At 53.7% G+C, this 57,671-nt stretch carries 53 protein-coding genes (2 of these 53 running past the window's edge); 23 read left to right on the forward strand and 30 right to left on the reverse strand.

Annotation, left to right across the window (positions count from 1 at the left end; all coding sequences use genetic code 11):
- The 5 genes from lon to bolA all read right to left on the reverse strand — a co-directional run.
- Positions 1–1,278: the 5' portion of an endopeptidase La gene (gene lon / locus AAIG26_RS06040; RefSeq protein ID WP_020456771.1), read on the reverse strand. It extends 1,077 nt beyond the left edge of the window; 1,278 of the gene's 2,355 nt are visible here — the first part of the coding sequence; the start codon lies at positions 1,276–1,278; its stop codon lies off the left edge, out of view.
- A 183-nt stretch (positions 1,279–1,461) separates the two neighbouring features.
- Positions 1,462–2,736 carry an ATP-dependent protease ATP-binding subunit ClpX gene (gene clpX / locus AAIG26_RS06045; RefSeq protein ID WP_017458887.1) on the reverse strand — a complete coding sequence of 425 codons (1,275 nt, stop codon included), beginning with the start codon at positions 2,734–2,736 and terminating at the stop codon, positions 1,462–1,464.
- 125 nt (positions 2,737–2,861) lie between these two features.
- Positions 2,862–3,485, reverse strand: coding sequence for an ATP-dependent Clp endopeptidase proteolytic subunit ClpP (clpP, locus tag AAIG26_RS06050; RefSeq protein WP_017458886.1), 624 nt, complete (start codon positions 3,483–3,485; stop codon positions 2,862–2,864).
- A gap of 287 nt (positions 3,486–3,772) precedes the next feature.
- Positions 3,773–5,071, reverse strand: coding sequence for a trigger factor (gene tig, locus AAIG26_RS06055; protein ID WP_343180223.1), 1,299 nt, complete (start codon positions 5,069–5,071; stop codon positions 3,773–3,775).
- A 349-nt stretch (positions 5,072–5,420) separates the two neighbouring features.
- Positions 5,421–5,738, reverse strand: a complete 318-nt coding sequence (gene bolA, locus AAIG26_RS06060) for a transcriptional regulator BolA (protein WP_017458883.1) — start codon at positions 5,736–5,738, stop codon at positions 5,421–5,423.
- 298 nt (positions 5,739–6,036) lie between these two features.
- On the opposite strand from bolA, the gene AAIG26_RS06065 reads away from it, so the two are divergent.
- From AAIG26_RS06065 to AAIG26_RS06100, 8 genes are all read left to right on the forward strand, one after another.
- On the forward strand, positions 6,037–6,615 hold the full coding sequence (locus tag AAIG26_RS06065; RefSeq protein WP_017458882.1) for a lipoprotein: 579 nt from the start codon (positions 6,037–6,039) through the stop codon (positions 6,613–6,615).
- Positions 6,616–6,654: 39 nt separating this feature from the next.
- Positions 6,655–8,130, forward strand: a complete 1,476-nt coding sequence (ampG, locus tag AAIG26_RS06070) for a muropeptide MFS transporter AmpG (protein ID WP_343180225.1) — start codon at positions 6,655–6,657, stop codon at positions 8,128–8,130.
- A 631-nt stretch (positions 8,131–8,761) separates the two neighbouring features.
- A complete protein-coding gene (cyoA, locus tag AAIG26_RS06075) occupies positions 8,762–9,709 on the forward strand; it encodes a cytochrome o ubiquinol oxidase subunit II (protein ID WP_017458879.1) in 948 nt (315 codons plus the stop codon).
- Between the two features lie 19 nt (positions 9,710–9,728).
- A complete protein-coding gene (gene cyoB / locus AAIG26_RS06080; protein ID WP_020456767.1) occupies positions 9,729–11,720 on the forward strand; it encodes a cytochrome o ubiquinol oxidase subunit I in 1,992 nt (663 codons plus the stop codon).
- Complete coding sequence (locus AAIG26_RS06085; protein WP_017458877.1) at positions 11,710–12,324, forward strand: cytochrome o ubiquinol oxidase subunit III; 615 nt, start codon at positions 11,710–11,712, stop codon at positions 12,322–12,324. The genes cyoB and AAIG26_RS06085 overlap by 11 nt, the downstream gene beginning before the upstream one ends.
- Positions 12,324–12,650, forward strand: a complete 327-nt coding sequence (locus AAIG26_RS06090; RefSeq protein ID WP_017458876.1) for a cytochrome o ubiquinol oxidase subunit IV — start codon at positions 12,324–12,326, stop codon at positions 12,648–12,650. Before AAIG26_RS06085 ends, AAIG26_RS06090 begins: the two co-directional genes overlap by 1 nt.
- 12 nt (positions 12,651–12,662) lie before the next feature.
- Positions 12,663–13,550: a heme o synthase gene (gene cyoE, locus AAIG26_RS06095; RefSeq protein WP_017458875.1), complete on the forward strand. Its 888-nt coding sequence runs from the start codon at positions 12,663–12,665 to the stop codon at positions 13,548–13,550.
- Positions 13,551–13,697: 147 nt separating this feature from the next.
- Positions 13,698–15,059 carry an MFS transporter gene (locus AAIG26_RS06100; protein WP_045509230.1) on the forward strand — a complete coding sequence of 454 codons (1,362 nt, stop codon included), beginning with the start codon at positions 13,698–13,700 and terminating at the stop codon, positions 15,057–15,059.
- A gap of 41 nt (positions 15,060–15,100) precedes the next feature.
- On the opposite strand, the gene AAIG26_RS06105 is transcribed toward AAIG26_RS06100, so the two are convergent.
- Entirely contained in the window at positions 15,101–15,592 is a 492-nt protein-coding gene (locus AAIG26_RS06105; RefSeq protein ID WP_020456765.1) for a YajQ family cyclic di-GMP-binding protein, read from the reverse strand.
- 139 nt (positions 15,593–15,731) lie between these two features.
- On the opposite strand from AAIG26_RS06105, the gene panE reads away from it, so the two are divergent.
- Positions 15,732–16,643: a 2-dehydropantoate 2-reductase gene (panE, locus tag AAIG26_RS06110; protein ID WP_020456764.1), complete on the forward strand. Its 912-nt coding sequence runs from the start codon at positions 15,732–15,734 to the stop codon at positions 16,641–16,643.
- The gene (gene yajL / locus AAIG26_RS06115; RefSeq protein ID WP_020456763.1) at positions 16,606–17,199 is read left to right on the forward strand and encodes a protein deglycase YajL; all 594 of its coding nucleotides are present in this window, start codon (positions 16,606–16,608) and stop codon (positions 17,197–17,199) included. Before panE ends, yajL begins: the two co-directional genes overlap by 38 nt.
- Positions 17,200–17,291: 92 nt before the next feature.
- On the opposite strand, the gene thiI is transcribed toward yajL, so the two are convergent.
- A complete protein-coding gene (gene thiI, locus AAIG26_RS06120) occupies positions 17,292–18,740 on the reverse strand; it encodes a tRNA uracil 4-sulfurtransferase ThiI (RefSeq protein ID WP_343180227.1) in 1,449 nt (482 codons plus the stop codon).
- 213 nt (positions 18,741–18,953) lie between these two features.
- Between thiI and xseB the strand changes: the two genes are divergently transcribed.
- From xseB to AAIG26_RS06140, 4 genes are read left to right on the forward strand one after another with little or no spacing between them, the layout of a single operon-like run.
- Positions 18,954–19,196: an exodeoxyribonuclease VII small subunit gene (gene xseB, locus AAIG26_RS06125; protein ID WP_017458869.1), complete on the forward strand. Its 243-nt coding sequence runs from the start codon at positions 18,954–18,956 to the stop codon at positions 19,194–19,196.
- Positions 19,197–20,096, forward strand: a complete 900-nt coding sequence (gene ispA, locus AAIG26_RS06130; protein ID WP_020456761.1) for a (2E,6E)-farnesyl diphosphate synthase — start codon at positions 19,197–19,199, stop codon at positions 20,094–20,096.
- 24 nt (positions 20,097–20,120) lie between these two features.
- Entirely contained in the window at positions 20,121–21,983 is a 1,863-nt protein-coding gene (gene dxs / locus AAIG26_RS06135) for a 1-deoxy-D-xylulose-5-phosphate synthase (RefSeq protein WP_045509239.1), read from the forward strand.
- Positions 21,984–22,043: 60 nt separating this feature from the next.
- Positions 22,044–23,018 (forward strand): aldo/keto reductase, encoded by a 975-nt coding sequence (locus tag AAIG26_RS06140; RefSeq protein WP_343180228.1) that lies wholly within the window; start codon positions 22,044–22,046, stop codon positions 23,016–23,018.
- Between the two features lie 37 nt (positions 23,019–23,055).
- Here AAIG26_RS06140 and pgpA read toward each other — a convergent pair whose 3' ends face one another.
- From pgpA to nrdR, 6 genes are all read right to left on the reverse strand, one after another.
- Entirely contained in the window at positions 23,056–23,571 is a 516-nt protein-coding gene (pgpA, locus tag AAIG26_RS06145) for a phosphatidylglycerophosphatase A (protein WP_020456758.1), read from the reverse strand.
- Positions 23,549–24,526: a thiamine-phosphate kinase gene (gene thiL / locus AAIG26_RS06150; protein WP_020456757.1), complete on the reverse strand. Its 978-nt coding sequence runs from the start codon at positions 24,524–24,526 to the stop codon at positions 23,549–23,551. The genes pgpA and thiL overlap by 23 nt, the downstream gene beginning before the upstream one ends.
- A gap of 75 nt (positions 24,527–24,601) precedes the next feature.
- Positions 24,602–25,021: a transcription antitermination factor NusB gene (gene nusB / locus AAIG26_RS06155; RefSeq protein WP_017458863.1), complete on the reverse strand. Its 420-nt coding sequence runs from the start codon at positions 25,019–25,021 to the stop codon at positions 24,602–24,604.
- A gap of 19 nt (positions 25,022–25,040) precedes the next feature.
- A complete protein-coding gene (gene ribE, locus AAIG26_RS06160) occupies positions 25,041–25,511 on the reverse strand; it encodes a 6,7-dimethyl-8-ribityllumazine synthase (protein WP_020456756.1) in 471 nt (156 codons plus the stop codon).
- An 89-nt stretch (positions 25,512–25,600) separates the two neighbouring features.
- A complete protein-coding gene (gene ribD, locus AAIG26_RS06165; protein WP_343180229.1) occupies positions 25,601–26,704 on the reverse strand; it encodes a bifunctional diaminohydroxyphosphoribosylaminopyrimidine deaminase/5-amino-6-(5-phosphoribosylamino)uracil reductase RibD in 1,104 nt (367 codons plus the stop codon).
- Positions 26,705–26,706: 2 nt separating this feature from the next.
- Positions 26,707–27,156 (reverse strand): transcriptional regulator NrdR, encoded by a 450-nt coding sequence (gene nrdR / locus AAIG26_RS06170; RefSeq protein WP_017458860.1) that lies wholly within the window; start codon positions 27,154–27,156, stop codon positions 26,707–26,709.
- 153 nt (positions 27,157–27,309) lie between these two features.
- Between nrdR and AAIG26_RS06175 the strand changes: the two genes are divergently transcribed.
- Both AAIG26_RS06175 and AAIG26_RS06180 read left to right on the forward strand, forming a co-directional pair.
- Positions 27,310–27,852, forward strand: coding sequence for a DUF3251 domain-containing protein (locus AAIG26_RS06175; RefSeq protein ID WP_017458859.1), 543 nt, complete (start codon positions 27,310–27,312; stop codon positions 27,850–27,852).
- Between the two features lie 294 nt (positions 27,853–28,146).
- Entirely contained in the window at positions 28,147–29,028 is an 882-nt protein-coding gene (locus AAIG26_RS06180; protein ID WP_269231687.1) for a nucleoside-specific channel-forming protein Tsx, read from the forward strand.
- Between the two features lie 40 nt (positions 29,029–29,068).
- Here AAIG26_RS06180 and AAIG26_RS06185 read toward each other — a convergent pair whose 3' ends face one another.
- Positions 29,069–29,758 carry a YafY family protein gene (locus AAIG26_RS06185; protein ID WP_160271092.1) on the reverse strand — a complete coding sequence of 230 codons (690 nt, stop codon included), beginning with the start codon at positions 29,756–29,758 and terminating at the stop codon, positions 29,069–29,071.
- A 51-nt stretch (positions 29,759–29,809) separates the two neighbouring features.
- On the reverse strand, positions 29,810–30,175 hold the full coding sequence (locus tag AAIG26_RS06190; RefSeq protein WP_020456751.1) for a VOC family protein: 366 nt from the start codon (positions 30,173–30,175) through the stop codon (positions 29,810–29,812).
- A 247-nt stretch (positions 30,176–30,422) separates the two neighbouring features.
- On the opposite strand from AAIG26_RS06190, the gene AAIG26_RS06195 reads away from it, so the two are divergent.
- The 5 genes from AAIG26_RS06195 (at position 30,423) to AAIG26_RS06215 (ending at position 35,575) form a co-directional block, all read left to right on the forward strand.
- Positions 30,423–31,103: an ABC transporter ATP-binding protein gene (locus tag AAIG26_RS06195; RefSeq protein WP_045509262.1), complete on the forward strand. Its 681-nt coding sequence runs from the start codon at positions 30,423–30,425 to the stop codon at positions 31,101–31,103.
- Positions 31,104–31,115: 12 nt separating this feature from the next.
- Complete coding sequence (locus AAIG26_RS06200) at positions 31,116–32,513, forward strand: FtsX-like permease family protein (protein ID WP_343180230.1); 1,398 nt, start codon at positions 31,116–31,118, stop codon at positions 32,511–32,513.
- Between the two features lie 35 nt (positions 32,514–32,548).
- Complete coding sequence (locus tag AAIG26_RS06205) at positions 32,549–33,340, forward strand: outer membrane lipoprotein-sorting protein (protein ID WP_343180231.1); 792 nt, start codon at positions 32,549–32,551, stop codon at positions 33,338–33,340.
- The gene (locus AAIG26_RS06210) at positions 33,337–34,611 is read left to right on the forward strand and encodes a hypothetical protein (protein WP_343180232.1); all 1,275 of its coding nucleotides are present in this window, start codon (positions 33,337–33,339) and stop codon (positions 34,609–34,611) included. The genes AAIG26_RS06205 and AAIG26_RS06210 overlap by 4 nt, the downstream gene beginning before the upstream one ends.
- Positions 34,612–34,891: 280 nt before the next feature.
- Positions 34,892–35,575: a response regulator transcription factor gene (locus tag AAIG26_RS06215; protein WP_020456746.1), complete on the forward strand. Its 684-nt coding sequence runs from the start codon at positions 34,892–34,894 to the stop codon at positions 35,573–35,575.
- A gap of 96 nt (positions 35,576–35,671) precedes the next feature.
- Here the strand turns inward: AAIG26_RS06215 and AAIG26_RS06220 are convergent, their stop codons facing one another.
- The 8 genes from AAIG26_RS06220 to queA all read right to left on the reverse strand — a co-directional run bounded on the left by AAIG26_RS06220 (position 35,672) and on the right by queA (position 44,827).
- The gene (locus AAIG26_RS06220) at positions 35,672–37,570 is read right to left on the reverse strand and encodes an ATP-binding protein (RefSeq protein ID WP_343180234.1); all 1,899 of its coding nucleotides are present in this window, start codon (positions 37,568–37,570) and stop codon (positions 35,672–35,674) included.
- Positions 37,571–37,651: 81 nt separating this feature from the next.
- Positions 37,652–38,377: an Hpt domain-containing protein gene (locus AAIG26_RS06225; protein WP_343180236.1), complete on the reverse strand. Its 726-nt coding sequence runs from the start codon at positions 38,375–38,377 to the stop codon at positions 37,652–37,654.
- A gap of 16 nt (positions 38,378–38,393) precedes the next feature.
- The gene (locus AAIG26_RS06230) at positions 38,394–39,026 is read right to left on the reverse strand and encodes a response regulator (protein WP_343180238.1); all 633 of its coding nucleotides are present in this window, start codon (positions 39,024–39,026) and stop codon (positions 38,394–38,396) included.
- 233 nt (positions 39,027–39,259) lie between these two features.
- Positions 39,260–40,231 (reverse strand): protein translocase subunit SecF, encoded by a 972-nt coding sequence (secF, locus tag AAIG26_RS06235; RefSeq protein WP_020456742.1) that lies wholly within the window; start codon positions 40,229–40,231, stop codon positions 39,260–39,262.
- Positions 40,232–40,241: 10 nt separating this feature from the next.
- Positions 40,242–42,089: a protein translocase subunit SecD gene (secD, locus tag AAIG26_RS06240; RefSeq protein WP_071925261.1), complete on the reverse strand. Its 1,848-nt coding sequence runs from the start codon at positions 42,087–42,089 to the stop codon at positions 40,242–40,244.
- 27 nt (positions 42,090–42,116) lie between these two features.
- Positions 42,117–42,449 (reverse strand): preprotein translocase subunit YajC, encoded by a 333-nt coding sequence (yajC, locus tag AAIG26_RS06245; protein ID WP_020456740.1) that lies wholly within the window; start codon positions 42,447–42,449, stop codon positions 42,117–42,119.
- A gap of 21 nt (positions 42,450–42,470) precedes the next feature.
- A complete protein-coding gene (tgt, locus tag AAIG26_RS06250) occupies positions 42,471–43,598 on the reverse strand; it encodes a tRNA guanosine(34) transglycosylase Tgt (RefSeq protein ID WP_020456739.1) in 1,128 nt (375 codons plus the stop codon).
- A gap of 164 nt (positions 43,599–43,762) precedes the next feature.
- Positions 43,763–44,827 carry a tRNA preQ1(34) S-adenosylmethionine ribosyltransferase-isomerase QueA gene (gene queA / locus AAIG26_RS06255; RefSeq protein ID WP_343180239.1) on the reverse strand — a complete coding sequence of 355 codons (1,065 nt, stop codon included), beginning with the start codon at positions 44,825–44,827 and terminating at the stop codon, positions 43,763–43,765.
- A gap of 92 nt (positions 44,828–44,919) precedes the next feature.
- Here queA and acpH point away from each other — a divergent pair, with 92 nt between their 5' ends.
- A complete protein-coding gene (gene acpH, locus AAIG26_RS06260; RefSeq protein WP_045509283.1) occupies positions 44,920–45,501 on the forward strand; it encodes an ACP phosphodiesterase in 582 nt (193 codons plus the stop codon).
- Between the two features lie 168 nt (positions 45,502–45,669).
- Complete coding sequence (locus AAIG26_RS06265) at positions 45,670–46,272, forward strand: peroxiredoxin C (protein ID WP_017458841.1); 603 nt, start codon at positions 45,670–45,672, stop codon at positions 46,270–46,272.
- A gap of 204 nt (positions 46,273–46,476) precedes the next feature.
- Here AAIG26_RS06265 and AAIG26_RS06270 read toward each other — a convergent pair whose 3' ends face one another.
- From AAIG26_RS06270 to phoB, 7 genes are all read right to left on the reverse strand, one after another.
- Complete coding sequence (locus AAIG26_RS06270; RefSeq protein ID WP_343180240.1) at positions 46,477–47,856, reverse strand: DUF3999 family protein; 1,380 nt, start codon at positions 47,854–47,856, stop codon at positions 46,477–46,479.
- The gene (locus AAIG26_RS06275; protein ID WP_343180241.1) at positions 47,853–50,603 is read right to left on the reverse strand and encodes a DUF2339 domain-containing protein; all 2,751 of its coding nucleotides are present in this window, start codon (positions 50,601–50,603) and stop codon (positions 47,853–47,855) included. Before AAIG26_RS06275 ends, AAIG26_RS06270 begins: the two co-directional genes overlap by 4 nt.
- Before the next feature lie 57 nt (positions 50,604–50,660).
- Entirely contained in the window at positions 50,661–52,478 is a 1,818-nt protein-coding gene (gene malZ / locus AAIG26_RS06280) for a maltodextrin glucosidase (protein WP_343180242.1), read from the reverse strand.
- A gap of 427 nt (positions 52,479–52,905) precedes the next feature.
- Positions 52,906–54,258, reverse strand: coding sequence for a proline-specific permease ProY (proY, locus tag AAIG26_RS06285; RefSeq protein ID WP_343180243.1), 1,353 nt, complete (start codon positions 54,256–54,258; stop codon positions 52,906–52,908).
- 83 nt (positions 54,259–54,341) lie between these two features.
- Positions 54,342–55,661 (reverse strand): branched-chain amino acid transporter carrier protein BrnQ, encoded by a 1,320-nt coding sequence (gene brnQ / locus AAIG26_RS06290; RefSeq protein WP_097406309.1) that lies wholly within the window; start codon positions 55,659–55,661, stop codon positions 54,342–54,344.
- Positions 55,662–56,067: 406 nt separating this feature from the next.
- A complete protein-coding gene (gene phoR / locus AAIG26_RS06295; protein ID WP_020456730.1) occupies positions 56,068–57,366 on the reverse strand; it encodes a phosphate regulon sensor histidine kinase PhoR in 1,299 nt (432 codons plus the stop codon).
- A 21-nt stretch (positions 57,367–57,387) separates the two neighbouring features.
- Positions 57,388–57,671 carry the end of a phosphate response regulator transcription factor PhoB gene (phoB, locus tag AAIG26_RS06300; RefSeq protein WP_007373472.1) on the reverse strand. It continues 406 nt past the right edge of the window, so the window shows 284 of its 690 coding nt (coding positions 407–690); the start codon falls outside the window, past its right edge — the gene reads right to left on this strand; its stop codon occupies positions 57,388–57,390.

Here is a 57,671-nt window from a genome sequence, read left to right on the forward strand (position 1 = left end):
GTCGATCTCATCGAGCAGGAACAGCGGGTTTTTCACGCCCACTTTTGCCATCTTCTGAATCAACTTACCCGGCATAGAACCGATGTAAGTACGGCGGTGACCGCGGATTTCTGCTTCATCACGCACGCCGCCCAGCGCCATACGGATGTATTTGCGCCCGGTAGCCTTCGCTATCGACTGACCCAGAGAGGTTTTACCTACCCCCGGCGGTCCAACCAGGCACAGAATCGGCCCTTTCAGTTTGTTCATACGGCTCTGAACCGCAAGATACTCTAGGATGCGGTCTTTGACACGTTCGAGGCCGTAATGGTCGGTATCAAGGATTTCCTGCGCCTGGCGCAGATCTTTTTTGACCTTGCTACGCGCGTTCCACGGTACCTGCACCATCCATTCGATATAGCCGCGCACCACGGTTGCTTCCGCAGACATCGGCGACATCATTTTCAGCTTTTGCAGCTCCGATTCGGCTTTTTCTTTTGCCTCTTTCGGCATTTTCGAAGCGTCGATTTTACGCTTCAGCGCTTCGTTTTCGTCCGGCGCGTCATCCATTTCGCCCAGCTCTTTCTGAATGGCTTTCATCTGTTCATTCAGATAGTACTCACGCTGGGATTTCTCCATCTGCTTTTTCACGCGATTGCGGATGCGTTTCTCAACCTGCAGCAGATCGATTTCAGACTCCATCATCGCCATCAGATATTCCAGACGTTCGTTGACGTCGGACATCTCCAGCACGGACTGCTTATCCGCCAGCTTCAGCGGCATGTGTGCAGCGATGGTGTCAGCCAGACGCGCAGGATCGTCGATGCTATTGAGCGACGTCAGCACTTCTGGCGGGATTTTTTTGTTGAGCTTGATATAGCCTTCAAACTGGCTGATCGCAGTGCGCACCAGCACTTCCTGCTCGCGCTCATCGATAGCCGGCGAGTCAAGGTATTCTGCTTTCGCTGAGAAATGCTCACCATCGTCAGCAAGCGTGGTAATACGCGCGCGCTGAAGCCCCTCGACCAGCACTTTTACCGTGCCATCGGGCAGTTTCAACATTTGCAAAATAGACGCCACGGTCCCGACGGTGAATAGATCGTTTACACCCGGCTCATCCGTTGAGGCTTCCTTCTGTGCAACCAGCATGATTTTTTTATCATGGTCCATGGCCGCTTCCAGACAACGGATAGATTTTTCCCGTCCCACAAATAACGGAATGACCATGTGCGGATAAACCACCACATCGCGCAACGGCAATACGGGGATTTCAATGCGTTCAGAACGCTCAGGATTCATAGAGCTCTCTCTTAGTTTAAAGTCCGCCAGGTAATCAGGTGACGTGACTGTGCAACACGCACCATTAACATGTAAAGCAGTATATGGGGATGTTTCCCACACATTCAACGCTGTGTTTACGGAAAAATAAAAGGGGAGATAAAATCCCCCCTTCTCGATTAACTGATTGTAAGATTTGGCTAATTATTCGCCAGACGCCTGCTGCGCTTCCGGTTTGCCATAAATCAGCAAGGGTTTGGTTTGACCCGCGATGACCGACTCATCAATCACCACTTTCTCGACATCTTCAAGTGATGGCAGATCATACATAGTGTCCAGCAGAGCGGCTTCAACGATAGAACGCAGCCCGCGAGCGCCGGTTTTGCGCACCATTGCTTTCTTCGCGATAGCGTCGAGCGCTTCGTCGCGGAATTCGAGATCCACGCCTTCCAGGTTGAAAAGCGCCTGATACTGCTTAGTCAGGGCATTTTTAGGCTCTTTCAGGATCTGAATCAGCGCTTCTTCACTCAATTCACTCAGCGTTGCAACAACTGGCAGACGGCCGATGAATTCAGGGATCAGACCGAATTTAATCAAATCTTCCGGTTCAACCTGCGCCAGCAGTTCGCCTTCGTTGGCTTTTTCAGATTTTCCTTTCACCGTTGCGCCAAAACCAATGCCGGAGCCGGTTTCAACACGGTGAGAAATCACTTTATCCAGGCCTGCGAACGCACCGCCACAGATAAACAGGATTTTAGAGGTATCAACCTGCAAAAACTCCTGCTGCGGATGCTTACGTCCACCCTGCGGCGGAACCGCAGCCACGGTACCTTCGATCAGCTTCAGCAGCGCCTGCTGTACACCTTCGCCGGAGACATCACGGGTAATCGACGGGTTATCAGACTTACGGGAGATCTTGTCGATTTCATCGATGTAGACAATCCCACGCTGCGCTTTCTGCACATCGTAGTCGCACTTCTGCAACAGTTTCTGAATGATGTTTTCTACGTCTTCACCCACGTAACCTGCTTCGGTTAACGTCGTAGCATCGGCCATGGTGAACGGGACATCCAACAGACGCGCCAGCGTTTCCGCCAACAGCGTTTTACCGGAACCCGTTGGCCCGATAAGCAGGATGTTACTTTTACCCAGTTCAACGCCGTTGCTGGTGTCGCCATTGCGCAGACGTTTGTAGTGGTTATATACCGCGACCGCCAGCACTTTTTTCGCCTGCTCCTGACCGATGACATAATCATCAAGGTGGTGGCGAATTTCATGCGGGGTCGGCAGCGCGCTGCGCTCGCGATGCGGCGCAACCTCTTTAATCTCTTCGCGAATAATGTCGTTACATAGATCCACACATTCGTCGCAGATATACACGGATGGCCCGGCGATCAGCTTACGCACTTCATGCTGGCTTTTGCCGCAAAAAGAGCAGTACAACAGTTTGCCCGAACCATCTTTGCGTTTATCTGTCATGAGTCAAAACCTCTTATCTGTTCTTTGTGCCGCACATGACGACGCATATGCCATTCCAGGCGCAAAACGTTACTCAAGCGTGTGCCGCTTGTACTCATTAGTATAGCGGCACCTGCAGCCTGAGCTTAGTTACGATGGGTTAAAATTGAATCAACCAGCCCGTATTCAACCGCCTCTTGCGCGGCAAGGAAGCGGTCACGTTCTGTATCGCGTTCAATTTGTTCTAAAGATTGACCCGTATGATGCGCCATAAGTTCATTCATGCGCCCTTTCACTTTCAGAATCTCACGCGCGTGGATTTCAATATCCGTCGCCTGGCCCTGATAGCCGCCCAGCGGCTGGTGAATCATCACACGTGAGTTTGGCAGGCAGAAACGCTTGCCTTTCGCACCCGCCGTCAGCAGGAATGCGCCCATTGACGCAGCCTGGCCCATACAAATTGTGCTGACGTCCGGCTTAATAAATTGCATGGTGTCATAAATTGACATCCCTGCGGTAATTACCCCGCCAGGCGAGTTAATGTACAGGTAAATGTCCTTTTCCGGGTTTTCCGCTTCCAAAAACAGCATTTGTGCCACAATCAGGTTCGCCATGTGGTCTTCAACCTGACCGGTCAGAAAAATTACGCGTTCCTTGAGAAGACGGGAGTAGATATCGAAAGAGCGCTCACCGCGTGAGGTCTGTTCAATAACCATTGGCACCAGGGCCATATGGGGTGCAAAGTTGTCTCGTTCGCCGCTGTATGACATTTCCGTCTCCTGGATAAAAAATTAACAAACCTGCTGTACTGATTGTACTTGAGTGAGTGGGGTCTGACTACGACGCCTCACGGACGGATTATCAGCCAGAGTCTTTTCTGTCGCTATTCCCTTAGTGGGGATGACATTACCTGATTTCAAGCATAACAATCTTTTGCTGTTACGCTAACACTGAAACGCCCTTTTAGCACAGATCTGATAGTCCTGATGCGATAAAAAAAGCCCGTCACCAGCAAGCAGGTGACGGGCTTATTGCTTTTAGCTATCGCAGAAGTCGATTAAGCCTGTTGGTTCATCAGTTCGTTAAAGGAAGTGGCTTTTTCAGTCACTTTCGCTTTTTCCAGAACCGCTTCAACCGCTTGTTCTTCCAGCGCAACGTTACGCATGTTTTCCATCAGCTCTTTGTTTTTATTGTAGAATTCGATCACTTCTTTCGGATCTTCATATGCAGAAGCCATCTCTTCGATCAGGCCTTTAACGCGCTCTTCGTCAGCTTTCAGCTCGTGGGTACGAATAACTTCGCCCAGCAGCAGGCCAACCACAACACGACGTTTTGCCTGCTCTTCGAACAGCTCACGCGGCAGTTCCAGAGCTTGTTTCTCGTTGCCACCGAAACGCTGTGCAGCCTGGCGGCGCAGAACGTCGATTTCGCTGTCAATCAGTGCAGCCGGAACGTCGATTTCGTTCGCTTTCACCAGGCCTTCAATCGCCTGAGATTTAACACGGTTACGCACCGCGCCTTTCAGCTCACGCTCCATGTTTTTGCGTACTTCAGCGCGCAGACCCGCAACGGAGCCATCTTCCACGCCAAAGCGTTTGATGAACTCTTCGGTCAGTTCCGGCAGTTCACGCTCCTCAACTTTCTTCAGGTTAATGACGAATTTCGCCGCTTTACCTTTCAGGTTTTCTGCGTGGTACTCTTCCGGGAAGGTCACGTCGATGGTGAACTCTTCGCCCGCTTTGTGGCCTTTAATACCGTCTTCGAAACCCGGGATCATACGACCCTGGCCCATTGCCAGTACGAAATCAGTGGCTTTGCCGCCTTCAAATTCTTCGCCATCAACGGAACCAGTGAAATCAACGGTCACGCGATCTTCAGCGTCAGCAGCGCCGTCTTTGTCTTTCCAGGTCGCCTGCTGCTTGCGCAGCGTTTCCAGCATGGTGTCCACGTCAGCATCGGTCACTTCAACAACCGGTTTTTCAACTTCGATGGTATCCAGCGCTTTCAGCTCAACTTCCGGGTACACTTCGAACTCTACAGAGTAGGTGAAGTCTTCGCCCAGTTTGTATTCGCCCGGAACATAGTTCGGCGCGCCAGCTGGGTTGATTTTTTCCTGAATGATCGCATCGATAAAGTTGCGGCTCATCAGATCGCCCAGAACGTCCTGGCGAACAGACGCGCCATAACGCTGAGCAACAACGGTCATCGGTACTTTACCCTTACGGAAGCCGTCAATACGCACTTTCTTCGCTACGTTGACCAGCTCGCTCTTCACAGCGGTCTCGATGCTGTCAGCAGCGATTGTAATCGTTACACGGCGCCCAAGGCCCTGAGTGGTTTCAACTGAAACTTGCATCTTGTTACCTCAAAAAATCACAGTGCTCGGTCAACTCTACTCTGCGAAGCAAACCGTTTCGCTTGCAGAACCGGGATGTTCTCTCAAATCAGATATACATTCCCTGTCGTCAGAATCATCCCGAAGACATTCCGAAAAATAAGACGCAGCATTATAGCGGCATCACAGATATGAGTCGAGAACGGGAATGTCGCAATGGTGCGTCATTTTTCACACTTCTGAAGCAATTTCGCTCAAAAAAGGGCGTTTCTCGCTCAAAATTCAGACAAAACAAAACGGCCCGTAGGCCGTTTTTACATAATCTGCATGCAACATACTGGAAAAGTTTGGGCTGTTGCAACCAGGTTTTCTACGCGATGCTTCCGGCACCGCGACAGGCTGGCGAGGTCAGCAGGGTATCCTGCAAACCTTCCCACTCCTTAAGTGTGTAAGTATGCAGAGCCAGTGCATGAATCGTCGTAGACAGTTCATCTGCCAACGTGCCGTAAATCATGCGATGACGGTTCAGAAAACGCTCTCCAGTAAAACGGTCGCTTACCAGTACAACTTTGAAGTGACTTTCAGAACCTGCGGGGACATTGTGACGATAGCTCTCGTCAACAACCTCGAGAATGAGGGGCTCAAACGCCGCCTTCAGCTTTGCTTCTATTTGTTCACGCATCATCATGATATTACACCTCCGACAACGCTGAGATGCCAGCCATCTCTTTAAATGTTAGCCGCTTTTACCGTCTCTATAACAATAAAACAACAAAAAATTAGCGTTCGTCCTATTTTCCCGCTCAAGGGGATGAACTCTACTGAAAGCAGCTTTTTTTGCGTGGCATCACCCATAAAACCGTTTTTGACGGCAAAAAAAGCACAAGACGATGAATTTCCATGCATTGAGGACTTCCTCTTAACACCGGCAATGTTATGATGGCGAGAATTTTCCCCCAGAAGCTTAGATCCTTGAGAGCCTGAACATGTTTAAAAAACTACTCTTTCCGTTGGTCGCTTTATTTATGCTGGCCGGGTGCGCAACCCCGCCGACAACACTTGATGTCACCCCAAAAATTACTCTGCCGCAACAGGATCCAAGCCTGATGGGTGTCACCGTGAGCATCAACGGTGCCGATCAGCGCCCGGATCAAGCGCTGGCCAAAGTGACACGCGATAACCAGCTGGTTACCCTGACAGCCTCCCGCGATCTGCGTTTCCTGCTGCAAGAAGTGCTGGAAAAACAGATGACCGCGCGCGGTTATATGATCGGGCCGAACGGCGCGGTAAACCTGCAGATTATTGTTAACCAGCTGTATGCGGATGTCTCTCAGGGCAACGTCCGCTACAACATCGCGACCAAAGCGGATATCGCAATCATCGCGACTGCTGCGAACGGCAACAAGATGACCAAAAACTACCGCGCAAGCTATAACGTCGAAGGCGCATTCCAGGCTACCAACGACAAGATTGCCGGTGCGGTTAACAGCGTGTTGACTGACACCATCGCTGATATGTCTCAGGACACCAGCATTCACGACTTCATCAAGCAAAACGCTCGTTAATCTTTTTCTGGCCCGGTTTTCCGGGCCAGTTTTTAACACATGTCCAGTCACTACTTACGCATCTTCACCCAACCGAAATCAGCCATCCTGCTGATTCTGGGTTTTGCTTCCGGTTTGCCTCTCGCCCTGACCAGCGGCACGCTCCAGGCGTGGATGACCGTTGAAAACATCGATTTAAAAACCATCGGTTTCTTCTCTCTGGTCGGCCAGGCTTACGTGTTTAAGTTTTTGTGGTCGCCGCTGATGGATCGCTACACGCCGCCTTTACTCGGGCGTCGTCGCGGCTGGCTGCTCCTCACGCAAATTCTGCTGCTGGTGTCGATTGCCGCAATGGGTTTCCTCGATCCGGCCAACCATCTGCGCTGGATGGCGGCGCTGGCTGTGCTTATCGCTTTCTGCTCTGCGTCTCAGGATATAGTGTTTGACGCCTGGAAAACGGATGTGCTGCCGCTCGAAGAGCGAGGCGCAGGTGCGGCAATAAGCGTGCTGGGCTATCGACTCGGAATGTTGGTTTCCGGAGGACTGGCTTTATGGCTGGCGGATCGCTGGCTCGGCTGGCAGGGAATGTACTGGTTGATGGCCGTGCTACTGGTCCCGTGCATTATCGCCACCCTGCTCGCACCGGAGCCAGAGGATGTGATTCCGGTGCCGAAAACGCTGGAACGCGCCGTTGTCGAGCCGCTGCGTGATTTCTTTGGGCGTAACAACGCCTGGCTTATTCTTCTATTAATAGTGCTGTACAAACTGGGCGATGCGTTCGCCATGAGTCTGACAACAACATTTCTCATCCGCGGCGTTGGTTTTGACGCCGGAGAAGTGGGAGTGGTGAACAAAACGCTGGGGCTTATCGCCACGATTATCGGCGCGTTGTTAGGCGGCGTACTGATGCAGCGGTTATCCCTGTTCCGTGCGTTGTTAATTTTCGGCGTACTGCAGGCCATTTCGAATGCCGGTTACTGGCTGCTTTCAATAACGGCGAAAAGCATTTTTACGATGGGTTCAGCCGTCTTTTTAGAAAACTTGTGTGGCGGCATGGGGACTGCGGCGTTTGTTGCGCTATTAATGACGCTCTGCAACAAATCCTTCTCCGCAACGCAGTTTGCTCTGCTCTCGGCGCTATCGGCGGTTGGACGCGTCTATGTCGGCCCGCTGGCTGGCTGGTTTGTTGAAAGTTACAGCTGGTCGACGTTCTATCTCTTTTCGATTGTGGCCGCGCTTCCCGGTCTGTTATTGCTGATGCTGTGCAAAAAAACACTGGCATTTACGCAACAGAGTGAAAGTTTTCTCTGCAGAACCGAATACGCTACGGCCTACCAGCTGGCGCTGCGCATACTGAGCGCCGGTTGCGTACTGTTAGGATGCTGGCTGCTGGTGTTAATGATCAACGCCACAGGGTTTACCGACTGGTCTTTCGGCACCACGCTGCTGGAATGGGGCGCACTGTTAGCGTTTATCGGCATTGTGTTTGGCGGTGTGTTGGATCTGCTGGCGCTACGTAAAACAGAGTTGCTATAACGTGTTAAAACGACGTGATAAAAAAGCGCCTGCGGGCGCTTTTTTTGGCGTCAAAGCCTCGAAATGTTAAAAAACAGTAAAATGGCAAATAAAATCGCTTAAGAATATATTTACTGGCTATTTTCCTATTAAAATCAGGCCACCAAAAAATAAAAACGGCCTAAAACAATTCACCGCAGTTATTATTATGTTCAATAAATAAACACCACATCTTTTTAGCAAATCGCCTAATTCAAATTGTGCAAATAAAAAAATCTTAATTGTTTTGTGCCTTATAAATTAAAGGCTACTCTTTAACGATTCAGCACGGTTATTAATTGTTGGGTTTCAAGTTCGTTCCAATAATGTTCGATATTTGCTGGATATTTGTTAAATAAATGTATATTTAACTGATTGGTTATACCAATTTACCCCCTGGACTGATTGTCATGTAATTTTTCCGTTATAATCTCACTCTCTGGCAGTGCGAATCGCTTTTTTTACAGATTGTTGCATTCGATGTGACATAAACGGCAAAAGCCAGTAACACCTTACTGACACAGAGCCAATCATGTTTACAGTAACGTAACCTTTCCGTAAAATGCCCGCACACTTTAAGCGCCACCAGATCCCGTGGAATTGAGGTCGTTAAATGAGACTCAGGAAATACAATAAAAGTTTGGGATGGTTGTCATTAATCGCCGGTACTGTTTTACTCAGTGGCTGCGATTCTGCACTTCTTGACCCCAAAGGACAGATTGGACTGGAGCAACGTTCGCTGATACTGACGGCTTTTGGCCTGATGTTGATTGTCGTTATTCCCGCCATCTTGATGGCCGTTGGTTTCGCCTGGAAGTATCGTGCGAGCAATAAAGATGCGAAGTATAGCCCTAACTGGTCACACTCCAATAAAGTGGAAGCTGTGGTCTGGACGGTACCTATTCTGATCATCCTGTTCCTCGCCGTATTGACATGGAAAACCACCCACGCGCTCGAACCGAGCAAACCATTAGCCCATGACGAACAACCGATCACCATTGAAGTTGTTTCTATGGACTGGAAATGGTTCTTCATCTATCCGGAGCAGGGCATTGCTACCGTGAACGAAATCGCCTTCCCGGCTAACGTTCCGGTTCAGTTCAAAGTGACCTCCAACTCCGTGATGAACTCGTTCTTTATCCCGAAACTTGGTAGCCAGATTTATGCGATGGCCGGTATGCAGACTAACCTGCATCTGATCGCCAACGAAGCTGGTACCTACGATGGTATCTCCGCAAGCTACAGCGGCCCGGGCTTCTCGGGTATGAAGTTTAAAGCAATTGCTACGCCGGACCGTGCCGCATTCGACCAGTGGGTCGCAAAAGCGAAACAAGCTCCGAATACCCTGCCGGATATGGCAGCGTATGACAAACTTGCTGCGCCAAGCGAATACAACAAGGTTGAATACTTCTCCAGCGTGAAACCCGATTTGTTTAAAGACGTTATCAACAAATTTATGGGCCACGGCATGAGCATGGACATGAACCAACCTAAGGGCGAGCATAGCGAGCACGAAGGTATGGAAGGCATGGACATGAGCCACGCGGAAACCTCTCACTAAGGGGTCGAGGAAGAAAACGATGTTCGGAAAATTGACACTGGATGCAGTCCCCTACCATGAACCCATTATTGTGGTTACGGTGGCTGCCATTATCATCGGTGGCCTGGCATTACTGGCCCTGATTACTTACTTCGGTAAGTGGAACTACTTGTGGAAAGAGTGGCTGACTTCGGTTGACCACAAAAAGCTCGGTATCATGTACTGCATCGTCGGTATCGTGATGCTGATTCGTGGCTTTGCTGACGCCATCATGATGCGTAGCCAGCAAGCACTCGCCTCGGCGGGTGAAGCAGGCTTCCTGCCGCCGCACCACTACGATCAGATCTTCACCGCCCACGGCGTGATCATGATCTTCTTCGTAGCAATGCCGCTGGTTATCGGTCTGATGAACGTGGTGATCCCACTGCAGATCGGCGCTCGCGACGTGGCGTTCCCGTTCCTCAACAACCTGAGCTTCTGGTTCACGGTTGTCGGTGTAATCCTGGTTAACCTGTCTCTCGGCGTGGGTGAATTCGCGCAGACTGGCTGGCTGGCTTATCCGCCGCTATCGGGGATTGAATACAGTCCTGGTGTCGGGGTTGATTACTGGATCTGGGCACTTCAGCTCTCCGGTATCGGTACGACGCTGACCGGTATCAACTTCTTCGTGACCATTCTGAAGATGCGTGCGCCGGGCATGACCATGTTCAAGATGCCGGTATTTACCTGGGCATCGCTGTGCGCCAACGTGCTGATCATCGCCTCGTTCCCGATCCTGACTGTCACCATCGCGCTGCTGACCCTGGACCGCTATCTGGGTACCCATTTCTTCACCAACGAAATGGGCGGCAACATGATGATGTACATCAACCTGATCTGGGCCTGGGGCCATCCGGAAGTGTACATCCTGGTTCTGCCGGTATTCGGTGTGTTCTCGGAAGTCGCCGCGACCTTCTCGCGTAAGCGTCTGTTCGGTTACACCTCGCTGGTTTGGGCGACCGTGTGTATTACCGTACTGTCGTTTATCGTTTGGTTGCACCACTTCTTCACCATGGGTGCAGGCGCGAACGTTAACGCCTTCTTCGGTATCGCCACCATGATTATCGCCATCCCGACCGGGGTGAAGATCTTCAACTGGCTGTTCACCATGTACCAGGGCCGTATCGTGTTCCATTCAGCAATGATGTGGACCATCGGCTTTATCGTGACCTTCTCTGTGGGCGGTATGACCGGCGTACTGCTGGCGGTACCGGGCGCGGACTTTGTGCTGCACAACAGTCTGTTCCTGATTGCTCACTTCCATAACGTCATCATCGGCGGTGTGGTATTTGGTTGCTTTGCGGGTATCACTTACTGGTGGCCGAAAGCGTTTGGCTTCACCCTGAATGAAACCTGGGGTAAACGCGCGTTCTGGTTCTGGATCATCGGCTTCTTCGTAGCATTTATGCCGCTGTATGTGCTGGGCTTTATGGGTATGACCCGTCGCCTGAGCCAGCAGATTGATCCGCAGTTCCACTCAATGCTGGTGGTTGCCGCTTGCGGTGCTGCGCTGATTGCCTGCGGTATTCTGTGCCAGTTGATTCAGTACTACGTCTCCATCCGCGACCGTCACCTCAACCGTGACCTGACCGGTGACCCGTGGGGCGGCCGTACGCTGGAGTGGGCAACCTCTTCTCCGCCGCCGTTCTACAACTTCGCTGAAGTGCCACACGTTCATGAGCGTGATGCATTCTGGGAAATGAAAGAAAAAGGCGAAGCGTACAAGCAACCTGCGCATTATGAAGAAATTCATATGCCGAAAAACAGCGGTGCGGGCATTGTTATTGCCGCTTTCGCAACGGTGTTTGGCTTTGCCATGATCTGGCACATCTGGTGGATGGCGATCGTCGGTTTCGCCGGCATCGTAATTAGCTGGATTGTGAAGAGCTTTGACGAGGACGTGGATTACTACGTACCGGTTGCAGAAATCGAAAAACTGGAAAACCAGCATTTCGATGAGATCAAAAAGGCAGGGCTGAAAAATGGCAACTGATACTCTGACGACTGCGAACGCCCACGCGCACGAACATGGGCACCATGATTCAGGACCGACCAAAGTCTTCGGTTTCTGGATCTACCTGATGAGCGACTGCATTCTGTTCTCGATCCTGTTCGCGACCTATGCCGTGTTAGTGAATAACACGGCGGGTGGCCCGTCGGGTAAAGACATTTTTGAACTGCCGTTCGTTCTGGTGGAAACCGCCCTGCTGCTGTTCAGCTCCATCACCTATGGCATGGCGGCGATCGCCATGTATAAGAACAACAAAAGCCAGGTTGTTTCCTGGCTGGCGTTGACCTGGCTGTTCGGCGCAGGCTTCATCGGGATGGAACTCTATGAATTCCATCACCTGATTGTTGAAGGTATGGGTCCGGATCGCAGCGGCTTCCTGTCAGCGTTCTTCGCGCTGGTTGGCACCCACGGTCTGCACGTGACCTCGGGTCTGATCTGGATGGCAGTGCTGATGTTCCAGATTTCCCGTCGCGGCCTGACCAGTACAAACCGTACGCGTATCCTGTGCCTGAGCCTGTTCTGGCACTTCCTGGACGTCGTATGGATTTGTGTATTCTCAGTCGTTTATCTGATGGGGGCGATGTAATGAGTCATTCAACCGATCATGGCGCTTCCCACGGTAGCGTAAAAACCTACATGACAGGTTTTATCCTGTCGATCATCCTGACGGTGATCCCGTTCTGGATGGTGATGAGCGGTACTGCGTCCCACGTGGCGATTCTCGGCACTGTGCTGGTGACAGCGGTGGTACAGATTCTGGTGCATCTGGTGTGCTTCCTGCACATGAACACCAAGTCTGATGAAGGCTGGAACATGACGGCTTTCGTCTTTACTGTGCTGATCATCGCGATCGTGGTGGTAGGTTCCATCTGGATTATGTGGAACCTCAACTACAACATGATGGTTCGATAAGAGCGGCGAAGTATGTTTAAGCAATACCTGCAAGTCACGAAACCGGGCATTATTTTTGGCAACTTGATCTCCGTGATCGGGGGATTCCTGCTGGCCTCTAAAGGCCACATTGATTACCCCCTATTCATCTACACGCTGATTGGTGTGTCGCTGGTGGTCGCCTCTGGTTGTGTTTTTAACAACTACATCGATCGTGACATCGACAAAAAGATGGAACGGACGAAAAACAGGGTGCTGGTCAGAGGGCTGATCTCGCCAAAAGTCTCGCTGGTTTACGCCGCCTTGCTGGGTATTGCTGGCTTCATGCTGCTGTGGTTTGGCGCCAACCCGCTGGCTTGCTGGCTGGGGGTAATGGGGTTCGTGGTATATGTGGGCGTCTACAGCCTGTATATGAAACGCCACTCCGTTTACGGTACGCTGATTGGTTCACTCTCCGGCGCTGCGCCGCCGGTGATTGGCTACTGCGCCGTCACCAACGAGTTTGACAGCGGCGCGGCGATCCTGTTGGCGATTTTCAGCCTGTGGCAGATGCCTCACTCGTATGCCATCGCGATTTTCCGCTTTAAGGATTATCAGGCAGCGAACATCCCTGTACTGCCGGTGGTGAAAGGTATTTCCGTGGCGAAAAACCATATCACGCTCTACATCCTGGCGTTCGCTATCGCCACTTTGATGCTGTCGCTTGGCGGCTACGCCGGTTACAAATACCTGGTCGTTGCCGCAGCGGTAAGCCTCTGGTGGCTGGGCATGGCGCTACGTGGTTATAAAGTTGAGGATGACAAGGTGTGGGCGCGCAAACTGTTCGTCTTCTCCATTGTCGCTATCACCTCGCTCAGCGTGATGATGTCGGTCGATTTTATGGTGCCGGATTCCCATAACCTGTTGACCTACGTCTGGTGATCCAAACCGCCATTATAAAGGGTGCTACGGCACCCTTTTTTCATGCCCAAACGCCCCGCTCTACAGGTAATATTTGTTAATTAAGCTGTTATTTACCCCGCCCTGCCCCCGCACTACACTATGTCCGGTTTTCAAATTGAGGTGGTAATGAACGATTATAAAATGACGCCAGGCGAGTTGCGCGCCACCTGGGGTTTAGGGACTGTATTCTCACTGCGCATGCTCGGCATGTTTATGGTCCTGCCCGTTCTGACCACGTACGGTATGGCGCTGCAGGGCGCCAGTGAAGCACTCATCGGTCTGGCGATTGGTATTTATGGCCTCGCGCAAGCCGTGTTTCAAATTCCCTTTGGCTTGCTTTCTGACCGCATCGGCCGCAAGCCGCTTATCGTTGGCGGGTTAGCGATTTTTGTCGCCGGTAGCGTGATTGCCGCCCTTTCCGATTCTATCTGGGGCATTATTCTTGGTCGCGCATTACAAGGCTCCGGTGCCATCGCCGCCGCTGTTATGGCGCTTCTTTCCGATCTCACTCGCGAACAGAATCGTACCAAAGCGATGGCCTTTATCGGCGTTAGTTTTGGCGTCACCTTCGCCATTGCCATGGTGCTTGGCCCGATTATCACGCATCAGTTGGGTTTGCATGCGCTGTTCTGGATGATTGCCGGGCTGGCAACTGCCGGTATTGCGTTGACTATCTGGGTCGTGCCAGACAGTCAGCAACATGTGCGTAACCGCGAATCCGGCATGGTGAAAGACTGTTTCCAGATGGTGATGGTCAACCCGAAGCTGCTAAAACTCAACTTTGGCATTATGTGCCTGCATATCCTGCTGATGTCGACGTTTGTTGCCCTGCCAGGCCAACTCGAAGCCGCCGGTTTTCTCGCACCGGATCACTGGAAAATCTACCTGGTCACCATGCTTATCTCTTTCGTTTCGGTGGTGCCATTTATTATCTACGCCGAAGTGAAGCGCCGCATGAAGCGCGTTTTCGTGTTCTGCGTGGCGCTGCTGCTGATTGCGGAAATCGTGTTGTGGGGCGCGGGGCCACATTTCTGGGAAATCGTCATTGGTGTACAGATCTTTTTCCTCGCCTTTAACCTGATGGAAGCATTACTACCCTCGTTAATCAGCAAAGAAGCGCCAGCGGGCTATAAAGGCACGGCGATGGGGATTTACTCCACCAGCCAGTTTATCGGCGTGGCAATTGGCGGCGCGCTCGGCGGCTGGGTAGATGGTCTGTTTGATTCACAAACGGTATTTCTTGCCGGTGCATTGCTGGCGATGGTCTGGCTGCTTGTCGCAGGCACCATGCAGGAACCGCCCTATGTCAGCAGCCTGCGCATCGCGATCCCGGAAAATGTCATCATCAATGAAGCGTTGCAAAAACGTTTGCTGGCAACAAAGGGAGTAAGTGAAGTATTAGTGGTTACCGAAGAGCGTAGCGCTTACGTCAAGATTGACAGTAAGGTCACTAACCGCTTTGAGGTTGAACAAGCCGTAGCGGGTTAACGCTGCGACACGCTCTCTCCGCCAGGGAGAGAGCGCGCACATTAATCGCGGAAGTTTTTGAACTGGAACGGCTGGCCAAGATTACCGCCGCGCACCAGTGCCATAACAGACTGCAAGTCATCACGGGATTTCCCGGTCACACGAATTTCTTCGCCCTGAATCTGCGCCTGCACTTTCAGCTTGCTGTCTTTAATCAGCTTGATGATTTTCTTCGCCGTCGCTGCATCAATACCCTGTTTCAGTTTTGCTTCCACGAACCAGGTCTTGCCGCTGTGTACAAACTCTTCCGGCACGTCCAGCGACGCCCCTTCAATGCCGCGTTTCAGCAATTTCGCGCGTAAAATATCCAGAAGCTGGTTAACCTGGAAATCGGATTCGCTCAGAACTTTAATGGTCTGTTTCTCTTCGTTCAGTTCAAACGTGGCTTCAACGTTGCGAAAATCAAAGCGAGTCCCTACTTCACGGGTCGCATTCTCAACGCCGTTTTGCACTTCACGCATTTCAACTTCGGAAACGATATCGAAAGATGGCATCTTTTCTTCTCCCTCTGCATTTGTTGCGTTGCATAATACCCGCAACGAGGCATAACTCAACTTGTAATACGGGAAGCTTAGCCGACAGCGCTATAATGGTGAAAGCAACACCTGGCGACGTTGCAGGTGAGGAGGATAAATGAGAATTACCGTACTCGGATGCGGTGCTTTAGGGCAATTGTGGTTAACCGCGTTGTGTAAAAAGGGACATGAGGTACAGGGTTGGTTGCGCGTGCCACAGCCATTTTGCAGTGTGAATGTCGTTGATGAAGACGGCTCAATATTTAACGAATCCCTGACGGCCAACGATCCTGAATTCCTGGCGCGTAGCGATTTATTGCTGGTGACGTTAAAAGCGTGGCAAGTTTCCGATGCGGTGAAAGGGCTGGCAGCAACACTCTCACCTTCAACCCCCGTGCTACTGATTCACAACGGCATGGGCACTGTCGAAGAGTTGAAAGCACTGGCGAATCCGTTACTGATCGGTACGACTACTCATGCTGCGCGCCGTGATGGCAACGTTATCGTGCACGTTGCCAGCGGTACCACGCACATTGGCCCGGCGCGACAGCAGGATGGCGAGTTCAGCTATCTGGCCGACATCCTGCAGGATGTGCTGCCGGACGTGGCCTGGCATAACACGATCCGTCCGGCGCTGTGGCGCAAGCTGGCGGTGAACTGCGTCATCAACCCGTTAACCGCGCTGCATGACTGTAAAAATGGCGATCTGCGAGCGTTCCCGGAGGAGATCCAAAAGGTGACGCGTGAAGTTGCTGCGGTGATTGAACGTGAAGGCCACCATATTTCTGCCGATGATTTACTGAGCTACGTGAATCAGATTATTGAAAACACGGCAGAAAATATCTCATCTATGCTGCAGGACGTACGCGCGATGCGCCATACCGAGTGTGATTATATTACGGGTTACCTGCTCAGGCGCGCCCGCGCGCACGGTATTGCGGTGCCGGAAAACGCCCGTCTGTATGAAATGATTAAACGTAAGGAGAGTGAGTATGAGCGCATCGGCTCTGATATGTCTCGCCCCTGGTAGTGAAGAAACCGAAGCGGTCACCACTATCGATCTGCTGGTACGTGGTGGAATTGCCGTTACTACCGCCAGCGTCGCCAGTGATGGCAACCTGGTCGTTACTTGCTCACGCGGCGTAAAACTGCTGGCGGATGCGCCGTTAGTAGAAGTAGCCGATGGCGATTACGACGTGATTGTGCTGCCCGGCGGTCTGAAAGGGGCGGAGTGTTTTCGCGATAGTCCGTTACTGGTGGAAACCGTGCGCCAGTTTCACCTCTCGGGCCGTATCGTCGCCGCAATTTGTGCTGCGGCGGGCACCGTGCTGGTGCCGCATGAGATTTTCCCGCTGGGCAATATGACCGGCTTTCCAGGCCTGAAAGAGACTATTCCCGCCGAACAGTGGCAGGATAAACGCGTCGTGTGGGATCCGCGCGTTAATCTGCTCACCAGCCAGGGGCCGGGTACCGCCATCGATTTTGCTTTGAAAATTATTGATTTACTGGTGGGGCGTGAAAAAGCGCACGAAGTGGCGTCACAACTGGTGATGGCTGCCGGAATTTATAACTACTACGAAGCCTGAAAACAAAAAGCCCGGCGGTGCGATGCCTGCCGGGCTTTCAATGCAAAGTGACGCGAAAACTGCCGGAAAAGGTCACCCTCTCCGGCAGTTTTTTATGGGCGATAAACTTTAACGTTGGTAAAACCCTGCTCGCGCAGATAGAGCGCCTGCAGACGGCTCATCACGCCGCGTTCGCACCACAACAACCAGGTTTTGTTCTGATCGAGGTCGCCAAATTTGGTGCTCAGTTTATAGAACGGCAGCGAAACCACGTCGATCCCTTCCAGCTTCAGCGGTTTGTCATCCTGTTCATCAATAGAGCGGATATCCAGGATCACATCGTTCGGGCCAAAACCGTTGACCGTTTCAACTTCGACCACGGTTTCCTGGGCCTGCTGGGCGATTTCGCGGATATCGATATTGCTCGCTTCAGCAACCACTTTATCGAGGATGGAGAAGTCGAAATGTTCCTCTTCCGCTTCGATTTTCGCCTTCACCGCTTTTACAGTTGGGCTTTTCGAGATCACACCACAATACTCCGGCATGGTACGGGCGAAATCTTCAGTACCGATTTCACGCGCCAGATCGATGATGTGCTCTTTATCGTAAGAGATAAGCGGGCGCAAAATCAGCGTGTCAGAAACGTTGTCGATTAAACGCAGGTTGGTCAGCGTCTGGCTGGACACCTGGCCCAGTGCTTCACCGGTCACCAGCGCCTGCACGCCGTAGCGTTCAGCCACTTTTGACGCTGCGCGCACCATCATGCGTTTCAACACCACGCCCATCTGGCCATCATCCACTTTTTCGAGGATTTCACCGACCACTGGCTCAAAGTTGATCGCCACAAACCGTACACGGTGAGAACTGCCAAAACGGTTCCACAGGTAGTGCGCGACCTGGCGAACACCAATTTCATGCGCGGCGCCGCCCAGGTTAAAGAAGCAGTAGTGTACGCGGCAACCGCGACGCATCAGCATATAGCTGGAAACGCCGGAGTCGAAACCGCCGGAGATGAGCGACAGCACATCTTCCTGAGTGCCGATCGGGAAACCGCCAATACCTTCATAACGGCCTTTCACTAACAGCAGGCGATCGTCTTCGATCTCCAGATTCACCGTCACATCCGGGTGAGTCAGTTTGACACGCGCAGAGTCGACATGCTGGTTCAGACCGCCGCCGACGTAACGTTCAACTTCAATCGAGCTAAACTCATGTTTGCCGCGGCGTTTAACGCGTACGCAGAAGGTTTTACCTTCGATCTGCTCGCGGTACTGCACCAGCGCTTTCTCAAAAATGTCGTGCAGCGAGGTGAAAGGAACATCTTCCACTTCGAGAATATGGTGGATGCCCGGAATACGGGTCAGCGCGTCGCGGATAGCCAGGCGATGATTTTCATCTTTGGCGCGCACTTCGATATGATCCCAGTGGCGGACAACGGCGAGGGTCTCGTCGTAGTGCTTCAGAACGTTACGAATGTTCCCGGTCAAAATTTTAATAAAGCGCAAACGCACAGATTGGCTTTTGATGGTGATTTCCGGGAACAATTTAATGATAAACTTCATGGCGGCAATGGTTCGTTGGCAAGCCCGGCTGGGCCTGTATAGGAAAATAGTACAGCAGCCCCATACCCGCGGCTGCATCCAGGCGCAGGAGTATACCACCATCGCAATAAAGCTGCGCACATTGCATTACCATTGCGCGTTATTTGCTAAGCGCCGTGACTTCGCTACCATAGCTACGTTGAGCCAGAACAATAGAAGAGTCAGACATTCACTATGCCAAAGAAAAACGACGCACCGGCCAGTTTTGAAACAGCGCTAAGCGAACTGGAACAGATTGTCACTCGTCTTGAAAGCGGCGATCTACCGCTTGAAGAGGCACTCAATGAATTCGAACGCGGCGTGCAGCTGGCGCGCCAGGGACAGGTGAAACTCCAGCAGGCGGAACAACGCGTGCAGATCCTGCTCTCTGATTCACAAGAGGCTCCCCTTACGCCTTTTGCTCCGGACGCTGAATAAATGGATTTCGATCAACAGCTACAGGCCTGTGTCTCTCAGGCCAATGAAGCGCTGCGCCGATTTATCGCGCCACTGCCCTTTCAGAACACTCCTCTGGTTGAGGCCATTTCCTATGGCGCATTATTAGGCGGTAAACGTCTGCGTCCTTTTTTGGTTTATGCCACAGGCAACATGTTCGGCGTTAGCCAGCAAACGCTGGATGCGCCTGCAGCGGCGGTGGAGTGTATTCACGCTTACTCGCTGATCCACGACGATCTGCCCGCCATGGATGATGATGATCTCCGCCGGGGTTTACCGACATGCCATATTAAGTTTGGTGAAGCCAGCGCCATCCTCGCGGGTGATGCGTTACAAACTCTGGCTTTCTCCATTCTTACAGATGCGCCCATGGCAGAAGTCGATGCGCGTGACCGGCTGGCGATGGTTTCGGAACTGGCTCACGCCAGCGGCGTAGCAGGAATGTGCGGCGGCCAGGCGCTGGATCTCGCAGCGGAAGGCAAGCGGGTTTCGCTGGCTGAACTGGAGCAGATCCATCGCCACAAAACCGGCGCCCTGATTCGCGCAGCGGTGCGAATGGGCGCGCTAAGCGCTGGGGATAAAGGCCGCGAAGCCCTGCCATTGCTCGATCGCTATGCCGAATGCGTTGGTCTGGCGTTCCAGGTTCAGGATGACATTCTGGATGTTGTCGGCGATACTGCGACGCTTGGCAAACGCCAGGGCGCTGACCAGCAACTGGGGAAAAGCACCTATCCCGCACTACTGGGCCTTGAGCAAGCCCGGACAAAAGCCCGCGACCTGATTGACGACGCCCGGCAAGCTTTAAGCCTGCTTGCGGCACAGTCGCTGGATACGACGGCACTGGAAGCACTGGCGAATTACATAATCCAGCGTGATAAATAACGAAAACACCACGATGAGTCTCTGATGAGTTTTGATATAGCCAAATACCCGACGCTGGCGCTGGTTGATACCACGCAAGAGTTGCGCCTGCTGCCGAAAGAGAGCCTGCCGAAGCTATGCGACGAACTGCGTCGCTACCTGCTCGACAGCGTGAGCCGCTCCAGCGGGCACTTCGCCTCCGGGCTTGGCACGGTTGAATTGACCGTCGCGCTACATTACGTCTACAACACGCCGTTTGATCAGTTGATCTGGGACGTGGGCCACCAGGCGTATCCGCATAAAATTCTGACCGGACGTCGTGACAAAATCGGCACCATCCGACAGAAGAACGGGTTGCACCCTTTTCCCTGGCGCGGCGAAAGCGAATACGACGTGCTGAGCGTTGGCCATTCATCGACGTCCATTAGCGCCGGTATTGGTGTCGCCGTCGCGGCGGCAAAAGAGGGTAAACAGCGCCGCACCGTCTGCGTGATTGGCGATGGCGCGATCACCGCTGGCATGGCATTTGAAGCCATGAACCACGCGGGTGATATCCGCCCGGATATGCTGGTGGTGTTAAACGACAACGAGATGTCGATTTCTGAGAATGTCGGCGCGCTGAATAATCACCTGGCGCAGCTGCTCTCCGGCAAGCTCTACTCCACGCTGCGCGAAGGCGGCAAAAAAGTGCTTTCCGGCGTACCGCCGATTAAAGAGCTGATTAAGCGCACCGAAGAGCACATCAAAGGAATGGTGGTGCCGGGTACGCTCTTTGAAGAGCTGGGCTTTAATTATATCGGCCCGGTCGACGGTCACGATGTGCTGGGGTTAGTGCAGACGCTGCGCAATATGCGCGATCTGAAAGGTCCGCAGTTCCTGCATATCATGACCAAAAAAGGGCGCGGTTATGAACCGGCCGAAAAAGATCCGATCACTTTCCACGCCGTACCGAAATTCGATCCGACCAGCGGAACGCTGCCAAAAAGCAGCGGCGGCATGCCGAGCTATTCGAAGATTTTCGGCGACTGGCTGTGCGAAACCGCGGCGAAAGACAGCAAGCTGATGGCGATCACACCGGCGATGCGTGAAGGTTCCGGCATGGTCGAGTTCTCACGCAAATACCCGGATCAATACTTTGATGTGGCGATTGCCGAACAGCACGCGGTGACATTTGCCGCAGGTCTTGCGATTGGCGGCTACAAGCCGGTGGTGGCGATTTACTCCACCTTCCTGCAACGCGCCTACGATCAGGTTATTCATGATGTGGCGATCCAGAAACTGCCGGTGCTGTTCGCTATCGACCGCGCCGGGATCGTTGGCGCAGACGGCCAGACTCACCAGGGGGCGTTTGATATTTCGTATCTGCGCTGCATCCCGGGGATGGTGGTGATGACACCGAGCGATGAAAACGAATGTCGCCAGATGCTGTTTACCGGCTATCACTACGCAGATGGCCCAAGCGCGGTGCGCTACCCGCGCGGTAATGCAGTTGGTGTGCCGCTACAACCGCTGGAAAAAATGCCTATCGGCAAAGGTGTGGTGAAACGCCGTGGCGAAAAAGTGGCAATTCTTAATTTTGGCACGCTATTGCCGGAGGCCGAAAAAGCCGCCGAAGCGCTGAACGCCACGCTTATCGATATGCGTTTTGCCAAACCGCTGGATGAGGCGCTGATTCTGGAAACCGCCGCACACCATGAATCGCTGGTAACGCTGGAAGAAAACGCCATTATCGGTGGCGCAGGTAGCGGCGTGAATGAAGTGCTGATGGCTCACCGCAAACCAGTACCGGTGCTGAATCTTGGGCTGCCGGATTTCTTTATCCCGCAGGGCACGCAGGATGAAGCCCGCGCTGAAATAGGCCTGGATGCCGCAGGCATTGAATCCCGCATCAGAAACTGGCTTGCCTGACCCTCCCCCATCCGCTCCTGCTATGCTTAAACGTACGTTTTGACAAGCAGGAGTGGAACCATGCAATACAACACATTAGGAAAAACAGACCTGAAGGTTTCCCGCCTTTGTCTGGGCTGCATGACGTTTGGCGAACCGGATCGCGGTAAACACGCCTGGACTTTGCCCGAAGAGAGCAGCCGCCCCATCATCAAACGCGCCCTGGAAGGCGGGATCAACTTTTTCGATACCGCAAACAGCTACTCAGACGGCAGCAGTGAAGAGATTGTTGGCCGGGCGCTGCGTGATTTCGCCCGCCGCGAAGATGTGGTCGTCGCGACCAAAGTGTATCACCAGGTTGGCGACCTGCCCGAAGGCCTGTCACGCGCGCAAATTTTGCGCTCCATTGACGACAGCCTGCGGCGTCTTGGCATGGACTATGTGGATTTACTGCAAATTCATCGCTGGGATTACACCACGCCTATCGAAGAGACACTTGAAGCGCTGGACGAGGTTGTAAAAGCCGGTAAGGCCCGCTATATCGGGGCATCATCAATGCACGCCCGCCAGTTTGCCCAGACGTTAGCGTTGCAGGAGCAAAACGGCTGGGCGCGCTTTGTCACCATGCAGGATCATTACAATCTGATCTACCGCGAAGAAGAGCGCGAGATGTTGCCGCTGTGCTACAAAGAGGGCGTAGCGATTATTCCGTGGAGCCCGCTGGCGCGCGGTCGTTTAACGCGCCCGTGGGGGGAAACCACTGCACGTCTGGTGTCGGATGAATTTGGCAAAACACTATACAGCGAAACGGATGACAACGACGCGCAGATCGCCGAGCGGCTGGCGGGTGTGGCAGAAGAGATTGGCGCATCGCGCGCGCAGGTCGCGCTGGCGTGGCTGCTGAGTAAACCCGGTGTTGCCGCGCCGATTATCGGTACATCGCGTGAAGAGCAACTGGACGACTTGCTGGGCGCGGTGGATTTAACGCTGAAACCGGAGCAGATAGCCGAGCTGGAGACGCCATATAAACCGCATCCAGTGGTTGGCTTTAAGTAAACGCGAAACCTCCCTCTCCCGCCGGGAGAGGGGAAGCTCAGATAAGGCCAGGCGGCCAGTGATGGCCAATCAGATAGAGCAGCCCGGCGGCGATGATCCCGGCGACAATATCATCGACCATGATCCCCATTCCGCCATGCACGTTGCGATCAAACCAGCGGATCGGCCACGGCTTCCACATATCCAGAATACGGAACAGCACAAACCCCACGGCGACCCATTGCCAGTCATTGGTCGGGAGGGCCATGAGCGTTATCCACATGCCGATGAACTCATCCCAGACAATACTGCCGTGATCGTGCACACCCATATCTTTTGCTGTCTGGTGGCAGAGGTAAACGCCAAGCGAGATCCCAAACATCACCAGCAGCGAGTAGAGCTGCCAGGGCAAAAAGGTCATCGCCCACCAGAAGGGAATCGACGCCAGCGATCCCATCGTTCCCGGAACGATGGGGCTTAAACCGCTACCAAAGCCAGTAGCCAGCAGATGCCAGGGGTTGCGTAAGTTGAGACGGCTTTTAGCCACATCTTTAGTGCGCGGCAAAGTGGTCATATCCTTTCCAGTCAAGCGTCACGGCTTTGCCGTCACGGGTGAAATGCAATCCTTCAATATCCGCACTAATCTGCCCGATACAGGTAAAAGGCGCACCCAACTGACCAATCGCGACATCCAGCGCACCACGGTTCAGCTCCGGCACGGTAAAGCACAACTCGTAATCTTCCCCGCCGGAAAGCGCCCAGCGTAGCGCCTGATCCGGCATAACATGGCGGCGAACGGCGTTGGAAAATGGCAACGCATCCAGATCGATACGCGCGCCGCAGCCGCTGGCTTTCAACACATGCGCGAGGTCGGAAATCAGGCCATCGGAGAGATCAATCGCCGAACTTGCGAGATTGCGCAGCGCCTGCCCCTGCAATACGCGCGGCGTTGGTCGCAGATGGCGCTTGAGCAAATACTGTGCATCAGCGCTATCGTTCACGGCTAAACGCTGTTGCAAAATCGCCAGCCCGGCAGCGCTGTCACCTGGCGTGCCGGTGACGTAAATCCAGTCACCTGGCTTCGCGCCAGAACGTTTCATTGCCCGCCCAACCGGCACATAACCATGAATGCCAATCGTCATCGACAGCGGGCCACGCGTGGTGTCGCCGCCAATCAGTTGCATATCGTAGTAATTGAGCTGTTCGAACAGGCTATCACTAAAGGCTTGCAGCCAGGCTTCATCCGCCTCGGGCAGCGTCAGAGCCAGCGTTAACCACGCCGGATCGGCACCCATCGCCGCCAAATCGCTGAGATTCGATGCCATCGCTTTGTACGCCAGATCGGCCGGATCGATATCCGGCAGAAAATGGTTGCCCGCCACCAGCGTATCGACGCTTATCGCCAGCGTCTGTTTTTCGGGAACATTGAGTAGCGCGCAGTCGTCGCCGATGCCAGTTTCTACATCGCGACGGGAATTTCGTACGCGGTCAAAATAACGGGCAATCAGGGAAAATTCGCCGCATGCCATACGTTATGCCTCTGTAGAAAAAAGAAAAAGCCGGAACCGACGCGCAACGTGCAGCGCCAGTTTCCGGCTTGCGGATCACTTCTTGTGGGGACGGATCGCAGGTGCGGCTTTATCCAGCACGCCGTTAACAAACTTGTGGCTGTCTTCAGCGCCGAAGGTTTTTGCCAGTTCGATAGCCTCGTTGATCGCCACTTTGTACGGCACATCATCACGTTTGGACAGTTCGAACAGTGCGATACGCAATACCGCTTTCTCGACCTGGCCCAGCTCTTCGAGCAAACGGGACAGGTAAGGCTTCATTAAGCCATCGAGATATGCGCTATTAGTCGCCACCCCGGTCAACAGCTCGCGGAAATACAGGACGTCAACATCTTTAACGTCTTGCTCTGCCAGGAACTGGTATTCAACATCAGAGATGTCGTTCTGGGACAACTGCCAGGAGTAGAGCGCCTGGACGGCACACTCACGGGCGCGGCGACGAGCAGCAGGTTTCACGGAATTCCCCTTACAAAAATCAGGCCTTGATGGCTTTCAGTACATTAATCATTTCAAGCGCGGTCAGTGCGGCTTCCGCACCTTTATTACCGGCTTTGGTGCCAGCGCGTTCGATGGCTTGTTCAATACTTTCAGTGGTCAGCACGCCGAAAGCCACCGGGATTTCACTGTCCTGGGCAACATGCGCCAGGCCATTGCTTGCACCGCCAGCAACATATTCGAAGTGCGCGGTACCGCCGCGGATCACGGTGCCAAGTGCAATCACCGCGTCATATTTGCCGGTTTTGGCCAGCGCGCCTGCCGCCAGCGGCAGTTCGTAAGCGCCAGGCACCCACACAACGGTGATGTTGTTATCTTTCACCTGACCGATGCGTTTCAGCGCATCAACCGCGCCTTCCAGCAGGCTGTCGTTGATGAAGTTGTTGAAACGCGCAATGGTGATGGCGACGCGAGCGTCCGGAGCAGCAACGTTGGCTTCAATAATGTTCATACACTTCCTTCACAGGTTCAGTTCGGACCCCGCAGGGGGGCGGATTTTAGCATAATATTTTACGCGCTGCTTCCCTTTTACAGCAGGCATCACGCATGAGTGAGATGCAGGCAGACATCCGGGCCAACCTGACGTATCTCATTGAATTTAAAGTGTGGTGCGTCCGCAAGCGCCGATAACCCCGGCAGCACGCACAGACCGCGCGCATCGCTGCCTAACAGTGTAGGTGCCAGATAGACAATCAGCTCATCCACCAGGCCTGCCTGCAGTAACGCGCCGGCAAGGTGCGCACCCGCTTCGACCCACACACTGTTGATCTGCTGTTTGCCGAGCAGCATCATCAGCGTGACCAGATCGGCGTGGCCATTATGTTCCGGCACAATAATTTCACGCACATTTTCAGGCCACTGGCGCGCATCGGCGCGCGTGCGGGCAAACCAGGTTTCTCCCGGCAGGGCGACTAACTGATGCTGCGGTGTCACCCGGTTCTGGCTGTCGACAACAATGCGTACCGGTTGACGCAAATTTTCCTGCGGGTAAAGCGCCTGCGTATCCGCATTTAACTCTGCCCAGCGCACGGTCAGCGCCGGATTGTCCGCCAGCACCGTTTCGCTGCTGGTCAGTATCGCGTGGCTTTGCGCGCGTAAAAGCTGTACATCACGGCGCGCCTGCGCTGAGGTGATCCACTGACTTTCGCCGCTGGCCATCGCGGTACGGCCATCAAGCGACGCGCCAAGCTTGAGTTGCACGTAAGGGAACCCGGTGCGCATGCGTTTGAGAAAGCCTTTATTCAGCGCTTCGGCTTCACTCATCATTAACCCGTGGCTGACTTCAATGCCCTCCTGCTGCAAGCGATACAAACCACGCCCGGCAACCTGTGGGTTCGGATCCTGCATTGCGGCAACCACGCGCGCAACGCCGGCATTAATCAGCGCTTCACAGCATGGCGGTGTGCGTCCGTGATGGCTGCACGGTTCGAGCGTGACGTATGCCGTCGCGCCGCGAGCCCGTTCGCCCGCCATGCGCAGCGCATGAACTTCCGCGTGCGGTTCGCCAGCGCGGTAATGAAAACCTTCGCCGACAATTTCGCCATTGTTGACAATTACGCAGCCGACACGCGGGTTCGGGTGAGTTGTAAAACGCCCGCGCTGCGCCAGTTTCAGCGCCCGCGCCATATACATTTCGTCGAGCATGATTAGTCCTGTAGACGGGCGATCTCTTCGCCAAATTCGCGAATATCTTCAAAGCTACGGTAAACGGAGGCAAAGCGGACATAGGCCACTTTATCGAGCTTTTTCAGCTGCTCCATCACCAAATTGCCAATCATCTTACTCGGCACTTCCCTTTCGCCGGTTGCGCGAAGTTGTGATTTAATGTGATTCAGCGCCATTTCGACGTCATCTGCGCTGACCGGGCGCTTTTCGAGCGCTTTTAACATGCCACGACGCAGCTTCTCTTCATTGAAAGGTTCACGCACATCATTGCTTTTCACGACGCGCGGCATCACAAGCTCCGCCACTTCAAACGTGGTGAAACGCTCATTGCAGACCAGGCACTGCCGGCGACGGCGAACGGATGAACCTTCACCCACCAGGCGAGAATCGATAACTTTGGTATCCACGGCGAAACAGAATGGGCAATGCATACGGCGTCCTGATGTTAGAGTTAACTGAAATCTATTTTACCCTGAACTGGCATGACAACAAAGGCAGACCGTTTTTGAGACAATGGATCGATGGCAACGAGGCCGTTGCGATCTACCATTACAGAGAAGATCCTATCCAAGGAAACAGACATAATGACAAGACGTTACCTAAGAACCCTGTTACTGGGAAGCCTTTTTGCCCTCAGTGCCTGCGCCCAGCAAAGCGAAGTTCGCCAGCTTCATCAAAGTGTCAGTACGCTAAATAATGAAATGAGCAAGCTGAACAAAGAGACGGTGAAAATCACCCAGCAGAACACGCTGAATGCCAAATCCGGGAGCGGCGTTTACCTACTGCCCGGTGCGAACACGCCCGCCCGCTTGAATAGCCAAATCGGTATGCTGCGAATGTCGTTGCAAAATATCGCGCCTAATGCAGCGGGAACCCGCGTCGTGCTGCGGATCCAGGGCGAATCCAACGATCCGTTACCGGCTTTTAGCGGCACCGTTGAGTGGGGACAAATTCAGGGTACCACCGAAAACTATCAGGAAGTGAATGTACAAAACCAACTGATTAACGCACCGGCCAGCACACTCGCACCGAGCGACGTTGATATTCCGCTGCAACTTAACGGCATCACGCCAGAACAGTTAGGCTTTGTCCGCATTCACGATATCCAGCCCGCCAATTTGCAGTAACATCCGGGGCGACGCTGTCGCCCTTTCTTACTCTCTGTCATGCATTTTCTTCTTTTTCGTCATCTCTTCATCACATTCACCAATTTGCAATATCGATAAATGCCAGTACAATCGCCGTCGTTTATTGCACGCAAACGTGAACGCAATCGATTACGCGTGTGTCAATAATGTGAAACAACACATATTTTTGTGAACGCGGATACTTATAATAGGCGCGCAGAAATATGAAACATTTAGAAACTCCATGCGTGCTTTCTTTCACTCCCGTCTGGGATCTCAATCAGTGGCGTAATGATGAAAAAAACAATTCTCGCAGCCGGTGCTGCTCTGGCGCTTTCCGCTTCTTTTACTGCTAACGCAGCGGAAAACAGCAAACCTGAATACGTTTCCGACTGGTGGCACCAGAGCGTAAACGTGGTGGGCAGCTACCACACTCGTTTCTCACCTGTTCCGCGTAACGATACTTATCTGGAATATGAAGCGTTCGCCAAGAAAGATTGGTTTGATTTCTACGGCTACCTGGATGCGCCGGTCTTCTTCGGTGGTAACACCGGTGCGAAGGGGATCTGGAACCACGGGTCGCCGCTGTTTATGGAAATCGAGCCGCGTTTCTCTATTGATAAACTGACTGGAACCGACCTGAGTTTCGGTCCGTTCAAAGAGTGGTACTTTGCCAACAACTACATTTACGACATGGGGCGCAACGCCTCCGGTCGCCAGAGCACCTGGTACATGGGTCTGGGTACCGACATCGACACCGGTCTGCCGATGAGCCTCTCCCTGAACGTCTATGCGAAATACCAGTGGCAGAACTATGGTGCCACAAACGAAAACGAGTGGGACGGTTACCGTTTCAAAGTGAAATATTTCGTGCCGATCACCAGCCTGTGGGGCGGCCAACTGAGCTATATCGGTTTTACCAACTTTGACTGGGGTTCAGATCTGGGCGATAGTCGCTACTATGTTAACGGCGAGCAGCAACGTACCAACAACTCCATCGCTTCCAGCCACATTCTTTCTCTGGGCTACGATCACTGGCACTACTCTGTAGTTGCACGTTACTGGCATAACGGTGGTCAGTTCAAAGACGATGCAACGTTGAACTGGGGCGCAGGCGACTTCAGCGCGCGTTCTACCGGTTGGGGTGGTTACCTGGTTGTTGGTTACAACTTCTAATCCCACTGCATTGCAAAAAGCCGACCGATGGTCGGCTTTTTTATTGAAAGCGCGCTTTCTGCAGGTTAACGAAATCCTGCATCGATCTGTCCGCGCGTTCCGTAAATGTCTTGCCTGTAAAAGCGACCGACGTGCAGCGATCGAGACGAAAACAACGATAGTCATCGCGTAACGTACACCACGACACCAGTACCCACACGCTTCCCATAAACGACAACCCTAACGGATGGATCACCCGCTCCGAGGCTTTTCCTTTGTCGTCTTCATAATGCAGATGCAGCTCCTGATGCAGCCGCATCGCCTGGTGCATCACATCAAACCAGACGCGTACCTGCGGGTATTTATCAAAATTGGGTGAAACGATGCGGTTGCGTTCAGCCGTAATGCGCTTGTCGTAGGGTAGCACTGCCAAAAGTTTTTCCTGCGCTGAACCGGCAGCCTGTGCCAGCGTATCGCCGCTCCAGGTTTGTAACATACCGATAGCGGCAATTAATGCTTCAACTTCCAGACCGGTAAACATTAACGGCGGCAAATCGAAACCGGGCAGCAAACGGTAGCCACTACCCGCTTCGCCCTGAATCGGTACGCCGGAGAGCGACAAATCGCGAATGTCACGGTAGATGGTGCGTTCAGAAACCTCCAGCCGCTCGGCCAGTAGCGCCGCGGTCACGCGACGTCGGGTACGCAAAACCTGAACTATCTGAAACAATCGATCAGCACGGCGGCTCATAACTTATCCGGTTGAGGAAAAGCCCGCGCTTTCAGCGCGGGCATCAGTGGTTCATGCAGGTTGATGCAGTCCAACCCGGTTACCCTCACTGTCAATAATCAGGGCAATTGTACCAATGCCCTGCGGCAATACTTCCGGGCCAAAACAGCATTCACCGCCCTTTTCACGCACGCGCTCCAGCGCAGCCGCGAGGTTTGCCGTCGCCAGGTAAACCACTGTACCACCGCTTACCGGCTGGAACATTGGCCCTTTTACCAGCGCACCGCCGGTGGCGGGTTTGACATGGGGAAATACCGCCATTTCGATACCGGCTACGCTCTCATGGCGAAACTGACCGCCCAATACATGCTCATAAAACGCTACCGCACGATCCAGTTGCTGTACCGGCAATTCAAACCAATTCACTAATGTGTTCATGCTCTGTTCCTCTGCGTTAAAAAAATCAACACAGCGAGTCTGCCAGAGGGCTACTGACAGCATATTGTCAGTAGGGATCGTCTTACTATTTTCCGTTCCGCCGCGATAATTATCCGAAAAATATAATTAATCAAAGCATTAATGAGCAGGCTATATATTCAAAGCCAAATGATATCTATAAACTCCGCCCCCTGCCGTAATGGGTAGCCGACCCAAACAGGAATTACACGCAAAGGAACAGGGAACGATGTGGGCAGTTGAAATGCAGGCCGTCAGTAAAAGTTATTTGTTAGGACAGGTTCGTGTTGATGCATTAAAAGAGGTGACGCTCAACATTGCAGCAAAACGGTTTACCGTATTATCCGGTCAGTCCGGCAGTGGCAAAACGACACTACTGAACTTAATCGGCGGCATCGATACGCCCGACAGTGGCCGTCTGGTGATTGCCGATCGCGAAATGAACAGCCTCAATGATGACCAGTGCAGCGCTTTTCGCGCCCGTAACCTTGGATTTATCTTTCAGAACTTCAATCTTATCCCGGTGCTGACCGCACGTGAAAATGTCGAAATTCCACTTCTCGCACAGCATCGAACGGCGGCCTGGCGCAAACAGGCGGTCAACGACATGCTCGAGAGCGTCGGTCTTGGCGATAAAGCCGATTCATTGCCGAACCAGCTCTCTGGCGGGCAGCGCCAGCGCGTCGCCATCGCCCGGGCGCTTATTCACCGCCCAGCGCTGGTGGTGGCCGACGAACCCACGGCGAATCTTGACAGCAAAACCGGCAAATCCATTTTACAGCTGTTACGGCGTTTGCAGCAGGAGCATGCCGTCACGGTGGTGTTCTCTTCCCACGATCCGCAGGTGATTGCCGAGGCCGATGACCTGTATGTCGTCCACGATGGCAGTGTGAACGGCCCGGGGGCTTGATAAGGAGAGAACATGCTGAAACTAAAAACGCTGAAACACGCGCTGCGCAACCTTCTGCGTAACCGTCGCCGTACCTTATCAACGCTTTGCGCCATCGTGGTGGGCGCCGTCGGTATTCTGCTGTTTGGCGGTTATAACCACTCGATCAAATACAGTTTGCAAACGACTTTTGTGCGTAGCACCGGTCATCTGCAAATCCAGCATCGGGATTATTTACTGCACGGCACGGGAAACCCGGCGCAATACAGCATCCGTCATTACCAGAAAGTGATGGATATCATTGCCCACGATCCGGTACTGCAACCAATGCTCACCGTCAGCACACCAGTGCTCATGCTGACAGGCATCGCCGGGCATTATACGGTCGGGACGTCACGTCCGGCACTTATTTACGGCAGTGAAGCCGCAGGAAAAGTACAACTGAACAAATGGGACGAATACCATCTCGGGGATTTCCTGCAAAACCGCCAGATATACTCTGGTGCCGCAGCGGATTCGGCATTTATTGGCGGAGGTCTGGCGCGTTTGCTGCAACTGTGCAACCTCGCCAGAAACCAGCCTTGCAGTGCTCCACCAGCCAAAGAGAACCACGCCGCCGATCTCCCAAGCGATCTTTTGCAACTGTCGCAACAAGCGCGGCAGGCACACGCTACGGACAGTGATAATTACATCGAACTGCTGGCGGCTTCCGGTAACGGTGCGCCAAATATTGTGCGCGTCAAAGTGGAAGGGATTCAGCCGCAACCCGCTCGCGAGCTGGATGATAGCTTCGTCGGCATCCACCTGCACCAGGCGCAACAACTGCTGTTTGGTCAGGAGACGCCAGGCGTGACGGCAATCATCCTGCAACTGCACAGCACCTCGCAACTGGCGGCAGCGCGAGCGCGTCTCCAGCAGCTTTTTACCAGCGAACTCTCGGATTACCCACTGGCAGTATACGACTTCACCGAGCTACAACCGTTGTATAACCAGGTGCTGAAAATGTTCGCCAATATGCTCAATTTCATGCTGGTTCTTATCCTCGCCATCGCATTATTTACCGTAACTAACACCATGGGAATGGCGGTAATGGAGCGCACGGTGGAGATTGGTACGCTGCGTGCTGTCGGGCAGAAACGGCGTGATATCCAGCGCCTGTTCCTCAGCGAAGGCTCGCTCCTGGGGATGTTTGGCTCGATTATCGGGGTCATCGTCTCTTTATTGCTGGCGTGCCTGATTAATCACGCCGGGCTTACCTGGCAGCCTCCCGGCGTGACAGTGCCAATCAGGATCCATATCAGCGTGTGGGGAGAGTGGGCAATGATTAGCAGTGTGGTCGGTGTGTTGTTGCTAATAACCGTGATCTCATCGTGGTGGCCTGCACGCCGCGCGGCGAATGTCTCGATCGTCGAGGCGCTGCGCCATATCTGACTCCTGCCCTTCATCTATTAACAAGGAAGAACGTCATGCAATTGCAAAAGAAACCACTGGCACCATTGTGCCTGGTGTGGCTCCTGTTGGCCGCTATGCCAGCAAGTGCCGCGCTTGATGCGCAACAAATCCTGAAAAAAAGCGACGAGGTGCGTAACCCGGATCGCTCCTTTAGCCTGGTCACAACGCTCATTAGCTATAAAAACGGCAAGCAGAACGACACCAGCAAACTGGTGCTTTACTCGCGCGCATCGCCGAATGGCGGCCAATTCCGCAGCCTGCTGCGCTTTATCAGCCCGCAACGCGATGCGGGTAAATTGACCCTGAAAAGCGGTCGCGATCTCTGGCTTTATGACCCGGCAAGCCAGGCGAGCGTGCCAATTTCCCCGCAACAGCGCCTGTTGGGGCAAGCGTCTAACGGCGATGTCGTAACAGCAAACTGGGCTGAAGATTACAAGGCAAGCCTGCTGGCGGAAGAGCAGATCATGGATGGTGAAAAGCAAATGCGCGACTGCTACCACTTGCATTTGGTCGCCACCAATCCGGACGCGCCGTACCCTTCGATGGATCTTTGGGTCGATAAAAACGATTTCAAAAGCCGTAAAGCGGAGTTTTACGCCGTTAATGGCAACCTGCTGAAAACGACCTGGTATCGTCGCTACGAACCCGCGCTGGGCGGTGTGCGTCCCACCGAGGCGGTGATCATAGATGGCGTCAACGCCCAGCTTGTTACTGTTCTGCGCCAGCAGAATTTTACCTGGCGGGATGTTCCGGAAGCGTGGCTACAACGCGATTATCTGGCGCACTTTAAGGATACGGATCAATGAAGGCAACGCGCGCGCACTTAAGCTGGTTCATCGCACTCGGCGCGCTGTGCAACGCCTCTGCCAGCGCACAGCAGGACAGCACCATGGCGGCGCTTGAACTGGCGGATAAAACCGAGTTTACCGCCGTGGATAACAAGGCGCTAAGTGCACTGCTCGAAATTGCCGGTAGCCTGAACGAAAACAGCGCCAAAGAACAACGCGTGTCACTGGATATGCGCTGGGACAAAAACCTGTTGCGCAACTGGCGGGTTGTACTTTCGAACCGCTTCGACAGCCGTTTCTCCAGTCATCTGCGCCAAAACCGCAATATCAATACGTTGCGTGAAGCCTGGCTTAGCCATGCGCTGACCTCTCAGGCTTCCGTCGATGTCGGGCGCATTAACACCCGTTATGGCGTTGCGCTGGGCTACAACCCTACCGACTTTCTTGGTCGTGGTACGGTGCGTTCAGCCATTTCGGCCGATCCGGAGTCGTTGCGCAGTAACCGTCTGGGCAATGCGATGATCCGTTTGCAAAAGTTTTGGGACAAGGCGGCTGCAACGGTCATCTGGTCGCCAAAAATCAGTGCCAGCCGGCGGCAGAACAGCGCCAGCCTGGACTGGAATGCCAGTAATCCCCGGGAACGCGTCTTGCTGGCGGGAAGCTATCGCTTTGCCGAAAACCTTAATCCGCAATTGTTGCTGCTGCAGGAAGAACACCGCTCTGCACAGTTGGGCGTAAACCTTTCGCGGGTGCTGTCGCGCTCCGCACTGGTCTATGCTGAATGGGCGGGAGGACGTCAGCCCTTCAACTGGCAGGAAGCGCTGCCTGAAAGCCAGTGGGATACGGCGTGGCGTAACCGTGCGGCCATTGGTTCAACCTGGACTGGCGAGAACCATTTAACTCTGCGCCTGGAGGGCCACTATAACGGCAGTGCCGACAGCAAAAAGGCCATCTCCGCACTTCGTGCCGCGCCCCCTTATATTGCCGCGCAGAGTGCCGCCGCTCCCGCAGACAGCACAGCGCAGCTAGCACAAGACGGGCTGACACCACGCCGTGGTGCACTATTTCAGGCATACTGGAAAGACATCGCCGACCAGTATGATTTCAATCTGATTTGGCAGCGGGATTTGCAGCGCCAGAAAAATATGGGATTTGTGGAGCTAAGGCGTCACCTGAATTCGGTGGATATCGCCCTTCAGTGGCAAAAAATCTACCGCGCTGAGGTGAAAAAGACTTATAGCGTGCAGCCAGACAGGCGCTGGCAACTCTCCGTGGATTACTATTTTTAAACTGCGTGATATTGCCGGGGGCATCATCAATCCCCTACCCACAATGACAATACGAATAACCTGACTCATCACCTCAACAATTGTTGAATGGGAATCTATCCATTTCAGGAATATAACGAGCAGCCCTGAAAATAACGTTGACGGTTTATTTATCACATCTTACAAACCAGGCTTAAATATAATGGTCATTTTTCTTACTGGTCAGATAGAAAACAGGAATAGAACATCGTATCTTCTCTATCCCGCTTACATTCCTCAGGCAGGTTTAGGAGGTTAATCTATGTCCATTAATATTTTAATTGTGGATGAGCATGCAATTATACGTCGGGGAATGACCTCGATGATTAACTCACTAAAAAACAGCAATCTTAATACCGATAAACTTGATATCGACGTTATCGGTGATACCAATGAGCAAACAGAGCTTCTTGATATTCTCGCCAGTAAAAAAGTGGATCTTCTCTTTCTGGGTTATGGCCTGCACACCATTAAAACCGGTAACCCTGTGTCGGAGCTCGATGGCGTTGCGCTGGTGAAATGGATTTCAAGCCGTTATCCCAATACAAAAACCATCGTTTTATCTCCTTATAACAATACGAATCTTATTCGTATTGCGCTGGAGGCGGGTGCCAAAGGCTATATCAGCCGTAACACCAGCGAACGAACGCTCTGGCGTGCCATTACTACCGTGCTGATGGACGAAGTCTATATTGAACGAGGGCTAATGGATTCACTTTTCCGCCGCGATGCGCTGGCACCGCAGGAATTATCAACGCGCGAAAGTGAGGTATTACGCTTACTATGCCGCGGGCTTTCGTTAACAACGATTTCCAAACGCATGAATATCAGTATTAAAACAGTCAGCGCACATAAACTCCGCGCCATGGGAAAATTAAATGTGCGAACGGATTGCCAGCTTTACTGTTTATTATTTCAGACGCGGATGTTTGATATCGCCATGTAAATCGCCGTCCCGCATTTAATCTATTACCCGGTAAATGAAAAGGCCTCTGTATTTTCCCACTCAGGCCTTTATGTAGAACTTTAAAAATATCACCGGTTATTTAATCCATTTATTGATAACTTCCTGACTGCAAGGCTTGAACAAACAGCCATCCATTCCTGCCGCGATGCACTGTTCAACAACCTCGGCTTGCGCAATGGCGGTAAACCCCAACAGGATTGCACGCGTCTCTGCGGAGCGCAGCTCTTCCGCGCGTATCAGCTTTGCAAGCGTGAAACCATCCATCACCGGCATGTTGCAATCAATCAGTATGTAATCGTAATTGCGGGTCATCAGCCAAAGGGTTAGCGCTTCTTCTCCATTCGTTGCTTCGCTGACCTGATGACCGAGAAATTCGAGTTGATGACGCAACAACATAAGGTTCGGCGGGTAATCATCAACAATGAGTACCCGTTTAACGCCAGAAGATGGGCGCCTTACTGGCGCAATCGACACGAGCTCAGCGGGATTTATCGCCACAGCAGGCAGGCGCAGGCGCACATGGACCGCAGTACCTACGCCTGGAGTACTTTCCAGCGTCAATTCGCCTTTCATTAGTTCACACAGGGTACGGCAGATAAACAGCCCCAGCCCTGAGCCGAGCCGCGAGGCGTCTTTATCGGAACCCAACTGGGTGAAGGGTTTAAAAAGCCTTTTCTGGTCTTCGGGCGTAATCCCGATTCCGGTGTCTTTAACGGTCAGCGAAACCGCAATCATCCCCTCAACAGCCGGTTCATGTTTTAGAATGACCTCTATTGAACCTTTGCGAGTAAATTTAACCGCATTACTTAGCAAGTTAGAAAGGATCTGTTTATAACGATGAGGGTCAATTTTTAGCAGACACCGATCGCCACCTTCGACGTGCATATTAATAGTTAGCTGTTTTTGATCGGTCGCCTCTTTGAATAACAGCGCCACCGAGCGTGTCAACGCAATTAGCTCCTCTTTTCGCGGCGCTATTGCCATACGGCCCGATTCAATCCGTGAAATATCCAGGATATCCCCCACGACAGCGAGTAAATTTTTTGCGGCATCGTGCGCAACTTCCAGCATGGGCTGTGACTGTTGCGCCAGCACATTCTGTTTAATTTGCAGTTCCAGAATGCCCAGGATTGCGTTTAACGGCGTGCGAATTTCATGACTCATCACCGAGAGAAAATTCGTCTTCGCCCGGTTTGCCGCTACGGCTTCATCCCTCGCTTCATTCAATTGCTGAATAAATTCCTGCCGCTCGGTCATGTCTATCCAGCCACTTAAAACACCATTGTTTCTGCCATCACTCCCGTGAAAAGGAATAATCCAGTAAAAAACAGTGCGTGATTGCGCAGAGTGGTTAAACATCAGCAACCTGTCACGCATGTGCGGGACACCTGTGGTAATCACCCGTTGATAGTCCCGGTGAAACTCGCGGATCATGAAATCCGGCAAAGGCAAAACATCGACGGTTTTCCCATACACCTCTTCGCGCGTGACGTTCATCTCTTCCAGATAGCGGCTATTACAACTGACAAGCTCCCCGCGCAGATTACGCACCGCAACCGGCCAGGGGACGGAAAACATCATATTGCTCATGCAGGAGAGTTGCTCTTTAAGCCGCTGCTGCATACGTATGCGCTGGTTGACCTGGCGTCTGAGCGAAATAATCCACAGCATCGAGATGACAACAATCGCCAACATCATCAGGCTAATGACCTTGATATGACGACGCCCGCCCTGCCAGAACACGCTCTTTTGCGCAGCAAACCCAGCATTATTCACCGGAAACGTGTTCACGACTGCCGACCCGACAGGAGGCGTTGCTTGAGCTATTTGCTTTTCTGCTGCTCTGCTGCCGGAAATATCGGCTGTATAAAAAGCGATATTTGTCGGACGAGCATTAACTACGAGGCAGCAAGTAAAGAAGAGCGATAATAAAAAGATGCACCACTTAATACGGTGAAAAATAAAAGAAGACATTCGCTTTTCCCGTTTGCAATTGCTGGTCGATGCAATATGTAAAACCTATTAATAATTCGACGCGAGCATACTCACAGTAAATCAACCCAATAATAAAACCAGTTGCTTATAATCTTTAAACATGAGCGAAATAAAACGCTGACGCATTTTAGAAATACTCCTTTGATTTATAACTCCCTCATCAATCAACTTCGGCAATTGTTCCATCACAATGCAGCAGCGTATCGCCCGGCGCATTCCCAAAAGATACCAGGAAGATTTCATTCGGTGGGCAAGCCTGGCGATCTGAAGAAGTGTTCCAACCCGCGCGATGATTTCGAGTTGTTGAATATCACTGGCCAACGCTTGCAAAAGTTTAGGGAGCATTGCATCAATGACTGGTTGCTGATGATTCGCCAGCTTATGTAATTCATGCAGTTCCGGTTGCGCCATATCCCTCGATTGAGATGCGCAGCGTAAGCGTGCTTCAGATAAAGGAAAATACAAAATATGATCGAAACCTTTCAGACGCAGCATTGATTCTGTTTCCGCCTGTTCATCGTCTGTGCAGGCCAGTAATAACGGAGGTAGTGTTAATTCTCCTGCCAGTTCCGTTGCGAGTAGCTTCTCAACTAACGTAACACCTGAATTTGCATTCTCGCTTAAATCGACCAGTAGCGCGTGCCAGACGTGATGGGAAAGCGCATCATGCGCATCGCTTATATTCACAGTAGCGATATTTAAATCACTGCAAAAACGCAGCTGTTGGGCGAGAGTGCGCTGCTGTTCAGCACTGTACGTCGCAAGTAGTGTCTGCATTCCATGCATAACAAACTCCGTGTCGTTAACTTGTTAATCCAATATGCTGTAAGTATTGATAGAGTTCGTACTCGGAGGTGACACCCAGTTTACGCATGGCACTTTTTTTCTGTGCGCTGACGGTTTGTTTCGTCCTGTTAAGCCGGGTACTGATATCGTTCACTGTCATACCGCGCAGTAACAGGCGCAGCACCTCATTCTCTTTTGGCGTTAGCCTCACCTCAAGTTGCGCTACAACGTCCACTTGCGGCGCATTTGTTTTTGGGGAAATAGCAGGCGAGGTGAGCGCTTGCAATGTCTGTAATAGCTTTGTCGACAAACTGGCTTTATTTAATACTCTGTGCACTCCGAGACGGAGTAACGAGTGCTGAATTCCGGGGTTATTGATCATCGAAACGACAATTATCAGCAAATCTGGCCAGCGTCTTTTTAATAATTGAATGAGCGCCAGACCATCGTTGTATCGTTCTCCGGGCATGCTGAGATCGGTTATCAAAATATCGGTTGCGTGCTGCTCCAGCTTTGCCACAACTTCATCGGCGGTCCTGGCTTCATCAATGATGAGGTATTGCGCGGAAAGTGGTGCGAGCAACGTTCGCATCCCCATTAAATAAATAGGGTGATCATCAGCAATCAACACTTTTTTAGGTTTCAACACGCTTACAAATCTCTGGTCACAGCCATAGCATTACGAGTTCTCGCACTTTAACAAAAAAAAATGGCAATGCAGAATGAATATTGAATAAAGGAAAGGCGCTCACATTTTATAAAAATAAAAAAAGCAGATTAATATCTTCAATAAATAAACACTCTTTTATTATAAATAGAAAAAATACTACAGATAAAAAAAACCGCAGCACATGGCTGCGGTTTGTTCTGTGCAACGAATGTTTACGGCAGAATAGACGGCTGATCCGCCCCTTCTTTTTCCACTTTCTGCTGCAGTAAATGCTCGCGCTTCATCCCCATTTTCAGCGCCAGAGCAGACGCGACATAGATAGACGAAGCCGTACCGATGGAAACACCGATAAGCATGGTCAGTGAGAAGCCCTTCAGCATCGCGCCGCCAAAGAGATAAAGCATCAAAATCACGACTAACGTCGTACCGGACGTGATCAACGTACGGTGCAATGTTTGCGTCAGAGAGATGTTAAAGATCTCGTATGGCGTACCGCGGCGGATCTTGCGGAAGTTCTCACGAATACGGTCAGATACCACGATGCTGTCGTTAAGCGAGTAACCAATTACCGACATCAGCGACGCCACGATGGTCAGGTCAATCTCAATCTGGAACAGCGAGAGTACGCCCATCGTGATAATAACGTCGTGCGCCAGCGCGATAACCACGCCCGCCGCCAGACGCCACTCGAAGCGGAAACCGACATAAACCAGAATACTGATCAACGCGACCAGCAGCGCCATCCCACCGGTCTGCGCCAGATCAGCGCCCACGCTCGGACCGACAAACTCAATACGTTTTACAGCGGCATTCTGGCTGGTCGCTTCGTTAATCACGCTAACGACTTTACTTCCCAGCACCTGGCCACCAGTTTCGCCCTGAGCAGGCGGCATACGTACCATGATGTCGCGGCTGCTACCGAAGTTTTGCAGCAGCGGCTCCTGGAAGCCCGCTTTCTCCAGCGCGTCACGCATCAAATCCATATCCGCTGGTTTTTCCAGCGAGATTTCGATAACCGTACCACCGGTAAAATCCAGGCCCCAGTTAAAGCCGCGAACGCCCATCACAACGATGGAGAGGATCAGCAGCGCGCCGGAAATGATAAAAGCCCAGTTGTCCCAGCGCATAAAGTCCCAGACTTTACGGCCGTGGTTCAATTGTTCAACAGTATAATCCTGTGCCACAACGCACTCCTCAGATAGACAGCTTGTTAATGCGTTTGCCGCCGTACAACAGGTTGACGATGGCACGGGTACCGACAATAGCGGTGAACATTGAGGTCGCCACACCGATACCGGTAGTGATCGCAAACCCTTTAATTGAACCAGTACCTACCGCGTAAAGGATAAGCACTTTGATCAACGTGGTGACGTTCGCATCGAAAATGGATGAAAACGCGCCCTGATAACCTTCATGAATCGCCTGCTGCACCGAACGGCCATTGCTCAGCTCTTCTTTAATACGTTCGTTTATCAAGACGTTAGCATCTACCGCCACCGCAAGGGTTAACACGATACCCGCAATCCCCGGCATCGTCAGCGTTGCGCCAGGCAACAGCGACATAATGCCGACAATTAACACCAGGTTGGCAATCAGCGCGGACGTGGCGATCAGACCAAACTTCTTATAGAAGAAGATCATAAAGATGATCGAAACCACCAGACCTGCCAGGCACGCTTCCAGACCCTGCGTGATGTTCTGCGAACCAAGCGTTGGGCCAATAGTGCGTTCTTCAACAATCTGAATCGGCGCAATCAGCGCACCGGCACGCAGCAGCAGGGAGAGCTGACGCGCTTCGTTCGGGTTGCTGATACCGGTAATACGGAAGCTGTTGCCAAGGCGAGACTGGATATTGGCGATGTTAATCACCTCTTCCTGTTTCACCAGCACCGCACGTCCGTTGGCATCTTTTTTACCGCTGTCTTTGTACTCCACAAACAAGGTCGCCATCGGTTTACCGATATTGTCCTTAGTGAAGTTAGACATGATGTTGCCACCCGCGCTATCCAGTGAAATGTTAACCTGCGGTTGGTTGTACTCATCCTGGCTGGACGTGGAGTCGGTGATATGGTCACCGGTCAGGATCACGCGTTTGTACAGCACAACGGGCTGACCTTCGCGCGTCTGTTTCACTTCGGAGTCACCCGGTACGCGGCCAGCAGCGGCGGCGGAAGCATCCACACTGCTGTTAACGAGGCGGAATTCCAGCGTCGCAGTGGCGCCCAGAATCTCTTTCGCACGCGCGGTATCCTGAATCCCCGGCAGCTCAACCACGATACGGTCAGCGCCCTGGCGCTGTACCAGTGGCTCAGCCACGCCCAGTTGGTTTACACGGTTACGCAGGATATTGATGTTCTGCTGAACGGCATATTCGCGGGCTTCGCTCAGACGAGCATCGCTCATCACGGCGCGCAGTACGTTGTCGCCCTGATTGGAGATAACGAGATCGCGGTGGCGGGCTGTCAGGTAAGCATTCGCCTGATCGCGCGCCGCGCTGTCGCGGAACTGAATGCTCAGGCCATAGTTATCTTCCTTACGCACGGTGGTGTAAGGAATGCCTTTGTCGCGCAGATCGCTGCGCAGGCTGTCCATGTTTTGTTCCTGCAGTTTACTGAGCGCTGTTTGCATATCCACTTCCATCAGGAAGTGCACACCGCCGCGCAGATCGAGACCGAGTTTCATCGGTTCGGCTTTAATGGCGGTCAACCAGCGTGGCGTTGCCGGAGCAAGGTTAAGCGCGACAACATACTGATCGCCTAATGCGCTGACCAGCACTTCACGGGCGCGCAGCTGCGTATCAGTAGAATCGAAGCGAGCAAGAATCGCGCCCTCTTCCAGTGCCACAGACTTCGCGTTGATTTTTTCTTTTTGTAGATCGTTCTGGACCTGGATCAGCGTTTGCTCACTGGCGGCGACACCGCGCACGCCAGTGATCTGAACAGCCGGATCCTCACCATACAGGTTGGGAAGTGCGTAAAGCAGGCCGACGATAATGACGACGACCAGCATAATGTACTTCCACAAAGGATAACGGTTTAACACGGCAGTTCCCTTTGGGAAAACAATAGATTACAGCGCCTTCATCGTGCCTTTCGGCAGAACGGCAGCTACGAAGTCACGTTTGATTACCACTTCGGTGGTGTCGTTCAGTGCGATAGCAATGTAGCCAGTGTCTGCTACTTTGGTCACGCGGCCGATCAGACCACCATTGGTCAGCACTTCATCACCTTTGGCGATGGAGTCCATCAGCTTTTTATGCTCTTTCGTGCGTTTTTGCTGCGGGCGCAGGATCATGAAGTAAAAAATCAGACCGAACACCACCAGCATCGGAATCAACGTCCACTGGCTTTGGGCTGCCGGTGCGCCTGCTGCTGCTACCGCATCAGAAATAAAAAAGCTCATTCAAATTCCCTCATTATTAAATTAATCAACGTTCAAAGGTGGTACAGACCGCCCCTGACGCTGGTAAAAATCCGCGACGAAGCTCTCTAATTTACCCTCTTCGATAGCCTTGCGTAAACCAGCCATTAAACGCTGATAATACCGCAGGTTATGAATGGTATTGAGACGCGCGCCCAATATTTCGTTGCAACGGTCGAGATGATGCAAGTAAGCAAGAGAATAATTGCGACAGGTATAGCAATCACACTCGCTATCAAGCGGGCCGGTATCGCTTTTATATTTCGCGTTACGGATTTTCACCACGCCATTGGTCACAAACAGGTGACCGTTACGGGCGTTGCGCGTCGGCATCACGCAGTCAAACATATCAATGCCGCGTCGCACGCCTTCAACCAGATCTTCTGGTTTACCAACGCCCATCAGGTATCGTGGTTTGTCTGCGGGGATTTGCGGGCAGACATGCTCCAGAATACGGTGCATATCTTCTTTCGGCTCGCCCACAGCCAGACCGCCGACAGCGTAGCCATCAAAGCCAATCTCTACCAGACCTTTGACCGAGATATCGCGTAAATCTTCGTAAACGCTGCCCTGAATAATACCGAACAGCGCGTTTTTGTTACCCAGCCCATCAAAACGCTCACGGCTGCGTTTCGCCCAGCGCAGGGACATCTCCATAGAGCGTTTCGCGTAATCCCAGTCCGCCGGATACGGCGTACATTCGTCGAAGATCATCACGATATCGGAACCGAGATCGTACTGAATCTCCATCGATTTTTCAGGATCGAGGAAAATAGGATCGCCGTTGATCGGGTTACGGAAGTGCACGCCCGCTTCGGTGATCTTGCGGATGTCGCCAAGGCTGAACACCTGGAAACCGCCGGAATCGGTAAGGATTGGGCCTTTCCACTGCATAAAGTCGTGCAGATCGCCATGCAGCTTCATGATCTCCTGACCCGGGCGCAGCCACAGGTGGAAGGTGTTGCCAAGGATAATCTGCGCGCCGGTGGCTTCAACTTCTTCCGGCGTCATCCCTTTTACGGTGCCGTAAGTGCCTACAGGCATAAACGCGGGCGTTTCAACCACGCCACGATCAAACACCAGACGACCGCGGCGGGCGCGTCCGTCAGTGGTATCCAGTTCAAATTTCATTTCTTCTCCAGCATCAGAGAAACAGTCTGATGATAACTATCCCGTTGCGGAATCACTCCACAACTTCGAATTAACCAATACGCACTCAAGGCGTATTGGCGCAGCCAGATTGGACACGCACAGCGTGCAGCAACCGGAGCGTACACGCAGTACGTATCGCGTTGTTAAGGACGCTCTAAAATGGCTTGCGGATTGTACGTGATAAACATCGCATCCCCGTAACTAAAAAAGCGATATTTCTCTGCAACTGCGGCGCGGTACGCATTCATGGTGTGTTGATACCCGGCGAAGGCGGAAACCAGCATGATCAGCGTCGATTCCGGCAAATGGAAGTTGGTGACCAGCGCATCAATCACCCGGTACTGGTAACCCGGATAAATGAAAATCTGCGTATCGCCGAAGAACGACTCGATCAGATCTTTTTTTGCTGCCTGCGCGGCGCTTTCCAGCGAACGCACGGACGTGGTTCCCACGGCGACAACCCGATTACCGCGCGCTTTTGCCGCCAGCACCGCATCAACAACCTCCTGCGGCACTTCGGCGTATTCGGAATGCATAATGTGGTCTTCAATGCTGTCTACGCGCACCGGCTGGAAAGTTCCCGCCCCCACATGCAGCGTCACAAACGCCATCTCGATGCCTTTATTACGCAGACGTTCCAGAAGCGGTTCATCAAAATGCAACCCTGCCGTCGGTGCGGCCACCGCGCCAGGCTTCTCGCTGTACACGGTCTGGTAGAGTTCACGGTCCGCGTCTTCATCCGGCCGGTCAATATAGGGCGGCAGCGGCATATGGCCGATTGCGTTAAGGATATCCAGCACCGGGCGTTCGTCGTGAAACTCGACTTCGAACAGCGCGTCATGGCGCGCCACCATCGTCGCCTGAATATCTTCCGCATCACCCAGCAGCAGTTCCGCGCCCGGTTTCGGCGCTTTAGAGGCGCGAATATGTGCCAGAATACGTTTATCGTCGAGCATACGCTCAACCAGCACCTCAATCTTGCCGCCGCTGGCTTTACGACCGAACAGGCGTGCAGGAATTACGCGGGTGTTATTAAACACCAGCAGATCGCCGGGGTTGAGCTTGTCGAGCAAATCGGTGAAAGTACCGTGCGTCAGCGCGCCTGTTGGGCCATCCAGCGACAGTAAGCGGCAACTGCTGCGCTCAGGCTGCGGATAGTGGGCAATCAGGGATTCGGGCAATTCAAAGGAAAAATCGGCAACGCGCATGACACTAACTCGATACATATTTAAGAGGCGGGTAGTCTAGTGCCCACGCCCCTTCGCTGCAACCGTTAGCCGCTTTTGGACAAACAATAAGCATGAATTTTTTAGCACACCTGCACTTAGCCCATCTTGCCGACAGTTCCCTGCCCGGCAACCTGCTGGCGGATTTTGTTCGCGGCAACCCACAAGACCTCTACCCGATGGAGATCGTTGACGGGATCCAGATGCATCGCCGTATCGACGTCATGACCGACAACCTGCCGGAAGTCAAAACCGCCCGCGAGTGGTTCCGCCCCGAAACCCGCCGGGTTGCGCCGATCACGCTGGATGTGATGTGGGATCACTTCCTCTCCCGCCACTGGGCGCAAATCTCACCGGATTTCCCGCTGGAGGATTTTGTTCGCTACGCCCGTGCGCAGGTGGCGACGATCCTGCCTGATTCTCCGCCGCGATTTGTTAATTTGAACAATTACCTTTGGTCAGAGCGCTGGCTGGAGCGCTATCGCGAGATGGCCTTTATCCAGAATGTGCTTAACGGCATGGCGAACCGTCGCCCGCGGCTGGACGCACTGCGTGACTCCTGGCAGGATCTGGACGCCAACTACGCCGCGCTGGAGTCGCAATTCTGGGCGTTCTATCCGCGCATGATGGCGCAGGCCAAAGATCAGCAGCTTTAACGCTTGCACTGTGTGGGCATTACGCTATTTTGGAAAGCGTTATTGCAGAAGCAATCGATAGATAAAACCTATACCAGCGATTGTCAGTGGCGCTTTGAGCTACCCTACCCCTCTCCCTATACTGGCCCGCGTTGCGTTCTATTAACCTTGTAAATCACAGGAGTACATATGGTACTGGTTACTCGTCAGGCACCGGATTTTACTGCCGCAGCCGTTCTGGGCAGCGGTGAAATTGTTGAAAACTTCAACTTCAAACAGCACACCAACGGTAAAGCGACCGTGCTGTTCTTCTGGCCGATGGACTTCACCTTCGTTTGCCCGTCTGAACTGATCGCTTTTGACAAACGTTACGAAGAGTTCAAAAGCCGCGGTGTGGAAGTGGTCGGTGTCTCTTTCGACTCCGAGTTTGTTCACAACGCATGGCGTAACACGCCGGTTGAGAAAGGCGGTATCGGCGCGGTGAAATACGCGATGGTCGCTGACATCAAACGTGAAATTCAGCAGGCTTACGGTATCGAGCATCCGGACGCGGGCGTTGCCCTGCGTGGTTCTTTCCTGATCGACAAAAACGGCATCGTGCGCCACCAGGTCGTCAATGACCTGCCGCTGGGCCGTAACATCGATGAAATGCTGCGCATGGTTGACGCGCTGCAGTTCCACGAAGAGCACGGCGAAGTGTGCCCGGCTCAGTGGGAAAAAGGTAAAGAAGGGATGAACGCCTCTCCGGACGGCGTGGCAAAATACCTGAGCGAAAACGTCTCCAGCCTGTAATTAGCTGCATTGATAAAGGCCCGCACTGCGGGCCTTTTTTATGGAAATCTGAAAACAACGCCCGGTGGGCGTCGTCGTCAACAAGTTTGGGTCGGCCTTATTGTCTTTGGATGGCAAACAAACTCTATGGGCCGCGGCTGCTTGTTAAGTTCCGGCACAGCGTTCAGGGGCGAAACCAATACCGCCCCCTTAACAAGCGGATCGTTATTCGCGTGCCTTCACTTCACGCCAGATACGCAGAGCCATCCATACCAGCACCGCAACCCCCAACAGTAAGACACCCCACACCAGCAAAGCTTTCCACGTCTGCTGGCGCTCTGCTGGTGATGTCGCCGTTAGCCGTTCCTCGCCGCCAAGCGCCACCCGATCCTGCACCTGCACTTCCGGTATCGCCGTAAGATCGAGCTGTTTACGCAACGCTTCCGGGATCAGGCCTTCCATTGTCACCGCAGCAGGCGCCGCTGCACGGTTACCCCACGCCAGCATAAACGGCCCCTTGCCCTGCGCATTAAAGACCAGCGATTGTCGGTCGCGGCTGCCGGTCACCTGCGGCAATGCTTCGGGTAAACGGGCATCAAGCGTGGTGATGCGCACCGCCTGCACGACATCGCCTGGCAGGCTGAGCGGCGCGGAAACACGCCCATTAAGCGCCCACAGCACCGTTTTACTTAACGGTTTCCACTCGCCATTGGCGCTGCTACGCCAGTCAATCGCCACCGGCAACACGCCCTCTTCAGCAAGCCTCACCGATAGCGCGCTTAATGGCTGCGGTTGCGTCCACTGATACTGCGCTTCGGTTGGGGAAATCCGTTGTTCGCGGCCTGCCATTTCCACCTGTTCCAGCGGTGTTGGCTCACTACCAGGCCGCGCGGTGACCTGCGTAATCGTCACTGGCAGGTTCGGAGTATCAAACACCATCAGCAAATAACGTACACCATCGGCAGGCATCGGCTGGTCGAGGTTAATCTGATCGAGCGTCAACCGATCGCTGCCGCTCGCCAGCTCCATCACCGGTATGTCTTGCTGCAATGTCGTCCAGTTGCGCATATCGCTGCTGAAAAAGAGCGTCACTTTGCCACGCCAGTTTTTTACGGGCTCCGACCAGGCCAGCTTCAGTTGCGCGAGAGTGAAGTTTTCCTGCGTATTTTCCGGGAACGCCAGCAAATAGCTCTGTCCGACCACCTCGTCGGGCTCGCCTTCAATACGAATATCGACGCCGGAGGAGGAGTGCAAACGCACCACATTTTGACCTTCTGTGCCAGTGTCAACCGGCGACGTATCCAGCGGGAACACGCGCAGCGCAACAGGCTCTGGCGCACGCGCGGTGGCACGCTGTGTTTCCAGCGTAAACGGCACACGCTCGCCATCGTGGTTAAACACCCGCACATCACGCAGATCCGGCCAGACGCTCTGCGCGTAAGTATCCTGCGGCAGATCGACGCGATACCAGGATGCCGGTTGCGGTAGATCGAGTGTCGCGCCAAACGCGTAATCCTGCGGTGAATCCGGAACAGCTTCACTGCTTATCGCCGCGCCTGCAGTTGTCACCAGCGCGGCCAGTAGTAATCCATGCCACTTTTTCATTGCTCTTCTCCCTTGTCCTCTTCCCGCACGGCTTTTGGCGGCAGGGGTGAAAAATACCCCACAATCAGCACCAGAACCGCCACGCCAATAAAGGCAATTGCTCGCGAAAGCCCACCGCCGCCGGCGCTGTCAACCAGCATTAATTTGACCAGCACCACGCCCAGCAACACACTGCCGCACAACCACTGCTGGCGCGTATGCTGACGGGTGGCGCGGATCATCACCACCAGCGCGATCAGCATCCAGAACAGCGCAAAGCTGGTCTGAATCAATCGCGACTGCCACAGGCTTTCACTCTCCCAGGCCACGTCGCCGTAATAAGCCAGCAGGCGCAGTAACACACCGTTTAGCCACCAGAAACCAAGCGCCGCCAGCACCCACGGGCGCGCACGCCAGAGTTGCGGTGCAATGGCCGGATAGTGCGCTTCGGCAAAACGGCTGTACAGCCAGACGCCGAGCAGTGCAAACGCCGCGCCCTCTTCCAGCGGGTTAATAATTGGCAGATAAGTCATGCCCATCACCACCCCGTCGCTCAGATTGGCATACACCAGCAAACACAGCAGCACAGGAACCAGCGGTAATAATCCCAACGCGCCATACAGCGCGGGCCAGACGCGCCACGGCCAGAACTGACGGCGAATAGCCGCCAGTGCCAACGCAATCACCACACCACCCGCTACCATGGGCAGCCCGAGCTGCCAGGGTTCGTTCCCCCACACCAGCCCATCGACGAACCACCACAGCTCAGTACCTGCCGCCAGTAGCAGCATCCATAACAACGCGATATGCAGCCCCTGCGACACCCGCGCGGGTATCGTTTCTCTCTCGCGATAAAGCAGCAGGAACGCGGCAGGCAGCGCAATACACCAGGCCAGATTCGGCCAGCCCGCTGCCAGCAGGTGCCCCTGGGTCATAATCTGCCAGACCAGCATGACTGCCATTCCCGGCCATAACAGCCAGCGGGCGTAACCCAGTTCCGGCCACGACCAGCGCAAGCTGCCCGCACGCCATAACCATACGGAAAGCGCCAGCAACGTCAGCACGCCAAACCCGTTGTCGACAGAGGTTGGCAGCGCAGCCTGAGACGCCCCGCCGAGGGCAACGACCCAAAACACGATGCCGCCCACCAGCAATAGCCAGCTTCCCTCTTGCCGCAGACCACGCCACAACCAGGAGGCTGCCAGCCAGCATGCGCTGAGCACGGCGAAGATCAGCAACGTCGACACGGCGTTAATGCCGTCCGCCGCCGCCCACAGCGCGCTGCACAACGCCAGCAGCAGTAAGGCGCTGCCGCTGTAGCTCATGCGGCGCAGATTTTGCTGCGCGCCGAGCCACAAAATTCCCAGCCCTTCCAGCGCCCAGGCCATCGCCGTCCAGCGCGCCGACAGCGCCAGCGGAATGGCGAGCGTGGCAAACGCGCCGCCGAGCGCCAGCGCCGCCAGTACCAGCGGTTTTGCGGTCGCCGGGAAGCGTTTAAGCGCCAGCATCGCCAGCGCCAGGTAGAAAAGACCAAAGCCCAGTGCGCTAAATGCCGGGCCATAATGCCAGTGTTGCGTGATGGCGTACTGCATGCCAAAGCCCGCCAGTGGCGGGGCAAAGAGTAAAACGCCATCAATAATGCGCTCGCCCCGGCGCTGTGCGCGCAGCGAAAGCGACACGCTGAGTACACCGAAGATGAGAATGTTAGCCATCAGGAACAGCTGGCAACTGAGGTAGAATTCCGGGCGATAATTATCTATTCCCCACAGCCCGGCAACGCCGAAAGTGAAGACCATGCCGAGCAGGTTCAATTCGCGCCAGTGCTGCCAGATACTGATGGCGAGAATGCCCACCGACAGCAGCAGGTAAAACGAGAACAACGCGACATGGCTGCCGCCGCCGGTAGAGAGCAGGATCGGCGCGAGATAGCCGCCAAGGCTTGCCAGCAACGCCAGGCTCAGCGCTTTTTGCAGTACCGCCAGGCCAACGCTCGCCGCACAGATAACAATTAACAGCACAAAGGCCAGCGTCATCGGCAGCATCTGCCACAGACGAAACGCGCCAAAAACGGTGAGATAGAGTGCGCCAACCGCGCCGCCTTGCAGTATCAGGGCAAAGACCGTCTGTTTATGTCGCAGCCGCCAGCCAAGCCCGAGCAGCACAATCGCCACCAGCGCGACAGCGGCCAGCCGCAGTTCCAGCGGGAACAACGCATATTCCACGGTGTAGCGCAGCAGGAAGGAGAGGCCGATAAACAGCAGGATAATGCCCAGTTTTGCCAGCGGGTTGCCCTGCATAAACCAGCGCACCAGCGACGTTACCATTCCCCACGATGCGGTTTCCGGTGTTTTTGTCGTTACGGCAGGTTCGTCAATAGCAGGCGCGGACATAACCGGCGCAGGTGTTTCAGCTTTGCGTCCCCACGGGTTTTCCGCCGGCGCGGTCGGTTCGACTTTTCGCTCCCATGGGTTTTCCGCTGACGCGGTCGGTTCGACTTTACGCCCCCACGGGTTTTCTACCGGCGTAACGGGTTGAGGGATTTCAACCGGTTCAATGGGATGCGCAATTTCAGCCGCCGCCACTGGCGTTGGTTCACGGCTTTCCGGCGTCGCCGAAAACTGCCGTTCCAGTATGCTCAGCCGCTGACGCAGTTGTTGCAGTTCATTCTGGGTGGCAATGCTGCGCCGCCAGGCGGTGATAGCCACAATGGGCACCACCACCAGTGCCAGAAACAGCACCACCACGCCAAAGAGTAAAAGACCATCCATGTACTATCGCCTTCGCTAAAGGGGAGACGTAATGCCCGCCCCTTTTCGCGTGGCGATTCAGGCGGCGGACCAGACAGATGCGCTAATGGCTGAAAGCGTCAGCACATCATCCTGTAGCGTACCTGTACCTTCCTGAAGCCGCCAGCTTTTCCCCCGTAACAGCGGTGAATCCTCCAGCACAACTTCACAGGCTTCTCCGCGGTTAATGGCGACCATAACCCGTTGCTGACGGTAAACGCGCAAAAATACCAGCACATTGTCGTGCGCGTAAATCACCAGACAGCCACCGTAGCGCAACGCTTGTGAACGTGAACGCAACTTCGCCATGCGCTGATAAAGCGCCAGCAGTTTGCCATCCTGGCGCTTTTTGTCCCACGGGAACGGCTTGCGGCAAAACGGATCGTTAGCGCCATCCAGCCCCACTTCGTCGCCGTAATAAATGCACGGCGTACCCGGCCAGCTAAACAGCCAGACCACCGCCAATGGTAAGCGCGCAATGTCATTGCCGAGCACGGTTTTAAAGCGCGGCGTATCGTGGCTGTCGAGCTGGTTAAACATGCGTAATTGCTGCTGATGCGACAACCCGGCGCGGTAGTTATCCATCCATGCCGCACAGGTTTGCGCATCGATTTTTTGCGGATCATAAGAGAGATCGGTCTTCGCCAGAAAAGCCCACACCGGCAGGGTAAAACCGCGATAGTTCATTGCCGCGTCTTCAGCATCCGCCTGCAACCACTGGCGCGCATCGCCAAAATGTTCGCCAAAGACATACGCCTGCGGCTGAGTCTCTTTCGCCGCCTGTGTAATGCCCGTGACATGGCGCAAATTGTTACGCGCCCCGCCATCTTCGCCCAGCATATGCACCACATCCAGCCGCCAGCCATCCATCTGCCACGGCGCTTTCAGCCAGTGGCGCACCACGCTCTCTTCGCCCTGATAAATTTCGTCAACTAACGCGGGCGACTGGTAATCGAGTTTCGGCAGGCTCGCATAGCCCAGCCAGTCGCGGGCGTGGCCGTTCTCATCAAAACTGAACCAGCTACGCCAGCGTGAGTCCGGGTTGTGACAGGCTCCGCCCGTTGCGCGGTTGTGCCGGTCGAACCAGGCGTGGGAATCACCGGTGTGATTAAAGACGCCATCCAGAATCAGCTTCATGCCTGCTTCGCGCGTGTTGTGCCGCAGGCGCAGCAACGCCTCATCACCGCCAAACTGCGGGTCAACATGGCGATAATCTTCGGTGTCATATTTATGTACGCTGGGGGCGACAAATACCGGGTTAAGGTACAGCGCGGTGACGCCGAGCTTTTTCAGGTACGGTAGTTTCTCGCTGATGCCGTCAAGATCGCCGCCATAAAAGGTCGAACCGCCCGCTTCGCCAGTCAGTGGATCGTCCCATTCACGCATGACGATCGGCTGCCCGGCCGCATCGTGATGATAGATTTTGTCTTGCTCTTTGCCGCGCGGCAGGCTGCGGGCAAAGCGATCCGGGAAAATCTGGTAGAACACCTGATCCGCCACCCATTGCGGCCCGCTGTCCGGCACATCAATGGCGAACAGCTCAAGCCGCGCGGGTGGAAAGTGGCTAAAGCCCTGCGGGGTAAACCAGAGCTGGCGGTCTTCCCATAGCAGCTTAAAGCTGTAGCGACGACGCGGCTGCCCGCTCGTCACATCAATCGCGGCACGCCAGACAGTCACACCATCGGCTGTTGGTTTGCGCGCGCGATGCATCACCACCGGCGTCTCTTCGTTATCGATTTCCGTCCGCAGCGTCACCCGCTCCGGCAGCGAAGTACCGGTTAACCAAAGGCTAATAACTAATTGATCCTGGTTCTGTTTCACAAACGGCGCGACGGGCAAATGCCATGCATTCAACATCAAAAAATCCCCTTTGCTCAAAATGACGCCACTCTTCCACAGCGATTCTCGCCCTGCCTCCTTCTTTCCGCTTTTTTCCGGGGGTGAGAGAGAGGGCGCAGATGGAATTTGGCGAGAGGGTCGCCAGCCCTCGCCGTGCGGCAGCCCGGAATCGCAGACAGACGCGCTTGTATCTTGATAAAAACTATAGATGAATAAGTGATTTAAACTGAACAGCCACGCTGCTCCGGGAGAGAGAAAGGCCTTTTATGGCGTTTGAAAGAAGAGCGCGGAGGCCGCAGAGAGGCTAATGAATTTGCGGCTGCGTCATTGATACCGGCGCAAACCACCCTGCTTCAGGCAGAAAAATAACGGCCGCCAGTAACATCATCACCAGCGGCACAAGCGCTGCCGGATAAGCATACCGCTTATCCGGCACGGTTGGTTATCAGGCTTTGCGGCGTTTAAACATCCAGCCAATCAGCAACAACACAATCCACGCGAAACCGACATACAGCGAGATGCGGGTGTCCGGGTGCCAGCCAATCAGCGCGATAATAAACACGAGGAAAATCAGCCCGGCAACGGTAGTGGCCACACCGCCCGGAACTTTGAATTTCAGCGCTTTCACTTCATCAGCGGAGAGGCGGCGACGGAAACCAATCTGCGAGAGCAGGATCATGATCCACACCCACACCGTGGCGAAGGTCGCCAGCGAAGCAATCACCAGGAAGACATTTTCCGGCATGATGTAGTTCAGATAGACCGCCAGCAGCAGCGCGATCGTCATCACCATTACCGTTACCCACGGAATACCGCGGCGCGAGGTTTTGGCGAACATCTTCGGCGCGCTTCCCTGCTCGGCCATGCCGTGCAGCATACGCCCGACACCAAACACGTCGCTGTTGATCGCGGAAAGCGAGGCGGTCAGTACCACAAAGTTAAGAATGCTGGCGGCAAAGGTGATGCCCATATGCTGGAAGGTCAGCACAAACGGGCTGCCGTCTGTTCCTACCTGGTTCCACGGGTAAATGGACATAATCACGAACAGCGTCCCGACGTAGAACACCAGTATGCGCAGCGGCACTGAATTAATGGCGCGCGGGATCGACTTTTCCGGATCTTTCGCTTCACCGGCGGTGATACCGATGATTTCAATACCGCCGTAGGCGAACATCACCATTTGCAGCGCCATCACCGTGCCGAGCCAGCCATTGCTGAAGAAGCCGCCGTGGCTCCACAAGTTGCTGATGCCGGTCGGTTCGCCACCGTTGCCAATGCCCCAGATGATGATGCCGAAACCGGCGACAATCATGATGATGATCGTGGCGACTTTGAAGAATGAGAACCAGAACTCCAGTTCGCCGAACACCTTCACGCTCATCAGGTTAATGGCGCAGATAATCAGCACCACGCTCAACACCCAAATCCAGTGCGGCACCGTCGGGAACCAGACGCCCATATAGATGCCGAAAGCGGTCACATCGGCAATGGCGACAATCAGGATTTCAAAACAGTAGGTCCAGCCGGTGATATAACCAGCCAGCGGGCCGAGGTTTTCCTGCGCGTAGCGAGAGAAGGAGCTGGCAGAAGGGTTATGCACGGACATTTCGCCCAGCGCACGCATAATGATATACGCGGCGACACCGCCAATAATGTAAGCCAGCAGCACGCTTGGCCCGGCCATTTTGATGGCGTCTGCGGAGCCGTAAAACAGCCCGGTGCCAATCGCTGAACCCAGCGCCATAAAGCGAATGTGGCGGGTGCTTAGCCCACGCTTCAGCTTATTAGTACTTTCCATCGTTTCCACTGCCATTATTCAACACAAAAATAAAAAACCACGGAGCGCGTACCCCGTGGTTAAACAAACCGTGTTTGCTGCTGTTAATGCGCGCTGGAAGTCACTTGCCGTCCGGCGGCGCGATCCCAGATTGCGGCCAGAATCACCATCACCAGACCCGGCATCAACCAGGCCAGTCCCTGCTCCGCCAGCGGCAAGCGCTGTGTCCAGGCAGGAAGGTGTTCAGCAAACGCGGAGGCTTTCACGCCGTCAAGGATACCAAAAAGCAGGCTGATAAACATGGTCGGTGCGATAACGCGTGTTGAACTGTTCCAGAAGGAGCGGGTAAAACTCAGCACCACCAGTACGATACAGGGCGGGTAGATCATCGTCAGCACCGGAATCGAAATCTGAATCAGGTGGCTCAACCCGAGGTTGGACACCGCCATCGAGAAGATACCCAGAATAAACACCAGCGCACGATAAGAGAGCGGCAGATACTGCGCGAAAAACTCGGCACAGGCGCAGGTCAGGCCAACCGCCGTCACCAGGCAGGCGATGAAAATCAGCGCCGCCAGCAGGAAGCTGCCCGCACCGCCAAAGGTGTGCTGAACGTAAGCATGCAGAATGGCAGCGCCATTGGCAGACTGTTCAACCAGCGAAGAGCTGTCTGAACCCAGGTGGAACAGCGCCAGATAAAGCAGCGTCAGACCCACGCCCGCCATCAGGCCAGCCCAAACGGTGTAACGGGTCAGCAGACGCGCTTCGGTCACGCCGCGCGAACGCGCCGCGTTGACAATCACAATGCCGAAAACCATCGCACCCAGGGTGTCCATCGTCAGGTAGCCGTTGACGAAACCGTTGGAGAAAGAGGCGTTCTGGTAGGCGTCCAGCGCATGGCTGATGGAACCCGCCGGCCAGACAATCGCGGCGATCGAGAGGATAGTCAGCGCGATGATTTTCAACGGGGCAAGGAAGTTACCCACGGTATCAAGCAGTTTGCCCGGATAGAGCGACACCAGGATCACCAGCGCGAAGTAAACCACGCTGTAAATCAGCAGCGGCATTGCGCCTTCGCCAGTCAGCGGTGCAATCCCGACTTCAAACGAGACGGTTGCCGTACGCGGCGTCGCAAACAGTGGCCCAACTGCCAGATAGCAAACCGTCGCCAGCAGAACCCCCGCCACTTTACCAATCGGCGTGCTCAGGCTATCGACGCCACCACCCACTTTCGCCAGCGCGACAACGGTGAGCACCGGCAAACCCACAGCGGTAATCAGAAAGCCAAACGCCGCCGTCCAGACGTGTTCACCCGCCTGTAAGCCGACCATCGGAGGAAAAATGATGTTACCTGCGCCTACGAAGAGGGCAAAGGTCATAAAGCCCAGAGCAACTATGTCTCGTGGTTTTAAGTGATGGGTCATAAGTTTTACTGCCTGTGGATGTGGTGTCGTAAAGTGATGAATTATTGGCCTTTCCCAACCGAACAATAAAACGCCAATTGCGTGAAAAATCAGCGGGAAATGCTTTATGTACAACGTGGCGAAGAATAGTTTTTCGATTTACCACGTAAACACAGTCGGTCTGACAATGTATGGGGCGCAATTTAAACGCTTATAACGTTTAAAGGCAAGGTGGGATCGCAAAACCAGATGGTTATGCTGCATTGCAAAAAACAGGCAGTCAAATACTCCATTTATAGGAAAAACACATGGCTGATCATGCGAACAAAAAAGCAGCAGACGTACAAAATACGTTTCAGCTGTGGTAGACGGTGCGGGAAAGCGGCCTGTTTTCGCAGGCCGCTGGAAAGATATGCTGACAGCGCCTTCAGGAAGCGGCTTTTTTGGCAACCAGACGTTCCGGCAGAACAAAGCTAAAGCGAGTGCCCTTGCCCGGCTCGCTGACGATATCAAGGCGGCTTTCGTGGTGATTTACCGCGTGTTTGACAATCGCCAATCCAAGACCGCTGCCGCCGGTTTGCCGCGAGCGGGCTTTATCCACCCGGTAGAAACGTTCAGTCAGGCGCGGAATATGTTCTGCGGCAATGCCCGGTCCGTTATCTTCCACGCTAAATTCGGCGCCCTGCGGTACATGCTGCCAGCGCACAATAACGTGTGTGCCCGCTGGCGTGTGGTTGACGGCGTTATACACCAGATTAGAGATTGCGCTACGCAGCTGCTCCTCATTCCCGAGCACTTTGAGCGTGTTATCCACGTCAAACGTGAACGTGTGTTTTTGCTGGCTGAGAGTTTGCGCTTCCCGTTCGACAACCCGCAGCATCATCGGTACATCAATGGTTTCGTTAGGGGGTAGCGTCGGTGCGGCTTCGATTTTCGACAGCGTGAGTAGCTGACGCACCAGCCCTTCCATCCGCGACGTTTGTTCACGCATGGTGTGCAACGCTTTTTCGCGCGGCGCTCCTTCCAGCGTTTGCTCCTGCATCATTTCCAGGTAGCCCTGCAGCACCGTTAACGGGGTGCGCAGTTCATGGCTGACGTTAGCGAAAAAGTTACGCCGCGCGCCTTCCAGCTGGTGCATTTGCGTCACATCGCGCGCCACCATCAGCAGTTGTTGCTCGCTGTAGGGCATGACGCGGATCTCAAGATGCCGCCCATTATTAAGCACCAGGTGCAGAGGTCGGCCAAACTCCTGGTTCCTGATGTATTTCGTAAATTCGGGGTAGCGCAGCAAGTTAAGGATATTCTGGCCATTATCGTCCGGCCAGCGCAGCCCCAGCATCTGCTGCGCGAGACCGTTACACCAGAAAATCGCCCCTTCTTCCGTGGTGAGGATCACCGCATCCGGCAGCGATTCCGCACCGCTGCGAAAGCGTTTGATCAAATTTCCCAGTTCGCGGCGGCGCTTTTTGTTACGCATCTGCATCTGGTGTAGCCCGTAAAGTAGCGGCTCCCAGCTTCCGGTTCCCGGCGGCGGCGTCATGCTTTTATCGACCCATAACCACCAGGAAAGACGCAGTAAATTCCAGAAATGCCAGATCAGCAACCCGGTTACCGCGGCGAACAAAAACCAGGGCAGGTAACCGAAAATCGCGCCGAGAATAAAGGCGGGGATACAACAAAGGAGGAGCTCCAGCACCAGCCTTTTCCATGACAGCCGTTCCAGCACGCGTCACACTCCTGTCAAATTTCAGAAACGGGTCGAAAAACGATATCCCGTGCCGCGCACTGTTTGCACCATACGATCGTGGCCGCTGTGTTCCAGCGCTTTGCGCAGACGGCGAATATGCACGTCCACGGTTCTGTCTTCAACGTAAACGTTGGTTCCCCATACGTGGTTCAGCAGCTGTTCGCGGCTATAAACACGTTCCGGGTGAGTCATAAAGAAGTGTAAGAGTTTAAACTCTGTCGGTCCCATATCCAGCGGATTTTCACCGGTCATCACGCGGTGAGAGGAAGGATCGAGGCTCAGCC

It is taken from the genome of Kosakonia sp. PSU_27 (genome assembly GCF_039409795.1).
GTDB lineage: Bacteria > Pseudomonadota > Gammaproteobacteria > Enterobacterales > Enterobacteriaceae > Kosakonia.

Coding starts and splice junctions, on each gene's coding strand:
- clpX (WP_017458887.1), bottom strand. CDS start 2,736: ATGACAGATAAACGCAAAGATGGTTCGGGCAAACTGTTGTACTGCTCT.
- clpP (WP_017458886.1), bottom strand. CDS start 3,485: ATGTCATACAGCGGCGAACGAGACAACTTTGCACCCCATATGGCCCTG.
- tig (WP_343180223.1), bottom strand. CDS start 5,071: ATGCAAGTTTCAGTTGAAACCACTCAGGGCCTTGGGCGCCGTGTAACG.
- bolA (WP_017458883.1), bottom strand. CDS start 5,738: ATGATGATGCGTGAACAAATAGAAGCAAAGCTGAAGGCGGCGTTTGAG.
- AAIG26_RS06065 (WP_017458882.1), top strand. CDS start 6,037: ATGTTTAAAAAACTACTCTTTCCGTTGGTCGCTTTATTTATGCTGGCC.
- ampG (WP_343180225.1), top strand. CDS start 6,655: ATGTCCAGTCACTACTTACGCATCTTCACCCAACCGAAATCAGCCATC.
- cyoA (WP_017458879.1), top strand. CDS start 8,762: ATGAGACTCAGGAAATACAATAAAAGTTTGGGATGGTTGTCATTAATC.
- cyoB (WP_020456767.1), top strand. CDS start 9,729: ATGTTCGGAAAATTGACACTGGATGCAGTCCCCTACCATGAACCCATT.
- AAIG26_RS06085 (WP_017458877.1), top strand. CDS start 11,710: ATGGCAACTGATACTCTGACGACTGCGAACGCCCACGCGCACGAACAT.
- AAIG26_RS06090 (WP_017458876.1), top strand. CDS start 12,324: ATGAGTCATTCAACCGATCATGGCGCTTCCCACGGTAGCGTAAAAACC.
- cyoE (WP_017458875.1), top strand. CDS start 12,663: ATGTTTAAGCAATACCTGCAAGTCACGAAACCGGGCATTATTTTTGGC.
- AAIG26_RS06100 (WP_045509230.1), top strand. CDS start 13,698: ATGAACGATTATAAAATGACGCCAGGCGAGTTGCGCGCCACCTGGGGT.
- AAIG26_RS06105 (WP_020456765.1), bottom strand. CDS start 15,592: ATGCCATCTTTCGATATCGTTTCCGAAGTTGAAATGCGTGAAGTGCAA.
- panE (WP_020456764.1), top strand. CDS start 15,732: ATGAGAATTACCGTACTCGGATGCGGTGCTTTAGGGCAATTGTGGTTA.
- yajL (WP_020456763.1), top strand. CDS start 16,606: ATGAGCGCATCGGCTCTGATATGTCTCGCCCCTGGTAGTGAAGAAACC.
- thiI (WP_343180227.1), bottom strand. CDS start 18,740: ATGAAGTTTATCATTAAATTGTTCCCGGAAATCACCATCAAAAGCCAA.
- xseB (WP_017458869.1), top strand. CDS start 18,954: ATGCCAAAGAAAAACGACGCACCGGCCAGTTTTGAAACAGCGCTAAGC.
- ispA (WP_020456761.1), top strand. CDS start 19,197: ATGGATTTCGATCAACAGCTACAGGCCTGTGTCTCTCAGGCCAATGAA.
- dxs (WP_045509239.1), top strand. CDS start 20,121: ATGAGTTTTGATATAGCCAAATACCCGACGCTGGCGCTGGTTGATACC.
- AAIG26_RS06140 (WP_343180228.1), top strand. CDS start 22,044: ATGCAATACAACACATTAGGAAAAACAGACCTGAAGGTTTCCCGCCTT.
- pgpA (WP_020456758.1), bottom strand. CDS start 23,571: ATGACCACTTTGCCGCGCACTAAAGATGTGGCTAAAAGCCGTCTCAAC.
- thiL (WP_020456757.1), bottom strand. CDS start 24,526: ATGGCATGCGGCGAATTTTCCCTGATTGCCCGTTATTTTGACCGCGTA.
- ribE (WP_020456756.1), bottom strand. CDS start 25,511: ATGAACATTATTGAAGCCAACGTTGCTGCTCCGGACGCTCGCGTCGCC.
- ribD (WP_343180229.1), bottom strand. CDS start 26,704: ATGCTCGACGAAATGTATATGGCGCGGGCGCTGAAACTGGCGCAGCGC.
- nrdR (WP_017458860.1), bottom strand. CDS start 27,156: ATGCATTGCCCATTCTGTTTCGCCGTGGATACCAAAGTTATCGATTCT.
- AAIG26_RS06175 (WP_017458859.1), top strand. CDS start 27,310: ATGACAAGACGTTACCTAAGAACCCTGTTACTGGGAAGCCTTTTTGCC.
- AAIG26_RS06180 (WP_269231687.1), top strand. CDS start 28,147: ATGAAAAAAACAATTCTCGCAGCCGGTGCTGCTCTGGCGCTTTCCGCT.
- AAIG26_RS06185 (WP_160271092.1), bottom strand. CDS start 29,758: ATGAGCCGCCGTGCTGATCGATTGTTTCAGATAGTTCAGGTTTTGCGT.
- AAIG26_RS06190 (WP_020456751.1), bottom strand. CDS start 30,175: ATGAACACATTAGTGAATTGGTTTGAATTGCCGGTACAGCAACTGGAT.
- AAIG26_RS06195 (WP_045509262.1), top strand. CDS start 30,423: ATGTGGGCAGTTGAAATGCAGGCCGTCAGTAAAAGTTATTTGTTAGGA.
- AAIG26_RS06200 (WP_343180230.1), top strand. CDS start 31,116: ATGCTGAAACTAAAAACGCTGAAACACGCGCTGCGCAACCTTCTGCGT.
- AAIG26_RS06205 (WP_343180231.1), top strand. CDS start 32,549: ATGCAATTGCAAAAGAAACCACTGGCACCATTGTGCCTGGTGTGGCTC.
- AAIG26_RS06210 (WP_343180232.1), top strand. CDS start 33,337: ATGAAGGCAACGCGCGCGCACTTAAGCTGGTTCATCGCACTCGGCGCG.
- AAIG26_RS06215 (WP_020456746.1), top strand. CDS start 34,892: ATGTCCATTAATATTTTAATTGTGGATGAGCATGCAATTATACGTCGG.
- AAIG26_RS06220 (WP_343180234.1), bottom strand. CDS start 37,570: ATGTCTTCTTTTATTTTTCACCGTATTAAGTGGTGCATCTTTTTATTA.
- AAIG26_RS06225 (WP_343180236.1), bottom strand. CDS start 38,377: ATGCATGGAATGCAGACACTACTTGCGACGTACAGTGCTGAACAGCAG.
- yajC (WP_020456740.1), bottom strand. CDS start 42,449: ATGAGCTTTTTTATTTCTGATGCGGTAGCAGCAGCAGGCGCACCGGCA.
- tgt (WP_020456739.1), bottom strand. CDS start 43,598: ATGAAATTTGAACTGGATACCACTGACGGACGCGCCCGCCGCGGTCGT.
- queA (WP_343180239.1), bottom strand. CDS start 44,827: ATGCGCGTTGCCGATTTTTCCTTTGAATTGCCCGAATCCCTGATTGCC.
- acpH (WP_045509283.1), top strand. CDS start 44,920: ATGAATTTTTTAGCACACCTGCACTTAGCCCATCTTGCCGACAGTTCC.
- AAIG26_RS06265 (WP_017458841.1), top strand. CDS start 45,670: ATGGTACTGGTTACTCGTCAGGCACCGGATTTTACTGCCGCAGCCGTT.
- AAIG26_RS06270 (WP_343180240.1), bottom strand. CDS start 47,856: ATGAAAAAGTGGCATGGATTACTACTGGCCGCGCTGGTGACAACTGCA.
- AAIG26_RS06275 (WP_343180241.1), bottom strand. CDS start 50,603: ATGGATGGTCTTTTACTCTTTGGCGTGGTGGTGCTGTTTCTGGCACTG.
- malZ (WP_343180242.1), bottom strand. CDS start 52,478: ATGTTGAATGCATGGCATTTGCCCGTCGCGCCGTTTGTGAAACAGAAC.
- proY (WP_343180243.1), bottom strand. CDS start 54,258: ATGGAAAGTACTAATAAGCTGAAGCGTGGGCTAAGCACCCGCCACATT.
- brnQ (WP_097406309.1), bottom strand. CDS start 55,661: ATGACCCATCACTTAAAACCACGAGACATAGTTGCTCTGGGCTTTATG.